This is a genomic window from Streptomyces sp. NPDC001406, from assembly GCF_042895285.1.
Lineage (GTDB): Bacteria > Actinomycetota > Actinomycetes > Streptomycetales > Streptomycetaceae > Streptomyces.
In genome coordinates, this window is record NZ_JBIAWG010000002.1 from 659,326 (window position 1) to 709,300 (window position 49,975).

The following is a 49,975-nucleotide window of genomic DNA, read 5'->3' on the forward strand; positions in this document are numbered from 1 at the left end:
CGATGCGGTAGCGCGGGCTGTTGGCAGCCGGGCCGAGGACGGAGCGGCGGTTGGTCAGGACCAGCAGATAGACGAGGACGATCGGGCTGATGAGGCCCTGCAGGACCTGGGTGCCGATGAGGAGCTGGATGACGTCGACCGGGGTCATCGCCACTGTGGCGCCCAGCACGATCTGGGCGGTGAACAGGCCCAGGAACAGCGGGGCGTCGCGGAAGCTGCGGGAGACGGAGCGTTCCACCCCGGCCGCCTCCCCTATGGCGTAGCTGGCCGAGAGCGGGATGACCGCGCCCGCGAGAGCCGAGGCGCCGATCAGGCCCAGGGCGAAGAGGAGTTCGGCGTTCTGGCCGGCCACCGGTTTCAACGCCTCCGCTGCCTGGGCGGCGGAGTTGAGCGGGCCGGTGCCGCCGATCGCGGCGGCGGTGGCGATGATGATGGTCAGGCTGATGACGCAGGCGAAGACCGCGCCGAGCATGGCGTCCAGTTTGATCAGCCGGTAGTCCTCGGGCTTGGCTCCGCGGTCTACGACGCCTGCGGCGGCGTAGAACTGCATGTAGGGGCTGACCGTCGTACCGATGAGGGCGACGGCGAGCAGGATGAAGTCCTTGCTCGGTTCGATGTGGGGGACGACGAGGTGTTTGCCCACGTCGGCCCATTGCGGGTGGCCGAGGATCATCGCGATCGGGTACGCGAAGAACGCCAGTGACATGATCAGGAAGATGCGCTCGGCCCATCGGTAGGAGCCGAACAGGACGAGTGACCACAGCAGGATCGCGGCCGGCGGGATGACCGCCCACTTGGGGACGCCGAGGAGTTCGAAGGCGGCGCCGATGCCGGCGAACTCCGACACGACCAGCCCGGTGTTGGCCAGCAGCAGGCAGAACACCGCCAGTCCGGTCAGGCGGAGGCTGAACTGCTCGCGGATCAGCGCGCCGAGGCCCTTGCCGGTGTGCGCGCCGAGCCGTACGGCCATCTCCTGGACCATGACCAGGGCGATGGTGACCAGCATCATGAAGAACAAGGTGCCGTAGGTGAACTGGGAGCCGGCGGAGGCGTAGGTGGCGATGCCTGCGGCGTCGTTGCCGGCGTTCGCGGCGACCAGGCCGGGGCCGGCGATCGCCGCGACCATGGTGATGCGCCGCCAGCCGGTGCGGCGGACGGGGCCCGTCGCGACCGCCGGTGCTGCGGTGGCGGTGTCGAGGTCGCGGGTCACTGCAGGAACCTCCGGAAGTGCAGGCGCCCACGCTCGGGCAGCAGGGCGTCGAGCAGGTCGTCGGCCAGGATCCGGCCGAGCGGGCGGTCGGTGTCGTCGACCACCAGCAGTGAGGAGGCGCGGGCGGCGACCAGTTCGTCGGCGGCCTCGGCCACAGCGGTGTCCGGCCGGACCGTGACGGGCGGACCGAACTGCGCCCGCCAGGCGACCAGGTCGGCCACCGGGGTCGTGTCCTCGGCCACGGCGAGGTCGAACAGCGCGATGTCGGTGACCAGACGCCCCTCCTCGTCCACGACCACGACGGCGTCGATCTCGGTGCGGTGCTCGGCCTGCTCGGCCAGCTGCGCCCGCACCTGGGCGACGGTCTGATCCCGGTGGGCGGTGATCAGCAGGGTGGTCATGGCGCCGCCCGCGGTGCCCTCCCGGTGCGTCAGCAGCCGACGAAGCTCCGCCGCTTCCCCGGACGGCATGCGGGTCAGCAGCGCCTCGCGCTCCTCGGGGGTCAGGTCGCGCAGGGCGTCGGTGGCCTCGTCCGGCTCCATCTCGTCCACCAGCCGGGCGGCATGTTCCGGCTGAGCCTCGCGCAGGAGGTTCTCCAGCTCGTGCGGTTCCATCTCCTCCAGCGCGTCGGCGGCCTGCTCCGGCTCCAGCCAGCCCAGCAACTGCTGTCGCTCGGCGCGGCCGAGGTCTTCGAGGATGTCGGCGAGGTCGGCCGGGCGCAGCCGGTGCAGCGCGGCCCGGGAGGCCCGCAGCCGTACCTCGGGCGGTCCTTCGGTGGCCTGTTCGGCGAACGGGGCGACCGCCTGCCAGTCCAGCACCCGTTCCGGGGTCGGCCTGGCCTGCCACCGGCGGGGGCCGAGCCGGCGCAGCAGAGTCGGCAGACTCACATCCACGCCGACCAGCACCACGCGGTCGACCAGCGGAGCCAGGTACAGGTCGGCGGCCCGGGTGACCTGGACCCCGTCCACGTCGACGAGCTGATGGTCGAGTACGTCCTTGGCCAGCAGGACCTCGCCGGGGCGGCGGGCGAAGTCGCGCAGGTCGACGCGGGCGGTGGACAGGCGTACGTGCCCGGCGTGCACTTTGCCGATGGCGTCCGACGCCAGGAAGGTGCGCCGTCGTCCGATGCGCAGGATCAGGCCGGTGACCGGCGGGTATGCGTCCGCGCCGTAGAGCCGGGCGACCACGTCGACGACGCGGCCGACCTCCTCGCCGGCCTGGTTGGTGACGGGTCCGCCGATCAGGCCGGCGAGCGAGACCAGCGAGGTGCGGACCGCCTTGGTGGCGGTGGCCCGGCGTTCCAGGTGGACCCGGCGGTCGCGCAGGCGGGCGGTGGTGGACGTGAGCAGAGTGTGGGCAGCCAAGGTGAACACCCTCTTGCCCCGGTATGGCGGGGCATCGGGCGGCCCACGGCAGCGCGCTTCCCCTGAACCGGCGGCAGCAGGCACGCCGGGCACACCCCGGTAGACGGCCTGACAAGGCCGGTGAGCAGGGCTAACCGCCCACTGAGGAGCCGGGCGGATCAGGGATCAGGGAAGAGCGGGCTGCTTCGGGCCGCGGAAGGACGGCGCGGACAACACGAAGAGGGGCCGACTATGGCCCGGACTACTGTCCATGTCGCCTCCTCCCGGTCGTGGCCGCGCACAGGGCGTCGCGGTCAAGCGGCAAGGGGAAGCCGGGCAGCGCACGGCCCGGCACACCCCATCTCGTCAGAGCTTTGGCACTCCACGTCGTAATCCCCTACGGGGAAGCCACTTGGGGTCACCCCTTGGGCCGGGGAGACCTGTCCTGATCCGGAGCGTCTCTCGACGGGTGGGATCAGTGGCCTGTGTCCGTGAAGACGCCTCACCGAACGAGGTGTCTGGTCAAACCGTGCAAAGCCTACGCCCGCGCCGACCCGGCCTCCTAATCCATGACCAGCCCTTGACCCCGGACGGAACCGGAATTGGCCGTCACCGTCCCTCACTGTCGGAACGCCCTGGTGAGAACGCTGCCTCGATCCACCCGTGCACGACGGTCACGGGTACACGTCCGTCGGCCGCGACGACATGTTCCGGCACGCCGGAGATTCAGGCGGCCAGCGCGGCCCTTCGCAGGTCGGCGGTGCGCGAGGCGAGACCGACCTGGTAGGCGCCCGCGGAGCCGGCGGCCAGTTTCGAGGCGTCCTCGGCCGGCTGACGGGCGGCCCAGCGGGCGCGCAGTACGGCGATGTCGCTCATGCGACCGCCGCCTCCCGTTCCGTGTCGAGGGACGTGTCGTCGAGGTGCCAGTGCAGATTCCGCACACCCGGCTCCAGCGACAGCCGAGCGATGAGCTGTTCCAGGCTGCGGGCGGGGTCGCAGCTGAGGGCGACGGCGGCCCGCAGGTTGGTGGTCTCGTCGCCGGCGCGGCGTACCCGCAGCCCGGTGGGCCGAGCGCCGCGTCCCCGGCGTCGACAGGGAACTGGCCGCCTACTTCCGCGACGTCGCCGACCACCGCACCCCGGCCGCCGACCGTGTCACCGCCCTGACCGAACTCGTCGACAACGCCCTGTCCTTGGCCCTCGCCCAGACCGGCATCCAGCAGAACCACGACATGCGCCGCATCAGCGCCGCCGCCGCGCTGATCGCCGTACCCGTCGCCATCGCGGGCGTCTACGGCATGAACTTCGACCACATGCCCGAGCTGCACTGGCTCTGACCTTCGCTTTACGACCGTCTGGCACACTGTCCGGACCCTACGGCCCGGTGAAGGAGAACCCCGCAATGTCGATGGTCGGCAACCTGCGCAAAGTGGCCCGACTGACACGGCGGAACCGCCGCCGAGTGGACCTCAGCCACCCGGCCCGCTCCCCGCTCGGCTCCTCGGTGGTCAACTGCGTCATCTACCGCGACGGCGTCCGCCAGCCTGGCACGGACACGGTCGAGGAGGCGGTCCGGCAGGTACGCGAGCGCGGCCACGGCTTCGTCTGGCTGGGCTTGCACGAGCCGACCGAGACGGAGTTCACGCGCGTCGCCGAACTCTTCGATCTGCACCCGCTGGCCGTCGAGGACGCCGTGGTGGCCCACCAGCGGCCCAAGCTGGAGAGCTACGGCGACGTCCTGTTCGCCGTCTTCAAGACCGTCACCTACGTCGAGCACGAGCAGCTGACCGCCACCAGCGAGGTCGTCGACACCGGCGAGATCATGGTCTTCACCGGCCCCGACTTCGTCGTCACCGTTCGTCACGGCCGGCACGGCTCCCTCGGCCCGCTGCGCGAGGACCTGGAAGCCGAGCCGGAGCAGCTGGGCAAGGGCCCCTCCGCCGTCCTGCACGCCATCGCCGACCACGTCGTAGACGACTACGTGAGCGTCACCGACGCCGTCCAGAGCGACATCGACGCCGTCGAGTCCGCCGTCTTCTCCCCGCAGGGCGTGAAGACGGCGGACGCCGGCCGCATCTACCAGCTCAAGCGTGAACTCCTGGAGCTCAAGCGGGCCGTGGTCCCTCTCGCCCGCCCGCTGGAGACGCTCTGGACCAAGCCGCCGCGCACCGTCGACCCCGGCATACGACCCTATTTCCGCGACGTCGCCGACCACCTCGCCCGCGTCACCGAGCAGATCACCTCCTTCGACGCCCTGCTCGACTCGATCCTCCAGGCCCACCTCGCCCAGGTCGCCGTCGCCCAGAACGAGGACGCCCGCAAGATCACCGCCTGGGCCGCGATCATCGCCGTACCCACCATGGTCTGCGGCCTGTACGGCATGAACTTCGACCACATGCCCGAACTCCACTGGACCTTCGGCTACCCCCTGGCCCTCGGCGTCATCGCCACCGCCTGCTTCCTTCTCCACCGCAACTTCAAGCGCAACGGCTGGCTCTGACCGCATGCCCGGAGGCCGGTGGCATCCTCGGCGTGGGTTCCGTTCGGGGCGGGCGGTGTTGACGGTGAGGAGGCCCGTCGGCTGGGCCGACGCGGGCACCCCGTGCGTGGACCGATCCGGGGCTCGGGCAGCCCACGTTCAGTGCAGGCTCGCGGACGTGCTGTCGGGGCGGCATGGTGAGCCGCCCACCGCGCAGAGGGCTGCTGCGGCGGAGGCCGACGCGAGCACGATGAACAGGCCGGGATAGCCGCCGAGCGGTCCCGCCAGCGCTGCTCCCGCGAACGGCGCCAAGGCGGACGCGACGGTGGCGGGCGCGGCCAGCAGTCCGGACAGACGCCCGTAGTGGGTGGTTCCCCAGCGGTCGGTGACGGCGGTGGCCTGGAGCAGGGTGAGGTTGCCGCGCACCATGCCGGCCGCGATCGCGATACCAACGAGCAGGAGGAAGGGGCCGGAGACCATCGCGAACGCAGCGGTGGTGGTCCCACCCAGGGCGATCAGGATGGTGGTCCGGGTCGTGACGCCGGTCTGGCGGGTGAGGGCGGCGTAGAGGGTACGGCCGATGGTCTGGCCTGCGCCGCCCAGGCCGAGGGTCCAAGCGGCAGCGGTGGGGCCGGCGCCGCGCGCGATCAGCAGGGGCACGAGGGCGATGACGACCGCGTACATGGCGAAGCTGTTCAGCGTGAGCGCGGCGGCGAGCATCAGGAACGGTCGGCTGTGGGCCACCGACCTGCTGTGGGCGTCCCGTTGGGAAGGTGACGCCGGTGCGGGCGGCCAGGGGGCTCGTAGCGCGAAGGCGTGGGCGGGGATGGTCACGAGCGCCAGGAGCAGGGCGAGTACGGCGTATGTGGTGCGCCAGCTCAGGTGCTCGGCGAGCGCGGCGGTCAGCGGGGCGAAGGCGGTGGAGGCGAGGCCGCCGGCCAGGGTGACGATGGTGAGGGCACGGACGCGGTCGCTTCCCCACCATCGAGTCAGGGCGGCGAAGGCGGGCTGGTAGAAGGTGGCGGCCATGGCCACGCCGGCCAACAACCAGGCGGCGGTGAAGACCACGAGGTTGGCTGCACAGGCGATGACCAGCACGGCGACGACGCCCAGGACGGAGCCGGTGGTCATCACTGCACGCGGGCCTCGGCGGTCGAGGGTGCGCCCGACCGGGATGCCGGTGAGGGCGGAGACCAGGAGCGCGCCCGAGAAGGCAGCGGTGGTGGCGGTGGCCGACCAGCCCGTGGCCGCGGTGATATGGGGGTTCAGTACGGGGAAGGCGTAGTAGACGATCCCCCAGCTGGTGATCTGGGTGGCGCACAGGGCGGGCAGGGCGGCACGAAGCCGTGACCGGTCTCCCGTACCGGTCACGGCCTCGCTGGTGTGGAGGTCGGTCATCGGCGGATCAGCAGCAGCCGCCCGCGACGGCCGGTTCCTTCGTGTCGGTATCCGTAGAGCTGGTACAGCAGGTGCTGCCCTGCTGCTTGGCCAGGGAGTCGGCGTCGGCCTTGACGACGTGGACCTCCCAGGGCTCCTCGCCGGGGCCGTGGACCCAGACCTTGTCCTGGAGGGCGTAGCAGCAGGTGGTGTCGCTCTCCACGTCGGTGGCCAGGCCGGCCTCGCTCAGGCGGGTGGTGGCGGCGTGGACGGTCTCGGTGCTGTCGACCTCGACGCCGAGGTGGTCCATGCGGGTCGCCTCGCCTGCGGTGCCTTCGATGAGGACGAGCTTGAGCGGAGGCTCGGTGATGGCGAAGTTGGCGTAACCGTCGCGGAGTTTGGCGGGTTCGGTGCCGAACAGCTTGCTGTAGAAGGCGATGGACGCGTCGAGATCCGGAACGCGGAGAGCGAGCTGAACGCGGGACGTCATGGCGAACCTCCTTGGGTGGGTGGGGTGTTCAGCAGCCGCCGGAGGAAGCGGTCGGGGCGCTGATGCCGATCTGGAGGGTGGCGGGGGCCGCGCAGCATCCCCCGCCGGACTGCTCGGCGTTCTCCGGCTCGTCGAAGAGGCCCGCACCGCCGCACACCCCCGACTCCGGGAGGGTGAGCTCAACGCGTTCGGCGGCCTCCCGGTCGCCCGCGATCGCGGCGGTGATCGAGCGGACCTGCTCGTAGCCGGTCATCGCGAGGAAGGTCGGGGCGCGGCCGTAGGACTTCATGCCGACCAGGTAGATGCCCTGCTCGGGGTGGGAGAGCTCGTTGACGCCGTGCGGGTAGACGGTGCCGCAGGAGTGGACGTTGGGGTCGATGAGCGGGGCGAGGGCGGTGGGGGCCTGGAGCCGCTCGTCGAGGCCGAGGCGGACCTCGGAGAGGAAGGACAGGTCGGGGCGCAGCCCGGTCAGGACGATGACCTCGTCGACCGGGTCGAGGCGGCGGCCGTCTTCCGCGACCAGGACGAGCCGGTCGCCGTCCCGGTCCACAGCCTGTGTGCGGAATCCCGTGACCGCGCTCGCGTGGCCGGCCTCGACGGCGGCCTTGGCGCGCAGGCCCAGGGCGCCGCGCGCGGGCAGCTGGTCGGCTTCGCCGCCGCCGTAGGTGTTCGCGCCGATGCCGCGGCGCAGGATCCACACCGCGTGCGTCCCGTCGTCCTGCTTGGCCAGGTCGGCGAGGAGGGCGAGGGCGGTGAAGGCGGAGGCGCCGGAACCGACGACGGCGGTGCGCCTGCCCGCGTAACGGGCCCGTACGGCCGGGTCGCCCAGGTCGGGGACGCGATAGGTGATGCGCTCGGCGGCGGTCTTCTCGCCGAGGGCGGGAAGGCCGTCGGCACCCACCGGGCTGGGGGTGGACCAGGTGCCGGAGGCGTCGATGACGGCGCGGGCGCTGATCCGCTCCTCGCGTCCGTCGGCGAGCTGGATGTGGAGGGTGAAGGGCTGCTCGTCGCGGCCGGAGTCGACGATGCGGTCACGGCCGGCTCGGGCCACACCGGTGACCGTCGCGCCGTAGCGGATCTTGTCGCCGAGGACGTCGGCGAGCGGCTGGAGGTACTGCTCGGCCCAGTCGCCGCCGGTGGGGTGGGTGGCACCGTCAGGGCGGGTCCAGCCGGTGGGGGCGAGGAGCTTCTCGGCGGCCGGGTCGGTGACCTCGGCCCACGGCGAGAACAGCCGCACGTGCGCCCAGTCGCGAACTGCGGAACCGGCGGTGGGGCCGGCTTCCAGGACCAGCGGTTCGATGCCGCGCTCGACGAGATGCGCGGCGGCGGCCAGGCCCACGGGGCCGGCGCCGATGACGACGACCGGCAGTTGGCCGGTGGCGGGCACGCTATTGGTGGACACAGCCACGGGGTTCCCCTTTGTTTCGACATTCGTCGATGACTTGCGCGGTCAGCTTGGCACTTGTATCGATAAACGTCAACATAGACATCTGTCGAAATCGGCGGGTGGGGTGAATAATCGTGTCGCGGCACGGCTCTCTCGGCTGGGGCAAACCGCCCCTCGCCATCTTGGTTCGATGTATGTCAACATAGATAGATGTCGAATGCGAAGGTGCTGCCGCTGCTGGAGCCCGAGGTCTCCGAGGCCGTGGCGCCGTGCTGCCCGCCGCTCACCGAGCGTCCGCTGACCGCCGAGGAGGCGGAGAAGACCGCCCGGATGTTCAAGGCGCTCGGCGATCCGGTGCGGTTGAGGCTGTTCTCGCTGGTCGCTTCGCACGAGGGTGGCGAGGCGTGCGTGTGCGACATCTCCGACGTCGGCGTCTCACAGCCGACCGTCTCCCACCACTTGAAGAAGCTCAAGGAAGCCGGGCTGCTCACCTCCGATCGGCGCGGCACCTGGGTCTACTACCGGGTGGAACCGTCGGTGGTCGCGGCGATGGGGCAGATGCTCGGCACCATGGGCTGAGCACGCTCTGCAGAGCGGAGGTGGGTTCGTTGAGCGAGTCCGCGATGGACCGCAAGGCCGTCCACGAGGAGATGGAGCGAGCCCGTACGGCGTTCCACCAGCTCCTCGATCACGCCACCGAGACCGACCTGGGCCGGCTCACCGACGGCACCCGGTGGACCAACGAGCAGCTGCTGTTCCACATGTGTCGTGCGCCGGGTCGGCGGCGATCCGGGCGCCGGAGTTGCCCCCGCCCACCACGATCACGCGTTGGCCTGCGACGTCGGCGGGGCTGCGGTACTCCACCGTGTGCAACTGGTGGCCCTCGAGGGTCGCCTGGCCGGGGACATTGGGGACGAAAGGCCGCCACCAGGTGCCGGTCGCGCTGATTGCGGCGCGGGCGTGCCAGGTGCCGGAGTCGGTTTCCACGCGCAGGAGTTGGCCGTCCCGGTGGACGCCGAGGACGCGTACGGGCCGCTCGTAGCGCTTCTCGCAGCCGGCCAGGTACTCCACCACGTGCTGCGCGTCGGGGTAGGTCTCGCTGGGCTGGGGTGGCATGAGGCGGCCGGGCAGCGAGGAGTGGGCGGCCGGGGAGAACAGGCGCAATGAGTCCCAGACATGTTGCCAGGCGCCGCCCGGTGCGGCCTGGGCGTCGAGGATGACGAAGTCGAGGCCCAGGCGGCGCAGGTGGTAGCCGGCGGCGAGCCCGGACTGGCCGCCGCCGATCACCACCACCTGCGTACTGTGGCTCATTCCGCCGATCGTCCGGGCATGAAGATGAGCGCCACCAGAGCCAGTCCGACCACGGCGCCCACGAGTTGCACGCCGATGAAGCCCAGAACCGAGCCCGGCGCGATGCCCGCGAAGGTGTCCGTGAAGGCGCGGCCGATCGTCACCGCCGGGTTGGCGAAGGACGTCGACGACGTGAACCAGTACGCGGCGCCGATGTAGGAGGCGACGGCCACGGGGGCGTAGTGCAGGCGGTCGGCGCGGGCGAGGCCGAAGATCAGCAGGATCAGGCCGGCCGTCGCGACGATCTCGCCGAGGAGCAGGTGTCCGGCGGAGCGGTCGTGGGTGGACCACTTCACCAGAGGTTCGCCGAACATCGCGTCCGCCAGGATCGCGCCCGCGATGGCGCCCACGATCTGCGCGGGCAGGTACACGGCAGCCTCGCGCAGGGTGACCCCGGCACCGCCCCGGCGGGCGGTCCACCACTCGGCCAGGGTGACGACCGGGTTGAAGTGGGCGCCGGAGACCGGGCCGAGCAGAAGGATCAGGATGCCGAGGCCGAAGACGGTGGCCGTGGAGTTGGCGAGCAGTTGCAGGCCGACGTCCTTGGTCAGTTCGGTGGCCTGGATGCCGGAGCCGACCACGACCGCCACCAGTGCCGCGGTGCCTATGAGTTCGGCGGCGGCCCGGGCGACCAACGGGGCACGCGGCGGGGTGGCACCCGGCGTGGGCGCGACGGACCCAGGCGCAGGCACGGCCGGCGCGGATTCCTCGGTCGGGGCGGCTTCGGCGGGGGTCATGGACAGGCCCTCTTGTTCTCTGCGGCGGCGCGAGCGGACTCGGCCAGGTCGGCGAACTGACCGGCGAGTGAGGCGATGACGTCCGGGCGCAGCTTGTAGTACGTGTACCGGCCGCACGGCTCCGTCTCGACGACCCCGGCCTCGCGCAGCACCTTCAGGTGGTTGGAGAGGTTGGTCTGCCGGGCACCGGTCTCCTCCACGAGGTGGGTGGCGCACAGCGTCTCCTGGGCGAGCAGGGTCACGATCTGGAGCCTGAGCGGGTCGGCCAGAACCCGGATCAGATCAGTGTCGACTGACGTCATCATGGACTGATACTGTCACATCAGCGGTGACTGACACCACCGGGTACTGATATGTCCCCCGTTCTGTTGCGAGACAAGAGAGACCTCTGATGTCCGACAAGCCCTCCGTGCTGTTCGTCTGTGTCCACAACGCCGGCCGTTCCCAGATGGCCGCCGCGTGGCTGACCCACCTGGCCGGGGACCGCGTCGAGGTCCGCTCCGCCGGCTCCAGCCCCGGCGCAGGCGTCAACCCGGCCGCCGTCCAGGCCATGGCCGAGGTCGGCATCGACATCTCCGCCGAGGTCCCGAAGATGCTCACCGTCGACGCCGTCAAGGAGTCCGACGTCTGCATCACCATGGGCTGCGGCGACACCTGCCCGGTCTTCCCCGGCAAGCGGTATCTGGACTGGCAGCTGGACGACCCGGCGGGCCAGGGCGTCGAGGCCGTGCGTCCGATCCGGGACGAGATCAAGGTGCTGGTCGAGGGCCTGATCAAGGAGATCGCGCCGGAGCCCCGGGCATGAGCTCGACGGGGGACATACGCAACGTCATCGTCATCGGCTCCGGCCCCGCCGGATACACCGCCGCCCTCTACACCGCCCGCGCCTCGCTCAAGCCCCTGGTCTTCGAGGGCGCGGTCACGGCCGGCGGCGCGCTGGTGCAGACGACCGAGGTGGAGAACTTCCCCGGCTTCCGCGACGGCATCATGGGCCCGGACCTGATGGACAACATGCGGGCCCAAGCGGAACGCTTCGGCGCCGAGCTCGTACCCGACGACATCGTCGAGGTCGACCTGGGCGGCACCATCAAGACCGTCACCGACAGCGTGGGTACGGTCCACCGGGCGAAGGCCGTGATCGTGGCGACCGGCTCGCAGCACCGCAAGCTGGGCCTGCCGGGCGAGGACGCGCTCTCCGGCCGCGGGGTCTCGTACTGCGCGACCTGCGACGGCTTCTTCTTCCGCGAGCACCACATCGTGGTCGTCGGCGGCGGCGACACGGCGATGGAGGAAGCCACCTTCCTCTCCCGCTTCGCCCGCTCCGTGACCATCGTCCACCGCCGTGACGCCCTGCGTGCCTCCAAGACCATGCAGGACCGCGCCTTCACCGACCCGAAGATCTCCTTCGCATTCAACCGCGAGGTCGCCGAGATCCACGAGGACGGCGGCAAGCTCGCCGGGCTCACCCTGCGCGACACCGTCACCGGCGAGACCTCCCGCCTGCCGGCCACCGGCCTGTTCGTCGCCATCGGCCACGACCCGCGCACCGACCTGGTCACCGGCCAGCTCGATCTGGACGACGAGGGCTACCTCAAGGTCGCATCCCCCGCGACCCGCACGAACATCCCTGGCGTCTTCGGCGCGGGCGACGTGGTTGACCACACCTACCGGCAAGCGATCACCGCGGCCGGCTCCGGCTGCGCGGCCGCCCTGGACGCCGAGCGGTACCTCGCCGCCCTGAGCGGCGGCGACACGGCGGGCGAGCCGGTCACGACCGCCGTCTGACACTTCCCGGAGACACGTCATGGCTCTCAAGAACGTCACCGAGGACTCCTTCGAGCAGGACGTCCTCGCCGGCGACAAGCCAGTTCTGGTGGACTTCTGGGCCGCCTGGTGCGGCCCGTGCCGCCAGCTGGCGCCCTCGCTGGAGGCGATCGCCGCCGAGCACGGCGACAAGATCGAGATTGTCAAGCTCAACATCGACGAGAACCCGGCCATCGCCGCCCGCTACGGCGTGATGTCCATCCCGACGCTGCACCTCTACCAGGGCGGCGAAGTCGTACAGACCATCGTGGGCGCCAAGCCGAAGGCCGCCCTCGAACGCGAGCTTGCCGACCACCTCGCCTGACACCCAACGCACGGCGGGGCGTCCGCCCTGCCCCGCCGTCATCTCTCCTTACGGAGGCACCCGGTGGCCAGTAAGCGCATCGTCGCCATCGGCGGCAGCGACACCGGCGTCAGCGCGGCCTGCGCGCCCGCGATCCCCGGTGCACGGGCGAGGATCACCGTCCGTTGCTCGCCCGCGCCGGCGTCCCGCGTGGCGAACAGAGTGTAGTAGCGAGCGATGCCCTTCCACGGGCACAGCGACCTGCTCGGGCTCTCGGAAATGTCTCTCGCCTCCCGTGGTCGGCTGCGCTGTGCGTGGAGCGGGCCGAAGCCCGCTCGCGTGTGTGCAGGAAACCCTTCGCAGCAGCCATCACACACCCCCTCGCGGTTCCTTCGCGCGCCGCCGTCGGTCGCCGCACTCAGCCCTTCTGCGCCCGCTTGCCCGTCATCGTCGCGATGAACGAGTAGGACAGCCCGAGCAGCAGGCCGAAGACGAGGTGGCCACCGAGGCTGGACTGGCTGGCGGCGTTCCACTCGAAGACGGGCACGCGCAGAACGGCGGGCATGATCCACAGGGCGCCGAGGACCCACCAGACTGCGCCGTAGGCCAGGCCGAGGACGGCACCCGGCACCGTCTTCTGCGCCATGTGGCCCAGGAGCACGCCGAAGGCGAGTCCGGCGGTGAGCGAGATGGCGAGGTGGATGAACCAGCCCGCGACGGCGCTGTCGGAGCCGAGCAGACCGGCCACCATCTTGATCATCGGGGTGTTCATCATCGGCTTGGACACTGACATCCAGATGCCGAAGCCGATGCCGCCCACCAGGCCGGCCGCGCCGCCCCAGACCGCATGTGCCGGGATGACCGCCGTCCTGGGGGAAACCTGCATCGTGGTCGCCATGTGTCTCTCCTTTACGTCCGCGCAGCGGATACCGCTGTGATGACGACGCTAGAAGTGGCACCCCTCCGTGAATGTGACGGCGATTACATATCTCACCCCCGGTCGGTGGCCACACCGTCGGCTTCCTCTCTGTAAGCGCGGTCACAGAAGGTGGCTCGAGGGCGGGACTACCGTTCAGGTGACAACCCGCAGGCACGTTTCAGCGGCTCCATGAGGAAGAGGCCCGCCATGACGCCACAGATGCCCTCCGCCCGCCTCCGTACCCATGCCGTTGTCGTCACCCGCCCCTCCTCCTCATGACCGGCGACGACCTGCGGGCCTCAGCCGCGGAACCGACCGCCGCCGACGCGCCGCCGTACGACAGCTGCGCGGACGACAGCGGGGCCCGCTACTGCCTGATCGAGAGCGCCGGTGCGCTGGCCCGCCCCCCGTGGGGTGCGGCACCGCCGCCCTGGGCACCCGGACGGCGTGAGGAGACTGCCAGGATGATCGCCACCGGAACGGGCGAGGACCGTAGGTGGTGCCTCTCCGAGGTCGACATCTTCCGCGATCTGAGTGAGCGGGAGATGGACGCCATCGCGGCTGCTGCCCCGATGAAGGCGTACGCCGCCGGGGAGATGCTCTACATTCCGCAGCAGCCGTGCGAGGTGCTGTTCATCCTCAAGCGCGGCCGGGTGCGGATCTTCCGGGTCTCCGCCGACGGCCGGGCTCTGACCTGCGCGATCCTCAACCCTGGCACGATCTTCGGGGAGATGCTGCTGCTCGGACAGCGGATGTACGGCAACTACGCCGAAGCTCTCGACGACGTCACCGTGTGCGTGATGCACCGGGCTGAGGTCGACCGGTTCCTGCTGTCGGACGCCCGCATCGCCACACGCATCACCGAGATCCTCGGCCAACGCCTCGCCGACCTCGAACAGCGACTGTCCGACAGCGTCTTCAAGTCCGTTCCCCAGCGCGTCGCCACCACTCTGCTCACCCTGATGTCGGAGCATGAGGGTTCGGGACTGCCGCTGCGGCCGGGCGCCAAGCACCCCCAGGTGGCCCTCACCCACGAGCAGCTCGCCGCCGTGGCCGGCACGTCCCGGGAGACCGTCACCAAGGTGCTGCACCAGTTCGCCGACCAGGGGATGATCCGCCTCGCCCGGGGCCGTATCACGGTGCCGAAGGTGGAACAGTTGCGCGACGAGGCCGGCTAGCGCGCACCACCATGCGCTTGCCGGCAGAAGGGCCGCCCACCCCGTTGGACGAACAGCACTGGCGCCGTTACCTCGGCGTCTACCACGACACCCGCCCGGGGATCACCGAGCGGCTCTTCCGGCTCGCCGACGCCTCCCCGTACAAGTGGCTCGCGAGGGCACTGCCTGCGCCGACGGGCACGGTGGTGGACCTGGCCTGCGGATCGGCTCCCCTACGGGAGCTGCTCCCGGACGCGCGCTGGATCGGCGTCGACGCCTCCGCCGGCGAACTCGCCGAGGCCGCCAGGCGCGGCCGCAGGCCACTGGTGCGGGCGGACGCGACGGCTCTGCCCGTACGCTCTGCGTCCGCGGACGCCGTCTGCGCCTCGATGTGCCTGCCCGTCCTCACCCCCCTGCCCCTGGTACTGGGTGAGATCCGGCGCGTACTGCGCCCGGGCGGCACGCTCGCCGCGCTGGTGCCCGCCCAGTCGGGGCTCTCGGTGCCAGGAGCCCTCGCCTGGATTCGCGTGATGTACAGGCTGCGGGCACTGTGCCAGCCCTGGCCCAACCCCGGGGCCCGTGACGGCCTCGCGGCACTGCTGCGGAGCTCTGGTTTCCGCGTCCGTTCCGACGAGCGACGTGTGTTCGCTCTCCGCCTCGACACACCGCAGGCCGTAGCTCTGCTCGTCGAGGGCCTCTACCTCCCCCGGCTCAGCGAGGCTCGTGCCCGGGCGGCCAAGAGGGCCCTGGCCGACTGGGCACGGCCCGGGAGACGCCTGGAACTGCCGCTGCGCCGTGTGGTGGCCGAACCCGTATTGCGGCCGGGAGAGTGATCAAGGCTGTGTCGTGGACGGCAGCGTCAGCCGGTGTCGAACGCGGCACAGCGGGCGGCACCAGAAGATGCCGGGGCTGTCTCCGGTCGTGCCGCCGCGATCTCCGCGGCAGTGGAATGCTGGTCGGGAACGGAGGGTTTCCGTCACGTGGAGGAACGGCTGCCGCACGCCCGGGTCGGGCGGGAGAAGGAGTTCGCGCAGTGTGTGCTGCCCGAGGCGGAGATGCTGTTGCGGGTGGCCACGACTCCGACCGCGCGGGCGGACCACGCCGAGGACCTGGCGCGGGACACCCTGCTGCAGGCATACCGGAGGTTCGACCGGTACGACGGGCAGCGGCCGCGGAACTGGCTGCTGACCCTCATGCATCAGGCGCGCGCCGATCGGCGCCACGAGCGCGGATCTCTGCCTGCGGTTGGCAGGGATGGCGGCCCTGGCCCGTCACCGACACTTGTGTCAGCGCACCCGGTGGAATCGGTCGCGGTCGGGGGGACGTTTCACGAGGTGGTGGACACCGCCCTGGCCGCCCCGCCGGACACATACCGGCAAGTGGTCCGTCTGGTGGATGTCGACGGCCTGTCGTACGCGGAGGCGGCCGGGCTGCTGGGGCTGAGCGAGGCGATCGTGAGCAGACGGCTGCGCCGGGCGCGCAGGCGCATCCGCGTGCGGCTGGCGGCGGCCGGGCTGGTGCCGGGACGAGGTGAACGGTGAGCATGTGGTCGAAGCGGAGAGAGCCGGGCGAGCGCAGGTTGAACTGCATGCAGGTGGCCCGGGTCCTGCAGGCGTACCTGGACGGGGAGACCGACGAGGTCACCGCCCGCCGGGTGGCCGCGCATCTGGAGGACTGCCGCCGCTGCGGGCTGGAGGCCGAGACCTACCAGAAGATCAAGAGTGCGCTCTCCCGCCGGGCGGTACCGGAGCCTGAGGCGGTCGAGCGGTTGCGCGGATTCGCCGAGGGGCTGGTACGACACGACACGGGCGGCGAGGAGGAGCAGCCTCCCGGAGCCTGACCCGCCCCAGCGGATCGCCGACTGCCGGGTTCCTGTCCCGTACGCGCACGCGCATGATCGGCTACCTGGGCCACAGCAACCCGATGGTGAGGAGACCGTGTCGGGGCGCAGGAAGCGTCAGGGTGATTCCGCGCCCGATGGACCGGGGCCGTCCGGGATCCGCGGAACACGACGCGCCGACAGACAGCCCCAGCTGCATGAACGTCATGAGCGTCTCTCCCCGTCTCTTCACCCGGCGCAGCAGGACAGCGTGGCCACGTCGGCGGTGTAGGTCTGGGCAGTGAGCTTCAGGGCCTCGGCCATGGTCAGGTACGGCGCCCAGGTGTGGGCGAGCCGGTCGACGGTGAGCCCGGCCGTGAGGGCATAGGTGGCGGCGGTGATCAGGTCGCCGGCGCCATCGGCGACGGCGTGCACGCCGAGCAGGCGGCCGGTGCCCGCCTCGGCCACGATCTTGACCAGACCGCGGGTGTTTCGATTGGCCAGTGCGCGTGGCACGTATGCCAGATCCAGGGTGCGGCAGTCGCAGGACAGCCCGGCCTCGATGACCTGGGCGTCGGTCAGGCCGACTGCGGCGATGGCGGGGCTGGTGAAGGTGACTCGGGGCAGCGCGCTGTAGTCCAGGGTGCGCTTCGCTTCCGCGAGGGCGTTGTCGGCGGCGAGGGTGCCCTGGGCGGCGGCCACGTACACGAACTGCGGGCCTCCGGTGACATCGCCGGCCGCCCAGATCCGCTCGTTGGTGGTGCGCTGGTGGTCGTCGACGACCACCTCACCGTGCTGGCCGGTCTTGACCCCCACGGCATCGGGGTTCAGCCCCGTCGTGACGGGGCGGCGGCCGGTGGCGATCAGCAGTTGCTCGGCGCGCAGCTCGGTGGGGGCATGACCGCGGTCGGCGGTGAGGGTGTAGCCGTGCCCGTCGCGCTGGACGGCAGTCAGGGCCGTGCCAGTGAGCAGGGCGATGCCCTCACTGTCGAAGACGTCCTCGATCGCGGCGGAGACTTCGGGCTCTTCGAACGGGGCGAGCCGGTCGAGGGCCTCGATCACGGTCACATGGGTGCCGAGGCGGGCGAAGAGCTGGGCCTGCTCCAGGCCGACGGCGTTGCCGCCCACGACGACCATCGACTGGGGCAGCGCGTCGAGTTCCATCGCGGTGGTCGAGGTCAGGTAGCCGGCCCGTTCCAGGCCGTCGACGGGAGGGGCCCAGGGGGCGGAGCCGGTCGCGATCAGGTAGTGGGCCGCCTCGATCCTCCGCGTGCCGCCGCCGTTCAGGGCGATGTCCAGCACGGGGTTCTCGGTGGTCCCGGCGAAGGCGGCGGTGCCCTGGACGATCTCCCAGCCGTAGTCGGCGGCGAGGCCGGTGTACTTCTCCGCCCGCAACTGCCCGACCAGGGCGTCCTTGCCGCCGATCAGCTCACCGAAGCCGACCGGGACGTCGGCCGGGGCCAGCCCGGGGAAGCGGCCGGCCGCCGCAGCGCCGTGTCGGGCTTCGGCGGCGGCCAGCAGGGCCTTGGAGGGCACGCAGCCGACGTTGACGCACGTGCCGCCGATGGTGCCGCGCTCGACCATCACCACCCGCTTGCCGTGGTTGGTGGCGGCGATGGCGGCGGCGAACGCCGCCGAGCCGGAGCCGATGACCGCCAGGTCGAAACCGGATGCCGTCGTGGTCACAACTGCCTCCTGCCGAGCCCGGGGATCCGGACTCGCTGCTATATGGGTTGCCGAATAGGTCAACGGCTCCATAGTATGCGCTTAGGCGAATAGTTCCAGTGGTGGAGGTCAGCCGTATGCCCCAGCGCCTGAACGGCCCCGTCGCGCCCGCCCCGGTCGCCGATGACGTGCCGTGCACCCATCTGGACACGGTGGCAAAGTTCTTCCGCGCCCTGTCCGACCCGACCCGGCTGAAACTGCTGGAGTTCATCCTGCGCGGCGAGCGGACCTCCGCCGAGTGCGTGAAGCACGCCGGAATCTCCCAGCCCCGCGTTTCCGTGCACCTGACCTGCCTCGTGGACTGCGGTTACGTCACCGCCCGCCGCGATGGCAAGAAGCTGCGCTACTCCGTCGGCGACCCACGCGTGGCCGACCTGGTCGTCCTCGCCCGCTCGCTCGCCGCCGACAACGCCACCGCCCTGACCTGTTGCACCCGCATCCCCGACAGCCAGGACTAGAGCCGCGAGGAGCACCCCGCCATGCCCGCCACTCACCGGTCCCCGCGCCGCGACCGAGAATCCTCCGGCCTCGGCATGGCCGCCGCGGGGATCGGAGCCGCCCTGCTGATACTCGTCTGCTGCGCCGGGCCGGCTCTCGTCGCCGCCGGAGTTCTCGGCGCACTGGGCGGCTTCCTGGGCAACCCCTGGGTGATCGCCGCCGCGGCCCTGCTCCTGCTGACCGCCGTCACCGCCGTCGTCCGTCGCCGCCGCTCCGGCCGCTCTGCCTGCTGCCCACCCACCGGATCACCCCAGGCCTCCGCCGATCGGGACCGTCCGCGCAACCCGGCCGACCAGGAAGGCCCCCGCCCCCGATGAGGCGACCTCTGCCCCGCCGCACGCTCCTCGCACGCGCGGTGACCGGTGCCGACGACGGCTCGACCTGACCACGGACGTACGGAAGCCGTCCCGGTGGTACGGGGGAGAACCACCGGGACGGCTCTGCTCAGCGTAGGGCCGACGGCCCACACGCGGTACCTACTCCGACTTCTTGACCATGGTCTTGCCGCAGCAGCACGTCGGGCTCTGCCGGCCCTCGACGCTAGAACCCGGCCCCCGGGGCAAGGTCAGGAATGAAGGGGAGGAGGTGCGACCATGGCGCTACCAGGACTGACGTCGGACAGGCCGCCAAGGCCGCCGGCATCACGCGCAAGGCGGTACGGGTGTACGAAGCCCGGTGCCTGCTCCCCACCGCCGAGCGGACCGAGGCCGGCTACCGGCTCTACAACGAGCGGGACCTCGAGCTGCTGACCTTCATCCGCCGGGCCCGCACCCTCGGCCTCCACCTGGACGACATCCACGACGTGCTCGCAGTCCGAAACCGCGGCACGCCGCCGTGCGCCGCTGTCCGCGACCTTCTCGACGCGCGGATCGCCGAGCTCGACGCCACCGTCGCCGAACTCCTGACCCTGCGCAAGACGCTCGCCGAGACCCGGAAACGAGCCGACGACCCACCGACGACCAGCCCGTCACCGTCTGCGAGATCATCGAGAACTCGTGGCTCACGACCCTCCACGATCTCGCGATCACCGCATGGCTCTTTGGGCCCGCACTCCAACTCACGTCCGTCGGCGCCCTGTTGCTCTTGGCCTTCCGCCGCACCGGAATCGCCGGCGCTGCCGGCCGGCTCGTCCTCGTGGTGCTCGTCGCCGACCGGGTAGCCGCCCGCCGCACCCTGGCGCTGCCCAAATCGCTCCCCACCGCGACCGCCCTGATCGCCCTCGGCACGGCGGCGACCACGGGCACCCTGCTCGCCCTCGGGGTGATTGCCACCTTGGCCCGCGTCGCGTCCGCCCCCCCGGTACGCTGCGCTCGCCGTCCCCTTGGCCATCGGCCTGCGGCTCGCTTGGTGGAGCGAGTCCTCCGCTGCCCGAGATCAGTCTCAGCGCAGGAGCTGTCCCGGGGGCCGCTGCCGACAGGCCCTCCGACTGCCGCGGCGGCGCATCATCACGAACGCGCTGCCGCCGCCTGCGAGGCTCACCAACATGGCCCCGGCCGCGAGCCTCGCGGGCGACGAGTTCTTGACCATGCCACCTGCGCCGGCTCCGACAGTCCCGTGAGGAGTGGGCGGAATCCGCGTCGTCGGCGCGGCGGATGGCATCGCCATGCTGCAAGTCATTGTCATGGCGGACGACTTCGTCATGGCGGACGACTTCGTCATGGCGGATGGCATCGCCATGGTGCAAGGCATGGTCATGGTGGACGGCATGGTCATGGTGGACGGCATCGCCATGGTGCAAGTCATCGACATCGTGGTGGCGGAGGATCGCCGCATGGTGCAGCTCGATGAGGCGCCGGGTGTGCCCGTCGGGCCCGGCCCCGCGTTCGCCGGCGCGGCGAGAGCGGTCAGAGAGATTGTGGCGGCGGCGAGGGCAGCGGCGGCTATGTGACGAGGGTGCATGATTGTCTCCTCAGCCGGATGCGGCCTCGGTGACCGCGTGAGGGTAATCCGTCATATAGGGATAAAAGCGTCGTGCTGACGTGTATTGCGACGCGAACTGATCCCCTTCGATCACCCATATGCAGCTCAGCCGTGGCTCCGATCGAGCTGTTTTCCCACGTCACTCGGCATGTCTGCGCCTTCGCAAACCGAGGTTGTGCGGTCCGCCTTCTGGGTGACGGCCGGAGCGCGGCCAGGTCGGAGGTGCCCGGGTGGATGTGCTCGGTGTGGTGGGTCGGGAGCAGGGGCACTCGCCGCCGACCAGTTCGGCCTCGACGCCGGTGACGTGAAGCCCAGCCTCGGCCAGCCGCCCGGCGAAATGCTCGCCCCCGGGCCCCATCCCGATCGCGACGATGTCGGTGTGGTGCGGCACCCGTCCTCCATAGGTTTGCCGTGCGGACCGGAAACGCCGCGCGGTCATTGCGGCAGCCACGCCGGCTGGCTCAGGCTCCGTCGGGGCCGGCCCCCTCGTCGCACGCCTCAGCCGGTCCTGCGGTGACCAGGGTGGCGCCGAAGGCACGCAGGCGTGCCATGGCGGTCTCGTCCGGCAGCTCCTGGCGGCCCAGCGAGTTCTTGATCTCCTGATAGACGGTGGTCTCCAGACCGCAGCGGCGGCAGTCCTCCACATGGGCGGCCACCCGTTGCGCGGTGATCTCGTCTGCCTCGCCGTCCAGGCACGTCTGGAGCACCCGTGCGACCTGCATGCAGGTCATCCGGCGGTGTCCCGCCCCGCCCCGGTGCCCGATCACATCCAGCTCCTCTTCGGCGCGAGTCCGGCCGCCGCCAGCTGGGTCCTTATCCGCTTGCGGGCTCGGTGCAGTCGGCTCATCACGGTCCCCTCCGGAACCTCCAGCACGTCCGCGGCCTCCGCATAGCTGAGCCCGCCGATGTCCACGAGGCGTACGACCTGCTGGTGCTTCTCCGGCAGGGCGGCCAGCGCGGCGCCGACCACCTCGTCGAAGTGCTCGCCGACCACCACCTCCTCCGGTGAGGCCACCGTGTCGGCCGCGGTCAGCCGGTCCAGGTCGGCGTCGGGGTCGTCGAGCAGGTGGGGCCTGCGGCGGCGGTGCCGGTTGATCTCGGCACGGCGCATGATGGTCAGCAGCCAGGCACGCGGATGCTCCCCGTCGAACCGGTCGATGGCCTTGTAGGCGCGCAGCAGGGTGTCCTGCACCAGGTCCTCGGCGTCGGCGGGCTGCGCGGTCAGCGTCATCGCCACCCGCAGCAGCACCTCCACCTCGGGCAGCACGAACTCCGCGAACGCCTTGTCCCGCACCTCCTGCGGATGCGCCACTGTGTCTCCCACGGACTGGAAACCCTGCGCACCAAGTGGAGCATTCCACGGAATGTGCTGCCTCTTGACGAGGGTTTCCGGTGCATGACGAAGCTGAGTGCCCCCAGGGCGTGCCGGTGGTGGGCGGAGTGCCGCGAGAAGCTGCGCCATCTACGGCTGCGCGGCGCGGTCGGGGTGTACGCGGACGGTCAGCTCACCGGGGCGCGGCACACCCGCGTCGCGGCCCATGTAGCTCGCTGCTGGGCGTGCAGCGGCGAACTTCTCGCCCTGCGGCTCATGAAAGCGTCGATACGCGGCCATCCGCACCGGGCGCCCACCTCGCTGACCGAGTTCCGGATACGCCGCCTCGCCGACCGCATCGCAGGCACGTCCACGCCTCCCGGTCCCTGAGGTGGCCGGACGAGCAAGCAGGTGCAGGGAGGAGATGTCCACTCGGTCGCCCGAGCCCCCGCAGCGGAGGCCTCCAAAGTTGCGTCGGGCGGGTCCGAAGGGCCGGCCGGCGGCCTGGCCGGAGACCCGGTGGGCCGCAGCCGTCATTCCCCTGGACCTGGGCTGCTGTTCCTCAGGGACCTCGGGGACACGCCGCAGCGGTGCCGTTCGCGGCTGTCTCCGGCTCTCGCGCGAATAGTCGTACCCGAAGGGAAGGGATCGCCCACCCGGCCGGGTTTCCTGCCCGTACCAGCGAGCGGGACAGGAGTTCGGGTGCGTACGGGAAGGGCGAGTGAGGCGGTTCGATGAGCGCGTACGACGCGCGTGACGCGTACGACCTGGTGGTCATCGGCGGCGGCAGCGCCGGGCTGACGGCCGCGCGGACGGCGGGGCGGTTCGGTGCCCGGGTTCTGCTGGTGGAGCGGGACCGGCTGGGTGGGGACTGTTTGTGGACCGGGTGCGTGCCCAGCAAGGCACTGCTGCACGTGGCCGCCGAGGTCCAGGCCACACGTGTCAGCGGCCGGTACGGCCTGGACGCACCCACCGGACGGGCGGACCTGGCGGCGGCGATGAGCCACGTGAAGGGGGCGATCGTCGCGATCGAGCCGCACGACTCCGCCGACGAACTACGTAGGCTCGGCGTGGAGGTGGCGTACGGCCCGGCCCTCTTGACCGGGCCGCGCACGCTCACGGCCGGGGAGCGGGAGATCTCCTTCCGGTACGCGGTCATCGCGACCGGCTCGGCCCCCGCCCTGGTACCGATCCCGGGACTGGCCGAGGAAGGCCCCCTGACCAGTGACACCATCTGGCAGCTGACCGAACTGCCGGAACGTCTGGTGGTATTGGGCGGCGGCGCGATCGGCTGCGAGCTGGGCCAGGCTTTCGCCCGTCTCGGCTCGCAGGTGACGGTGGTGGAGGCGTTGGACCGGCTGCTGCCCCGAGAGGAGTCGCGTGCCTCGCAGGTGCTGCGGGAACGCCTGGTCGCGGAGGGTGTCACCGTGCTGACCGGGTACCGGGCGGAGCGGGTGGCCGACGGCGCGCTGCACGGTGCGGATGATCCGCTGCCGTACGACGCGCTGCTGGCGGTCACCGGCCGCCGCGCCAACACGGCCGGGCTCGGTCTGGAGGCGGCCGGCGTGGAGTTGGACGAGCGGGGCAACGTCCGGGTGGACGACCGGCTGCGCACCAACAACCCGCGCGTCTACGCCGCCGGGGACGTGACCGGCCGCTCGGCCTTCACCCACCTCGGCGGAGTGCAGGGCGGGGCCGCCGCGACCGACGCGTTGCTCGGCGTGCGGCGGCGGATCGACTACGACGCCGTGCCCTGGGTGACGTTCACCGACCCCGAAGTCGCCCGGGTCGGCCTGACCGCCGAGGAAGCGCAGGTCCGGCACGGCAGCAGGGCGCGTGTACTGACCCTTGACCACGACCGGGTGGACCGGGCGGTCGCCGACGGCCGCACCGAGGGCTTCACCACCCTGGTGCTGGACCCGCGCGGCCGGATCATCGGCGCCACGGTGGTCGCCCCGCGCGCCGGGGAGACCATCGCGCACCTGGCCGCAGCCGTACGGCTGGGCTGGACGCCGTCGCAGTACGCCAGGACGGTGCACCCGTATCCGACGTACGCGGACGGGCCCTGGCACGCCGCCCTGCTCGACGTCTACGGCCGGCTGGCCCGCACCAAGGGTGTCATCGGCGGCCTCATGGCCCTGCGAAGGAGGGTACGGCGGTGATCCTCCGTCTCGTTCTGGGGGCTCTGTTCGCGGCCATGGCCGCGGGCCAGCTCGCGTCCCTTGACGCGATGCCGGGCATTCTCGACGCCTACCGGCTGACGAACGGCGCCGGCTCGACCGCCCTCGCCGAAGCTCTGATCGCCGGTGAGGCGACCGTCGGGGCGTGGTTCCTGGCCCGGCCCCGCTCCTCGGCCCGCACCCCGGTATGGATCTTCACCGGTGTGAACCTGGTCTGGGCGGCTCTGGCCGTGCAGGCGTACGTGCGCGGGCTCGCCGTGAACAACTGCGGCTGCTTCGGCCGGTACGCGGCGCAGCCGCTGCGCTGGTGGGTGCCGGCCGAGGACGCCCTGATGCTGCTGTACGCCCGGCTGCTCCTCCGCAGGAACAGGAGCAGCCAGGCTTTCTCACTGGGCCTTTCCGGGCCCCGCATACCCTCGTCGGCCGTTCGGGCCAGCCGTACCGCACACGGAAAGCAGGAACAGAACTGATGGGACTCGTGGCGAGACTGCGTGCCCTGGAGCGCGCCACCCGCCCCTACGATCCGGAGTTCGCCGAGGCGATGGCACGCCGCTGGGCCGAACTGCCCGACGGCGTGAAAACTCCGGCACAGATCATCGGGCAGCACGGCGTGGGCTGCGAGGGCACCCACGGCGTCTTCCCCAAGTGCAACCTCAAGTGCACCCCCTGCTACCACTCCCGGGACGCCAACGCCGTCCGCATCGACGGCGCCCACACCCGCGAGCAAATCGCCGCCCAGATGGAGTTGCTGCGCAAGCTCCGCGGCCCGCGCGCCCACACCCAGCTGATCGGCGGCGAGGTGAGCCTGCTGCCGCCCGACGACCACGCGGCCGCACTGCGGATCATGCGCGAGCAGGGCCGCGAACCGATGAGCTTCACCCACGGCGACTTCGACTACGACTATTTGAAGCAGCTTGCGCTCGGGCCGGACGGCAGGAAGCGGTTCGACCGGCTGTCCTTCGCCGCACACTTCGACAAGTTCATGTACGGGCGGCGCGGCGTCGAACGCCCGCCGAGCGAAAGGGCGTTGAACACCTGTCGTCGACGGTTCGCGGCCAAGTTCCGCAAGCTCAGGCGCGAGCACGGGGTCCGGTTCTTCCTTGCCCACAACATGACCGTCACCCCCGGCAACCTGGACGAGGTCGCCGACGTCATCCGCGACAACCATGCGGCCGGGTACGGCATGTTCTCCTTCCAGCCCGCCGCGTTCGTCGGCGACGAACGCCGCTGGAAGGAGCAGTACCGGGCGGCCACGCCGGAAGCGGTGTGGGCCGAGATCGAGCGCGGCGCCGGTACCCGCCTGGACCACAACGTCTTCCACAACGGCGACGTGCGCTGCAACCGCACCGCCTACGGCTTCTACGTCGGCCCTCGCTGGTTCCCCTTCCTCGACGGCGACGACCCACGTGACCTCGCCGTCCGCGACGCCTTCTTCCGCCACCTCGGCAAGGTCAACTTCACCGGCACGCCACCGGCGCTGCTCGCCGCCAAGCTGGTGCGCGTCGTCGCCCGCCACCCGCACACCATCGCCGTAGCGTTCTCCTGGCTGGCCCGGACGGTGCACCGGGTCGGTGCCGGAAGGCTGCTGCGGCACGGCTTCCGTGTCCGGCCGGTGACCTTCGTGATGCACATGTTCATGGACGCCGCCGACGTCGCCCCGGCCTGGGAGCTGATGCAGCGCGGCGAGAGCAGCGACGACCCGAAGATCCGCGAGACACAAGAACGCCTGGCCGCCTGCCAGTACGCCATGGCCCACCCGGAGAACGGCACCCTGGTACCGGCCTGCGTGCAGCACTCGGTCCTGGACCCCGTGGAGAACGCCGAGTTGCGCAAGCTGCTCCCGATCGTCGAAGTCCGCACGTCAGCAAGCAAGTGAAAGGAGAGGAGATCCGGATGCGCATCGGCGTCATCACCGGCTCGGGCAGCTACAACTGGCCCCACCTGCAAGGGGCGGTCACCCACGCCGTCACCACCGACCACGGGCAAGCCACCGTCACCGAGGGCCGCCTCAAGGGCACGGACATCATCCAGCTGTCCCGGCACGGCACGGGCCACAGCCGCCTGTCCCACCAGGTCGACCACAAGGCCAACCTCGCCACACTCCGCGCGCGGAACGTCGACGCGGTGATCTCCCTGACCGTGTGCGGCTCGACCGACCCGGCCGCCGCACCCGGCTCGCTGGTCGTCTTCGACGACCTGTACTTCCCCGCCAACCGGCTGCCCGACGGATCACCGTGCACCTGGTACGACACCCCCGGGCAGCCGGGCCGCGGCCACTGGATCTTCGACCGGCCCTTCAGCGAGCCGCTCCGCCAGGCGCTCATCGGCGCCGCCGGACAACTCGGTGTGCCGGTCGTGCCGCAGGGTGTGTACGGGCACGTGGACGGGCCGCGCTTCAACAGCCGCAGCGAGATCGCCGCCCTGCGCGCCGCCGGCGTCACCGCGGTCAGCCAGACCGCCGGTCCGGAGGTCGTGCTGGCCGGGGAGACAGAACTGCCCCTGGCACTGGTCGGTTTCGTCACCGACTACGCCAACGGCGTGGCCCCCGAACCGGAGCCGGTCGAGGCGCTGCTGGCCCGGATGGACGCGAGTAAGCAGATCTTCGCCGACCTCGTGGCCGGGGCCGTGTCCGGGCTGGAGTCGGTCGCTCCTGCCGGGTTCGTCCACCGGTTCGACGCATGATGGCCACCACCGCACCCGCCGTACTGATCATGGCGAAGCCGCCCAGGCCGGGCACCGTCAAGACTCGGCTGCACCCGCTGCTGGGCCCACAGCGGTGCGCGCACCTGCAAGCCCAACTCATCGAACACGCCCTCGACACAGCCCGGTCGACAGGACATCGAACGTATCTGGCCTATGCCCCGGCAGACCATCCCAGCGCCCATGCCCTCGGCCCACCCCTGCCCGCGGGCACCCGTACGCTGTGCCAGCGCGGCACTGACCTGGGCGAACGGCTGACCCTCGCCGTCACCGACGCGTTCGCCGACGGCGCGGGCCCTCTGCTGGTGATCGGCACCGACGCGCCCACCCTGACCCGGGATCACCTCATCGACGCGCTCAGCACGCTGGAGAGCCGGGACGCAGTGCTGGGCCCAGCACTGGACGGCGGCTACTACCTGATCGGTATGGGCGCGCCGCACACCGAGCTGTTCGCCCTCGATCCGGCATGGTGGAGCACCGACAAGGTGCTCACCACCACCCTCGAACTCGCTGGCGAGGCCGGGCTACGCACCGGGCTTCTCGCCCCGCTGCGCGATCTGGACACCCCGGAGGATGCCGCCGAGTTCCTGGTCGACCCGGCCCTGCCGTCGAGGATCGCGGCCGTGCTCGCATCGCCGCAGTCACGGGAGGATGTATGAGACTCACCGGCGGAGGGCGGACGACCACGACACCGCGCGAAACATCCGTGTCGATCATCGTGCCCGTGCTGAACGAGGAGAGCACGATCCAGGCGGCGCTCGGCCGTCTGTGCCGGGACTTTCCTGGCTGCGAACTCGTCGTGGTCGACGGCGGTTCCACCGACGCCACCGTCGAGATCGCCTCCCTGCACGCCAAGGTGGTGCACAGCGAGCGGGGCCGGGCGAAGCAGATGAACGCCGGAGCCCGGCAGACGAGCGGCGAGGTGCTGTGGTTCATCCACGCCGACACCGAGATCCACCACGCCGCCCTCGTCCAGATTCGCGCGGCGATGTCCGACCCAATCGTGGTCGGTGGCGGGCTGACCCTGCGCTTCGACCGCCGCACTCCGGGCCTGGACTACCTCGCGTACACGTCCAACGCCCGCGCCCGGCACCTGCGGCACATCTTCGGCGACCAGGCCATGTTCATCCGCCGCAGCGTCTTCGAGGAGCTCGGCGGCTTCCCGGACCTGGCCATCATGGAGGACCTGGAGATGTCCCGCCGCCTCGACCGCCGCGGGTCTCTGGCCATCCTCCCGGCCACCTCCACCGCCTCGGCGCGCCGCCTGGTCGAGCACGGGGTGTGGCGGATGATCCTGTTCATGCAGTACCTGAAGCTGCTGTACTTCGCCGGAGTGCATCCCGAGCACATCCGCCGCCGCTACGCGAAGGGCCCGGCCCGCCTTCTCCGCCACAGACGGAAGGCGACCGGCCCCCAGCGGGTTTCCAGCGCATGACCACGAACGAAGCGTCCGCGCACGCCCGTATACCCACCGACCTGGCGGCCCGGCTGGACCGGCTGCCCTGGAACGGCCTGCACACCACGATCATGGTCGCGCTCGGCGCCGGCTGGCTCTTCGACTCCCTCGAAGTCCAGCTGTTCGGCAGCGCCGTCGGCCCCCTCGGCACCCACTTCCACGCCACCGTCTTCCAGCAGGACGCCATCCTCGCGGTCTGGCTCACCGGCATCCTGCTCGGCGCGCTCGCAGGCGGCCATCTCGCCGACCGGTTCGGACGCCGCCGCCTGTTCGTACTCACCCTGCTGTGGTACGCGGCCTTCACCGTTCTCACCGGGCTCAGCCCGGCGCTCGGCTTCGTGTACACCTTCCGGTTCCTGGCCGCCCTCGGCGTGGGCGCCGAGTACGCCATCGTGAACGCGGCCATCGCCGAGCTGATGCCCGCCCGGGTGCGCGGCAGGGTCGGCGCGGTGGTGATGAACTTCTGGGCGGCAGGGGCGGTGCTGGCCGGGCTGCTGGCGTATCTGCTGCTGAACACGCTCGCACTGGACGACGCCGTCTCCTGGCGCTACCTGTTCGTGATCGGCGGCCTCCTGGCACTGGTCGTGCTGTACTTCCGGCGCCGCATCCCCGAGTCGCCGCGCTGGCTGGTCTCCCAGGGCCGCTACGAGGAGGCGGAGGCCGTCGTCGTACGCATGGAGCGGCGATCGGGCCTGATCCCTGAGAAAGGCCACGGCGCCTCGGACGCGCCGCCGGTTCCGGCACCGGCTCCCCACCAGGCGCTCGGTGAGCTGCTGCGCCGGCACCCGGGACGCCTCGCGCTCGGCTCGGTTCTCGATCTGGCCGAGGCGTTCGGCTACTACGGCATCTTCGCGCTGTTGTCGGTGGTGGTGTTGAAGCAGGTGCACATCGGGCACGCGCAGGTGCCGTTCTTCTTCATCGTCGGCAACGTGGGCGCGCTGGTGGGCGGCCTGGCCATGTCGCTGGTCTTCGACCGGCTCGGCCGCCACCGCACGGTGGCCGCCTCCTACACGCTCGCCGCGGCCGGGGTCGGACTGCTCGCCTGGGCCACCGCGAGCGGCAGCGCGGCGTGGGTGACGCTCGCCTTCATCACCGCCAACGCCTTCGCCACCGCCGCCTGGACCTCCGCCTACCCGACCTTCACCGAGCTGTTCCCCACTCACCTGCGAGGCGCAGGTGTCGGTTTCTCGGTCGCCGTCGGCCGCATCGGCGCGATCGTCGGCACCCTGGCCCTGCCTGACCTCGCCACCCGGATGGGTGCCACCGCCTCCTACCTGCTGGTGGTGGCCTGCTGGCTGGCCGGAGTCGCCGCGATCGGGATATTCCGGCTGCGCGGCGGCGTCGACGCGGCCACCCGTCCCCTGGAGTCGTTGAACCCCACGCCTGCCTGAATCACCCTGTACTCCCTGGAGATCCCTGACATGCGCATCGCGGTATGCGGCGGCCCCTACGGCAACCCGTACGCCCTGCAAGCCTTCGTCGACGACGCCCGTGCCCAAGGCGCCGAACGGCTGTACTGCCTGGGCGACCTGGGCGGCTTCGGCGCCGACGTCGACGCCCTGTGGCCGATCCTGACCGGCAACGACATCACCTGTGTCGCGGGCAACTACGACGTGGCGATCGCCCGGGGCGACACCGACTGCGGCTGCGGCTACCGCGATCCGAAGGACAACGAGTTCGCCCAGCTCATCTACGACCACACCCTCGCCACCACCAGCCGTCGCTTCGCCGCCTGGATGGGCGAACTACCCACCGAGCGCCGGGAGACGATCGACGGGGTCGACGTGCACATGGTGCACGGCTCCACCCTCGCCCTGAACGACTTCTGGTGGGAGTCCCTGCCCGAAAACCAGCACCAGCAGCGAGTGGCAGCGTCCAGCACGGACGTGATCCTGTGCACGCACAGCGGCCTGCCCTGGCAGCGACGGACCGGCGACACGCTGGTGGTGAATGTCGGTGTGCTGGGCAAACCCGCCAACGACGGCCGCCACGAGGTCTGGTACGCCCTGCTCGACCTCGACGCCGGGCAGGCGTCGGCCGAGCTGGTGCCGTTGTCGTACGACTGGCAGACACAGGCCGCCTCCATGCGCGCCGCCGGGCTCCCGGAGGTCTTCGTGGAGACCATCGAGACCGGCTGGTGGACCACCTGCCTGGAGATCCTGCCCCCACGCGAACGCGCCCGCGGCCGCTACCACCTCTACCGCTCCACCCTGCCGACCGCCTTCCAGCCCGCCGAGGACGGGTGGGGACCCGCGTCAGCGTCCGCACTGGAGGGTGACCGCCCGGTAGTGCCACTGTTCGGCAGTCCCTACTTCCCCTCCCGGCTGTGGATCTACACCAACTTCCACTGCAACCTGGCCTGCGACTACTGCGCCGTCGCCTCCTCCCCCAAGGCCGCCCCGCGCACCCTGACCGCCACGGACTTCCGGGCACTGGCGGACGAGGCGGTGGCCTCCGGATTCACTGAGCTGTACATCACGGGCGGCGAGCCCTTCCTCCACCCCGACATCGTCGGCCTGCTCGACTACGCCTCCGCCCAATTGCCCACCGTCGTCATGACCAACGCGATGCTGCTGCGCGGCAGACGCGCCAACGGCCTGGACACTCTCGCCGACCGCAAACTCACCGTCCAGACCTCCCTGGACGGCGCCACACCCGCCACCCACGACCTGCACCGCGGCCCCGGCTCCTGGCAGCGCACCATGGACGGCATCCGCCACCTGATCGACATCGGCCTGCCCCCACGCGTCGCGCTCACCGAAACCCCGGAGAACACCGGCGAGATCCCGGCCGTCGCCGCCCTCCTGGCCGAACTCGGCCTGCCCGCGCACCACTTCGCCGTACGTCCCCTGCTGCACCGCGGCCTCGCCGACGAGGGCGTCGAGATCGGCGAGGACTCCTCCGTCCCCGAACTCACCGTAACGGCGGACGGCCTGCACTGGCACCCCGCCGGAGCCGACCTGACCACCAGCCCCGACATGCATCTCGCACCCGCCGGCACCCCACTGGAGCGGGGCAAACAACTGGTGACCGAGCGTTTCTTCGCCGCCCGTCTCGCCGACGGCAGCCTGCCCCGCCCTGTCCACTGCGCCATCTGACAACCGCCCCGGGAGGTACCCGCGTATGCCCGCCATCCCGCACGTCGCGATCCTCGGCGCCGGACCCATCGGCCTGGACGCCGCCCTCGCCTGCGCCGACGCCGGATGGCCGTTCACCGTCTACGAAGCCGCCGACACCGCGGCCGCGAACGTACGCGCCTGGGGCCACGTCCGCCTGTTCACCCCCTGGGAGCTGAACGTCTCCCACCGGATGCGCGCCCACCTCTGCGACGCACCGTCGGACGGCCCCTGCCCCACCGGCACCGAACTGCTCACCCGCCTCCTGAGGCCGATCGCCGAACTCCCGGCACTCACAAGCCGTATCCGCTACCACACCCGCGTCGTCGGCATCGCCCGTACCGGCCTGCTCAAGCACGAGCAGATCGGCACGACGGCCCGGGCCGCCCTCCCCTTCACCCTGCTCCTGGACACCCCGGACGGCGAGGACACCGCGGAAGCGACCATGGTCCTGGACTGCACCGGCACCTACACCCACCCCAACACCCTCGGCGACGGCGGCATCCCCGCCCCCGGCGAACGCGCCCTCGCCCACCGCATCACCCGCACCATCCCCAACACCACCGACCCCACCCACTGGCAGGGCACCGTCCTGCTCGTCGGCGCCGGAAAATCCGCCCAGACCGCAGCCGCGACCTCGCCGCCCTCCCCGGCACCCGGCTCATCTGGGCGGTCCGCAACCCTGCCCCCGACTGGGGCGTGGTTCCCGACGACACCCTCCCCGCACGCCAGGAACTCGTCGACATCTCCCAGGCGTTGACCGACGGCGCCCACGATCGGGTAACCGTCCACACCGGCGCCCGCGTGCAGTCCCTCAGTCCCGACGGAGACCGCATCCGTGTCCGTCTCACCGCCCCCGCCGCCCCGCAGGACGTACTCGCCGACCACGTGGTCTCCCTCACCGGCCACACCGGCGACCAGACCCTCTACCGCCAGCTCCAGGTTCACGAGTGCTACGCCACCGGCGCCCCCATGAACCTCTCCGCCGCCCTGCTGGCCGCCTCCGGCGCAAGCGCGGACTGCCTGGCACAGCCCGCACCCGGCATCGACCAACTCCGCAACCCCGAACCGGACTTCTTCATCCTCGGCGCCAAGTCCTACGGCCGCCTCAACACCTTCCTCCTGCGCTCCGGCTACCAGCAGGTCGACGAGATCGTTGCCGCGTACGCCGGTTCTGAGGGTGTGCCCGCGGCCGAGGAGAGCACACCCGACGACAGCCTGGAGGCATTCACCATGAGCGACCCCGGTGCGACGCCCACCGTGTCGGCCGTGAGCTGTCCGCTGCGGATGATCCAGATTCCGTCTGGGATCGCCCCCTGTCGGAAGGCCGTTTCACCGGGCCGGAGTTGACGCTGCTGGAGCCGGGCTGCCGGCCGGGCAGCGTCCTCCTTGCCCGGGGGCCAGCCGAGCAGGCAGCGCGTGATCCACTCGGCGGTGCGTCCGACAGCTGGGCTGACCTTCTGTGTTCCGAGCGTCGGTTTCACGGTGCTCATCGGTGTTGTGTCACATCCCTGACCATGCGCTCACCCGGCCGGATCCACCTGCGGTTGGCGCGGTGCCGTCCGGCGTACGACTTGCCGTAACGGTCGGCAGCCGCCGTCCCGGTGTGAAGGAAGGACCTTCCATGCGCTCCACGTTCCTGCGGCGTGCCGCACTCGGCGCGGCCACCATGATTCTGGCCGCCGGCACCGTCGTCGCCGGATCCGCGCGATGGGCTGCGCATACGAACGTAAAGACAACCAAGCGGTGGTACGTCAAGCCGGATGTAGAGGATCTTCGTGGAGCCGCCACCACATGGGATGGCCTGCACGGGGCTGCGGCGGAGGAGACGGCGTGACCCATGAGGACCACCAACCGAGCGACTTGGCGAGAGTGGGACGAGGCCCGCTAGATTCACCCCGGCGATGTGACATCTCGTGACAGATGAGAGGCTCGGACGGGTGAGCGAGACACCACCGAACACCCTGCAATACCGCTTTGACGGGCCAGAAGACGCCCCGGTCCTGATCCTGGGACCCTCCCTGGGTACCACATGGCACAGGTTGTAGGGACCGTCCAAAGGCGTCCAGCCACTCCATGTCAGGCACAAAAATGCAGGTCAGTGCCTCGTGGTCCGGGAGTGTCCGCCCTGTTCGTGACAGGTGCGTGAGAGCGGGCGGACTGCGAAGCCCAGTCGGGAACTATCCCGCCGGGGCTTCTGCGTGGCCGTGAGACGACGATGCTGCACCGGAGCGCTCCGGTGCAGCATCGTCGGGGGGTCGGCCGCGCTGGCGCGCACGATGCAGTCGGCGCCTCATGCGGTCCGTGTCGCTGTGACGCTCTCATGGTGCACCTACTTTGCGATTGCACCCGATCGTTCGTAGGGATCCGTGCCGCTCATGGCGCGCCCCGGCCAGGTGTGGGTGGAGCATGAATGACCGGATCGTCTGGCTGCGCGGGTCGGCTCAGTGCGCAGCCTGGACAGTTGCTTGGCTCCAGGATCACCACCACCGCTGGCAACAGGGACTACGTCGCGCATCGAGTCGCGCCGCCAAGTGTCAGTCCACAGTTCAAGCGTCGGCGAGCAGTTGCCGGTGCTTGGTGAGGGCAGTGATGACGCGCAATAGTTGGCGGAAATCGTCGGTGACAGTGCCACGAGTCTTAAGAGCATGGCAGTTGGGACACAGAGCGATCATTGCCCGGGGCAGGTCTTCGCCGCCCTTCGCGTGATCATCAATGTGATCCACTTCCAGCAGATAGGTGCCGTTTCGGCTGAGGGCTGAGGTGTAACGGGGATCAGGGCAGAGGGGGTTTTCACAGGCGCCTCCGCTGCGTTCGAGAACTGCCTGGCGTGAAGCAGCGATGCGGCTCAGCCGCTCCCTGAGCGCGGGCCGCCGACGGTGGCTCTTGCCTTCGAGTACCGCGCGCTCCGCTTGTGCGTTGAGTTCAACCGGCCCATGGTCGCCGCCCCGTGCAGCCCATGGCCGACCACGTCTCCGACCACCAGCGCCGCTCGGGCGCGGGGTCCAGGAGCCGGGGTACGTCCGCCAGAAGGTGGTTGTCCCGTCCCTCGCCTACGTGAAGAAGGCGCGCCCAGTATCCGGTCGCCCTCGGGCCGGCTGGACTGGCTTTCATAAGCGCGGTCCCCGTGGGGGCCGAAGGGTCTCTGAGGGCTGGCAGGACCCCGCCGCAGACACCTCCCTCGGCATGAGCCGGAATCAGGGGACCTCCGGTGTCGTACGGCCGGGCCTCTGCCATTCATCAGTCGGTGATGGCGGTCATGTCCGCCTCGACCAAGGCGCCGGGCGTGGACAGGCCGACGACGCCTATCAAGGTCATGGCGGTGGTGCTGCCGCCGGCCTCGGAGGTGGCCCTGGCCAGCCCGCCGTAGAGCTTCTCGAGGTTCTCCTGGGTCGGATCGACGACGTACACCATCATCCGAACCACATCCTTCGGGTTGGCGCCCGACGCAGCGATGGCCGCGTAGGCGTTCTTCACCGTGTGGTAGCCCTGCGTCTCGTAGTCCCCTTCGCCGAGCAGCTTCTCGTCGACGTCGATGGCGATCTGCCCCGAGATGTAGACGTGCTTGCTGCCGGTCGCGACGATCACCTGCGTGTGGCCGTGCGGTGGCGCGATCGTGTCCGGGTTGATCTTCTGAATCGTCATGCCCAGATGTTCGCCAACCGCACGGTGCCGCGCCCGTCTCCTGAGGGTCATCGCGCCCGGTTGGGGGATCAGCTCGGCCCGGGAGTCGCCGCCCTGCTCGCTGTCCCCGCGCTCCTCGCCACTGTGACCGACGCCGGAGAGGCCCACCGCCGGTGGCGGTGGGCCTCTGTGGCGAGGTGACATCGGCGCGCGCTGGCGTCACCGCGGTCGTCGATCAGCCGACCGGCCCTTCGTGGATGATCAGGAGATCATCCACCGACGCGACGGCCGGCTCGACGAACCCCAGGAACACCGAGAAGAAGTCGTGGGGGTCGATGACGCCCTCCGGGGCGTGCACGCCGGGCTCGGTGATGCGGCCCTGGCGCAACAGCTCGAGTCCCACCGCCAGTGCCGCGCCGGTGCCGCCGCCCATCTTGCCCGGCGGCATCGACGCCGGTTCGACCGAGATCGCGAGCGGCTCCCCGTCGCGCTCGCCGCGAGCGAGGGCCCAGACCTGGGCGAGCGGATCGCGAGTGCGCGGAGCGTCGACCGGGGGAGCGGGCATGTCCTCGAGGCGGCCGGCGCCCTCAGCGAGGGTCACCCGACCGGCGTCGTAGTCGGCCGCGACCCTGCGCGCGTGGTCGAAGACCCACGCCGGACCGGACGTGAGGTTCGTCGAGCTGACGACGGTCGGGAAGCAGCGCGGCAGGGTGATCGCCTCGGGGTGCCCGACGGTATAGGCCCGGACCTGCCCTTTGCCCGGGTACAGGAGCTCGACGGGAGTGAGGGGTTCGATGTCCTTCTCGGTGCCGTTGCGGTAGGCGCGGATCGAGCCGCTGATCTGGATCAGCCAGTGCTCGACGGCCGCCCCGGCACCACCGGTCGACGGGTAAGCCGGCTCGTCCTCCAGCACCGCGCCACGCATCGACCACCCGGTGAAGATCTCGGTGACCTTGTCGAGCCGCCGGGCGACCAGTGCTGCCGCCAAGTTGGAGATGCCCGGGCTGCCGCCGATGCCCTTCACGACGCGGAGGCCCTTGTCGCGAGCCTGGGCGTCGAACTCGAACGCCTCGACCGTGGACTCCCAGTCGTCGTCGATGTCCAGGTAGTCGCAGCCGCAGTCGATGGCGGCCTCCACTATGGGCCTGGCGAACTTCGAGAACGGGCCCATGGTGTTGAGGACCACGTCGCACTCGACGAACGCCTGCCGCAGCGCTGCCGGGTCCGTGGCGTCGAGGCGCACGGGGACGCACGGACCGCCGACCTCATCGGCGAGCTGCTGGGCGCGTGACACGTCGATGTCGGCGATCAGCACCTTCTTGGCCGTGCCGAGCTTGGCGATCCCTCGGACGGCCCAGCGCCCCATCGCGCCGGCGCCGCCGACAATGATCACAGTGCCCAGGGGCGGCTTGGTGTCAGGCATGGGTGGTCAGGCTCCTCTTCGGATCAACATGTGGTTCACGGCCTCTTCGATGCCTTGCACGTTCCTGCATCCGTCGACGTACGCGGGCCGAGCGACCACAAGCGACGCCCGGCCGGGGGAGGCCGGCGTCATCGGCGGAGGCGGCCGATTCGGTCGCCCAGGCGGTCGGCGAGCCAACCCAGGCGCAGCGTCACCGGGTTCACGATGCCCGGAGCGAACCGTCGTGACTCTCGCCAGACGGCGGCCAGGTCGTCGTGCATGCCCTTCTCAACGAGGTGGTCGGCGAGCAGGGTGCCGAGGTACGGGGCCTGGGGCAGCCCGTGCCCGTTGCAGGCCATCGAGTAGTAGACGCGGGGTGTTGCCTGTCCTACGACCGCCATGTTGGACGGCGTGAGCCCGATCCAACCGCCCCAGGCGCGAGCCGGGGCGACGTCGGTCAACGTGGGGAAACGCTCCCGGAAACCACGCACCAGGTCGTCGACCACCGCCTGGTCGGGCATTCGGTCCGCCCGCGGCCGACGGGCCGTCTGCAGGCAGCGCGTGGAGTAGACGATGGTGCCGCGGTTCGTCGGCCGGAAGCTCTGCATCACGAAATGGTTCGTCGTCATGGGGGTGCGACTCGTCCAACCGGCGGCGTCCAGCATCTCGGCGGAGACCGGCTCGGTCTCGACCGCCGTCACCCAGACCGGAGTGCTGAGGTTGCGCGGCGCGATCGGCAGCTCGTTGGTGAAGGCGTTGGTGGTCAGGATCGCCTGGCGGGCCCTGATCCGTCCTCCGGACAGCTCGACCCTCACGGAGTCACCGGTGTCGACGACGCCGGTGACCGGACTCTGTTCGAACACGCGCACGGCCGACGTGCGAACCACCTCGCGGACACCGAGCGCCAGCTGCCCCGGGTTCAGGATGCCGCCGACCTTGATGTGGATACCGCCCGGGAAGGCCGGCGGGATGCCGAGCTGTGCGGCGTCGCCCACCACCGATCGGCGGCCCGGCCTGCCGTGCGCCACCATGCGCCGGAACGCGGCGGCAGTCGGCGCGGCCGCGATGTTGCCGGTCGGCTGGTAGCCGCAGTCGATCCCATGCCTGGTGACGAGATCCTCCGTGAAGTCCACCGCATTACTGGCGAACTTGTAGAGCCCGCGCACCCGGTCGCCGTAGAAGCGGTTGAGGATGCGGGGGTCGTTGCCGAGGGTCGGTGTGATGTAGCCGGCGTTGCGGGCGCTGGCTCCCCAGCCACAGAGGTCGGCCTCGACGAGTACGACGTCCCGGCCGAGCTTCGCGAGCCGTAGCGCGGCCGCCATCCCGCCGAGTCCGCCGCCGATCACAGCGACGTCGCACTCCACGTCGCCGGTCAGGGCCGGCTCGAGCGTCGTCGGCCTGTCGACCCACCCACTGCCCGAGAGGTAGGTGAGGGAAGATCCGCCTGCTTCGTCCACGTGGCCACCTGCTCCGATTCATGTCGCTGAGTTCCGTCGTGCGCGCGAGCACGTTCGCTCGAGCGCTGGTCACGGTGCCGCACCACCGGACCACCGGCGTGGTTTGCTGCCCGGTCCCACCCAGGTGACCTATGTCTGGGATCACTTTCCAGGCGACGCAGGTCTGGTTGCGACGGCTGAGCGTGCCGGTCGTACAACCGTCGGGAGGAGTACGCGCGCCCAGCGCTGTCGCCAGTAGCCACCAAGCTCTCGCTCAGTAGGCCAGGTCGGACATGCGGCGCCCGGCGAAAGTGGTCTCCGGGCTGAGGTCGGAACGCTGGACGATCGCGATCCGTCGAGTCGACGACCAGCGCGGTCGTCACGGGGCGACGGGCAAGGCGGTGGACGAGGGCGGCCACGGCGGTTGCCGACCATCAGCGCCATAGCTGTGGCCACGAACCGGCGCCCGGCCGGGGCAGGCCCGGCGAGCATGGCGGCCAGGCAGGCGGCCGCCGTGTTCCGGGAGCCCTGCCTTCCTTGGTGGTTGGGAGTCTGTTCGGCGGCGCGCCGTCAGCTGTCGAGGACGTCCGTGACGACCTCGTACACCGCGACGCCGGGCGCGGGAGGCTCGTCGGCGAACTGCGCCAGGTCGTTGAAGAAGATCTTCGGGTCGATGGCGCCCTCGGGTCCGTGGACGCCCGGCTTGCTCACCTGGCCGCGGGCCGCCATCAGCGTCGCCACGGCCAGCGGGATCCCGGTCATCTCGCCCATGTTGCCCTCCGGCTGCACCAGGGCCTGCGCGCCGACGCGGACGCGGGTTCCGTCCTTGGTGCCCTCCGCGATGGCGAAGATGTTGCTGGGCAGGCTCGGCGACCGGCCGGCGGCCTTGCCGCTGAGGTTCGGCTGACGAAGGAGCTCGTCGGAAGCCTGGCGGACGTTCAGCTCTCCGGCGCGGACGCGCTCGGCGATGCCGCTGATGCCGTTCATGAGTCCGCGGCGGGCGCTCATCACGTTGAGCGACTCCCGTACCTCGGGCCGGATCCTCGGAAGGGTGAGCGGTTCGGGGTGGCCGCACACCCAGACCGCGTCCTCGCCCCACCCGGGGTAGGCGAGCGTCAGCTCTTCGAGGGCGTGCGCGTCGACAAGGCCACCGTCGCGCCAGATCTTGATCGGCTCGGTGCAGTTGTGCACCCAGTGCTCGATGGCAGCGGTCGCCTCAGGGAACTCCTGGTCGGCGGTGGGTCGGGGGAAATGGGCCGCGGAGGCACGCCACGACGTGTAGACCCGGTCGACGGCGTCGCACTCGTCCATCGCCAGGACGGCGAGCAGGTTGCTGGTGCCCGGGCTGGCGCCCATGCCGATCACGGCCGTGACGCCGGCCGCACGCGCGGCGTCGTCCAGCTCGAGCATCTCCAGGGTGGGCTCCCAGTCGTCGCAGATGTCGAGGTAGTCGGTGCCGGCCGCGATGGCGGCGCTGAGGACCTCGCGACCGAAGCGGTAGAACGGGCCCGCGCAGTTGAGCACGATGTCGACGTCGGCCAGCGCTCTCGCCAGCGCCTCTGAGTCCGAGATGTCGAGGGCCAGCGGGGTGGCCTTCGGGCCGAGGCCGGCGGCCAGCTTGGTCGCTTTCTCCTCGTCGCGATCGGCGACGACCACCTTGGCGATCTCGTCGGCCTTGGCGAGCACGCCGCAGGCATACGCGCCCATCTCGCCAGCTCCGCCGGTCACGAGCACCCTCTTCGGCGCGCTCTGTCCAGAAGTTGAGGAAGTCATGGCCGCATCGTGCTCGCAGCGGACCGATGCGGCTGTCCCGAGGCCCGGCAGTGTGCCCACCTGGGGGAGTGGTCAGTGACTGTCGCCCGAGTGCTTGGTGACCCAGCTCGCGATCTGGGCACGGGACACAGAGGACCGACTCGGCTCGCGGGAACGCGCAGCCGGACGGGCAGTCCGCTCTCGCGGCTGGTGGCCACCCGCTCGGTGTCCGGTGCCGACCGGTGGCGGTGGCCGACGGTCAGCCCGCTCAGGTTGCCCCGGCACCGAGGATCGGTGTCTTGCCCATGCGCCGAAGATAGAGCCCCGGACCGCGCGCAGCGGAGGGCTGCGCGCGGACCCGCCCAGTCGGGCGGGTCCGCGGTCCGGGGTCCGGCGCCTCGACGGTGGGCAGGGTCAGGCGTCGGCGCGGGCGACCTTCGTGGAGGCGAAGAACCCGAGTTCGCCGAGGCCGGCCTTCTCGGCCTCGGCGAGGTTCTGCACGGCGGCCGTGAGCAGCCGGGCCTTGTGACCGGCCGACTGCATGGTGCCGAGGGCGGCGCGACACCCCGCGGCGTAGACACCGAGCGTGGCCACGTCGGTCGTGTGCTGGTCGCTCACGATGGCGCCCACGGCCTCCTTCGTGGTGGCGGCCAGGGTCTGGAACGCCAGCTCGCTGATGGCATTCAGTGTCTCCGGGTCGACACCCTGGTCGAGCGCGTAGGTCGAGGCTTCGACGTAAGCGCTCAGTGCGGCGGAGTAGAATCCGGCGATGATCGCGGCGTCGAGGACGCTCGCCGCCTTCACGTCGTCGGAGACGCGCATGGAGTAGGGGCCCGGGGCCATCAGAGTGCGCTCGTGCTCCGCCCAGATTTCAGGGGAGCCCGAGTAGAGGACCATGCCACCCTCGGTGCCGATCTGCTGTGGGTAGCAGAGCACCGCGCCGTCGAGGTAGGGAACACCGCGTTCCTCGGCCCACGCCTTCATCTCCTCCGCCTCGATGGGCGTGCCGGTGCCGACGTTGACCAGGGCGGTGCCGGTCCAGTCGGCGGCACCCGCGATGGCCTCGCGGGTGGTCGCGTACGTCGACGTGACGGCCACGACGAGCCTCGACGAGCGCACGACCTCGTCGATGTCGTGGAGTGCGCTCACGCCGTCTCCCGCGAGCGCCTTGGCCTTGGCCGGTGTGCGGTTCCAGGCGGCGGTCTTCAGGCCCTGGGCCGCGAAGTTGCGGGCGAGGGCCGAGCCCAGCAGCCCGCAGCCGACAACGGCCACGTCGTACGTCTTGGTTCCTGCGGACTTGTCTGACACGGGTTCTCCACTTCCTGTCCGGGGGTGGGTCAGGTCAGTTCGCGCGGGGGCCCAGCCGGACCGGGAGCGTCTGGCGCTGGTTGACGAAGAACGACGCGGTGAACGGCGCGTCGCCGGCGATCTCCATCTGCGGGTAGCGCTTGAGCGTTTCCCCGACCATCAGCCGCAGCTCAAGGCGGGCCAGCGCGTTGCCGAGGCAGAAGTGGCGGCCGCCGGCTCCGAACGCCTGGTGCTCGGGGTTGCGGGTGACGTCGAAGCGGTCCGGGTCCTCGTACTTGTCCTCGTCGCGGTTCGCCGACGGGTAGAACAGGACAACCTGGTCGCCCTCCTTGATCGTCTGCCCCCCGACCTCGGTGTCCTTCGTCGCCGTGCGCCGCATCAACGTGAACGCGGGGAACATCCGGAGCGCCTCCTCGACGGCGCTGGGCACCAGCGACGGGTCGTCGAGGACCTTCTGACGCTCGTCGGGATTCTGCATCAGCGCGATCATGGCGCTCGTGTACGTCGCCATGGTGCTGTCGTTGCCGGCGGCGAAGAGCAGCAGCATGCCCGCGACGATCTCGTCGTCGGTGAGCCGGTCACCCTCGACCTCCGCGTTGACGAGGATACTGATGAGGTCGTCGCCGGGGTTGGCCTTGCGGTCCTCGATCAGCGCCACGCACTGCTCGATCAGGTCGGGGATGAAGACCGTGAGCCACTCCTCGAGACCGCCGGGGTTGAAGTGCGGGTCGTCGAGGGCGATGTAGCGGCTGATGTTGTGGATCCAGCGGGCGTCGTCCTCCTCGGGGATGCCCATGAACCCGTGGATGACGCGGGCGACGATGGGCTTGGCGACGTCGTTGACGAGGTCGCAGGTCTCCTTGCCGTCGAGGCGGTCGAGCACGTTCGTGACGGCCTCACGGACCTTGGCCTCCTCGGCCGCGATGCGCTCCTGGGTGAAGCCGGCGAGGAAGAGCTGCTTGAGCCGGTCGTGCCGCGGCGGGTCCAGGTTGATCATGTCCATCTTGGACAGTTCCTTGAGGTCCTCGGGCATGCCCTCCCAGGTCAGGTCGACGGCCCCCTCACGGTGGGAGGAGAACGTCTTCCAGTCGCGGCTGATCTTCGCGATGTCGTCGGCCTTCGTGATCGACCAGAACCCGGGCGCCTCGGGCATGCCGACGATGCCGGCGGAGTGGTGCACCGGGCACTTTCCACGCATCTCGGCGAAGACCTCGTGCGGCGGGCCGTCGACCCACAACGCCATGTCCGCGACCGTGAAACCGGGGTTGTTGATCGAACTCATCGCTCCTCCTGTGTGACTTGGCGAAAAGCTGGTGCGGCGAAACGTAGGTCGTGCGACGCGGTCCCCTCGCGGTCGGTGTCGGGATCGGCCCAGTTGGGGGAGTACGGCTCGCGTGGGGGCGTCCGGCTCCGGCGTCTACACCCGGGGAACCTCGCCGTCCCACGCCGCTTCGGTGATGCCGCGCGAGCGCACCTTGTCCTTGTTGACCCGCTCGGTGGGTGTCCGCGGGAGGTCGTCGACCACCTCGATGAAGCGGGGAACGGCGTGCTTGGGGAGGTCGGCGGCCAGGAAGTCGCGCAGCCCGGGCGGATCGATCGTGCGCCCCTCCCGGGGGACGACGAGGATCGCGACGTCCTCCTCGCCGAGTTCCGACGGCACGCCGATGGCGGCAGCGACGAGCACGTCGTCGTGCTTGTTGGCCGCGCCCTCGACCTCCCACGCCGACACGTTCTCGCCCCTCCGGCGGATCGAGTCCTTGAGCCGTCCGACGTAGTAGAGGAAGCCGTCCTCGTCAGCCCGCATCCGGTCGCCGGTGTGGAACCACAGGTTGCGCCAGGCTGCGACGGTCGCCTCCGGCTTGTTCCAGTAGCCGGCCATCATGATGTGCGGCGACCGGGGTCGCACGATGAGCTCACCGATCTCCCCGACCGGTACCGGCTTGTCCTCCGCGTCGACCAGCTGCACCTCGAGCTCCGGTGTGGGCACGCCCACCGAGCCGGGCCGGGTTCGCTCCGGCGTGTTCATCGTGATGCAGAGCGCCTCGGTCATGCCGTACATCTCGATGAGCTTGACGCCGTAGCGCTCCTCGAAGTCCCTCTGGAGCGCTGCGGGCACACCGCCGCCGGAGCCGATCACCGCCGGGTGGTCGCGATCGGCATCGCTGGGCCTGGCGGCGTACAGCATCGACAGCATGGTGCCGAGGTAACCGAAGCACGATGCGTCGGCGGCGCGCACCTCGTCCCAGAACCGGCTCACGCTGAATCGTTTACCGAGGGCTACCCGGCCGCCGGTGAGAAGCGCGCCGAGAACGTACGACCGGGCGTCTGAGTGGAACAGCGGCTCGGGCGTGTACACGGTCTGCCCCGGCTTCATGCCGAGGGCGGACGAGCCGCGGCGGGCCCAGGTGACTTGGTATGCATGAGGCAGCAGCACTCCCTTGGAAGGCCCGGTTGTGCCGGAGGTGTAGATCATCGTCGCGACGTCGCTCTCGAGCGGCGGCTCCACCGTGCCGTCGCGGCCCAACTCGATGACCTCGTCGAAGGTGAGGTGCCGGGTGCTCGCGCCGAACGGCAGGTCGCCGCCGTCGGGGTCGATCAGTACGGCGAACTCGGGATGCTCGGGAACGACCTCGGCCACCGCACGCAGGTACTCCGGGAGCCCGATCATCACCCGCGGGCCGCAGTCGCTGACGAGGTACTCGAGGAACGCGCCGCGGGCCTCCGGGTTGATCGGGACGTCGATCATCCGGGCCGAGTCGACTCCCAGCCATGCGACCACGGTCTCCAGCCTGTTGTCCGAGACGATCAGGCCCCGGTCACCGCGGTCGAGACCGAGCGCCCGCAGGCCGGCCGCGAGGGCGCGGACCGACTCGAACAGCTCGGCCCGCGAGCACTCCTTGCCGTCGATCAGGAGGACAGGGGCGTCCGGTGCTTGCTCGGCCTGCTCCTTCAGCACGGCGAAAACGGTGGCGTCACCCATGGTGGAGAGCTCCTCCTCAGTGGGCCGGTGGCCCGGTCTCGATCGGCAGTGCGGCGGCCGGAGCGCGACGGGCCCGTACCAGCGGGCGGCGCGATGGCCGGAAGGCAGCAAACCGCTCCACGCCCCCAGGCGGCCGGGCTGCCTGCTGAGCGGCACCCGGCTGGGGGAGAGAGGGGCGGTGGCGGCGGGATCCCCCGACCGGGCGCCTTGCCGCGGTGCACGAGCCGTCGACGCCGACCGGCGCGCACGATCGCCCCATGCAGAGCAACGGGAACATTCGCGAACAGCGGTGCGAGGTCGTCGTCGTCGGTGCTGGTGCTGCCGGCCTCATGGCAAGTTCGACACTGGCCGCCGAGTCGACTGACGTCGTGGTCCTGGAAGCAGCGACGAGAGCCGGTGGCCGCGTCGAGTCGGTCCGTCACGGGGACTACTGGCTCAACATCGGCACCCAGTTCACCGAGGGTGGGGGGCCGCTCTTCGACGTCATGGACCGCTACCGGATCGAGCGCGGTTCGCTCGCCGGCCGGAAGGCGGCGCTGTACCTCAAGGGCCGGATGGTGACCACCGACAGCGCGCCCCTGCTCCTGCTGCGCTCCCGCATGCCACTCGCGGCCAAACTGGAGCTGGCGCGGGTCGGGCTGCGCATCAAGTACGCATGCGCCCGCCTCTCAGGGAACAACGCCGAGGTCGCGCGTGCGGTCCGGGCTCGCTTGGACTCCCGGTCGGGCGTCGAGGCGCTGATGGCGGGGGTCCGGTCCCCTGAGATGATCGCCCTGTTCCGCGCCTGGTCCGGCCAGTGGATCGGCTGCGACCCCGAGGAGACCGCGGCGCGGCAGCTCGCCATCTCCATCGGCACTGCCCTCGAAAAGGCGGCGAAGGTGCCGAACTTCGCCCTTCCTGTCGGAGGCAACCAGGCCGTCACCGACGCGCTCGCGGAGGACCTCGGCGACCGGCTGCGGCTCGGCGCCGAGGTGCAGCGGATCACCTGGACCGACGACAGCGTGATCGTCGAGTACGTCGACGCGGCCGGTCCGGCACGGCTGACGGCGAAGCGTGCCGTCGTCGCCACTCCCGCGGACCGGGCCCTCGCGATCATGCCCGACCTGCCGGACGCCCAGTATTCGGCGCTGACCGAGATCAAGTACGGCCGCTACATCCTGGCCGGGATCTTCACGAAGGAGCAGGGCCCGCAGCGGTGGGACGACTACTACGGCATCTCGACGCCGGAGCTGTCGTTCCAGATGGTGTTCAACCACGCGGCACCGCTGAGAGCCCAGGGCCCACGGAAGCCGGGCGGCGCCCTGGTGTTGCTGTCCGGCGGGTCCTGCGCCGACCAGCTGGGCAAACTCTCCGACGAGGAGATCGAGGCCGCGTTCCTCCGCGACCTGATCGGGATGTTCCCGGAGCTCGACGGCCAGATCGACTGCGTGGTCGTGAAGCGGCAGCCGCGCGTGGTGTCCTACTGGGAGCCGGGCAAGCGCGACGCGTCGCAGCAGACCCTGCGCGCTCCGCTCGGTCCGATCTGGTTCGCGGGCGACTACCTGGGCGATCCTTCATTGGCCGTGGCCGCGGCGTCGGGCCGACGGGCTGCCCGGAAGGTGCTGCAGAGCCTGGCGTGAGGTCGGCCGCGGGGTCGTTGTCCTGGGGGCCAGCCGGTCGCGGCCGCCGGTGATCAGGTGAGGCTCGCGCCGAGGACGAACGTGTCGACCGTGAGCTGCCGGGTGGCGATGGGCGGGCCGAGGACCACCACGCCGGGTCTGGTCGGCCCGTTGCCGAGCGCCGTGCGGATCATGTCCGTTCCGAAACGGGCCGTCAGGTTCGCACGCCGACGACCGCCCAGTCGGCGGCTCGTTCTGCGAGAGACCCCCCGGTTGGGCATTCTTCGGGGCTCGGCCCGGCGGGGCAGCGACGAACGGCTCCAGCCTTGTCGGCAGACCCGCAAGAACGCACGGGCCAGAACGCAAGGAGAGCCATCATGGCGCTGACGCTCAGGATCGACCTCGACGGATGCACGGGCTGTGCCTGCTGCATGATGGAGTGCCCGGACCTCTTCGACATCGACGACGAGTCGGGCCAGGCCATTCTCCTCGAGCCGCACCCCTCGGACGACCGCCTCGAGGAGGCGGAGCGCGCCGTACGTTCGTGCCCCGAGGGCGTCATCACCCTCGAGCAGGACTGACGCCATGGACCGCATTGTTGTGGTCGGCGGCTCGGTGGCGGCGGTGAACGCTGTCGACGGGCTCCGGCACGCGGGTCACGAGGGCAACATCATGCTGGTCAGCGCGGAAGACTTGCTGCCGTACGACCGGCCTCCGCTGTCCAAGGAGGCATTGTGCGAGGGCCACGAGCACCACAGCCTGCTGATCAAGGAGCCCGGCTGGTACGACGACAACGCCGTCGAGGTCTGCCTCGGTGCGGCAGCGGTCGGCCTCGACGCCGCCGACAAGACGCTGTTCCTCAAGGGTGGCCGGGAGGTGTCGTACGACGGCCTCGTCGTCGCCACCGGATGCCGGACCCGTCCGTTGGAGCTGCTCGACGGCGTGCCGAACGTCTACGAGTTGCGGTCATTCGCCGACTCGCTGACCCTCCACGAGCAGCTGCGGCCCGGCCGCCACCTGGTGGTCATCGGGGCCGGCTTCATCGGGCTGGAGGTCGCCGCCACTGCCCGGCAGATGGGCCTGGACGTCTCGGTCGTGGAGATCGCTCCCGTCCCGCTGACCCGGGTCCTCGGCTCCGAGCTCGGCCACTGGTTCCAGGACCATCACGTCGGTCACGGCGTGAACCTCCACTGCGGAAGCGGCATCGACCGCGTCGAGGTCACCCCCGGTGGGAACAAGGTCCACCTGGCAGACGGCACGGTCCTGGCCGCCGATCTCATCGTCGCCGGCGTCGGGGTCCAGCCGGACACCGGCTGGCTCGAGGGCAGCGGCATCGAGCTCGCGAACGGCGTGGTCTGCGACGAGGCTCTCAGGACGACGGCTCCCGACGTGGTCGCGGCAGGTGACCTCGTGCGCTGGCCGAACCGGCTGTTCGGGGAGACGATGAGGGTCGAGCAATGGCTCAACGCCGTCGAGCAGGGCGCCCACGCGGCGCGCACGCTGCTCGGGGAGAACGAGCCGTTCGCGCCCGTCCCGTACTTCTGGTCGGACCAGTTCGAGGCCAAGGTCAAGTTCGTTGGTCACGTGGACGGCCGGGACCAGGTGAAAATCACCCAGGCGGACGACAAGTCGCTGGTTGCCCTGTTTGGCCGCGCGGACCGGCTCCGAGGCGCGCTGTGCATCAACGCGCCGCGTCAGCTGGTGTTGAGCAAGCGGGACATCCTCAACGGCGTGTCCTGGGCCGACGCCACGGCCGGCACCTGACACGGACGCATAAACGAATCGGCCGGTGCGAGCAACGAGCGCACACCGGCCGATTCGTCGGGAACGGTTGGACCGACGTGTCACTGGGTGGAGTAGCCGCCGTCGACGATGAGCACCTGACCGGTCATGAAGTCCGGGGCGGACGCGAGGAAGATGATGCCGGCACGGGGCGGACGGCCGGGGGCGACGGGCCTTCTGGCCCTTGGTGTGGGGACCCCCGACCCGGTGGAGCGCCGCGACGGTCGGCCACGCATGCGCGACCTTCAGCCGTACCGTGCTGCAACCTGCCGGCGCACCTCGGCAAGCCCACGGTCCGGCGCCAGGACTGGCCCATGCGGGTGTACGTCGCCGCACGCCGTGCTGGCGCGCGAGCTTCGCGGCCACTGTGCTCCTGTGCTCGGCCACCGGACGGGTGTGCAGCACCGCAGAGACCCGCTACGCCGCGTGGGACCGCGAGCGCCGGGCGTGCCCGCCCGCGCACCAGTGCCGAGGGAGCGGGCAGCCGGCCGAGCGATGAACAGGAGTCAGATGGCACACATTCCGGCCGATGAGCGGCGCGAGCAGTTCATCACCGCGGCGGTCGCGGTGATCGCTGAGGTCGGCGTCGAGGGCGCCAGCACGCGACGGATCGCCGAGGCGGCCAAGGCGCCCCTGGCCGCCCTCCACTACTGCTTCCGGAACAAGGAGCGTCTGCTCCTGGACGTGTTCGACCGGATTCTGGAGTCGCACCGTGCCGATACCGCGTCGATCGACGGCGGCGGCCAGAGCGTGGCCGACGTCGCGGTGGACCTGCTCAGCCGCACCCTCGAGTGGGGCCTTCGTAACCGGGACGAGGCCCGCGCCGAGCTCGACCTCGCCCTGTGGGCGGCCCGCCAGGAGACCGGCCTCGGCGTGCAGATGTACGCCAGCTTCATCGACATGTGGACCGCGACGCTGCGGCAGGCGGACCCCGGGCTGACGGCCGCGGAGCTCGACGCGACCGTCCGCCTCATCATCGCCCTGGCGGACGGGCTCGGCCTGCAGATGCTTTCGCACCAGGACGACGCGCAGACGCGCCGGAACACTGCGGAGGCCGCGGTCATGCTCGCGGCACATCTCCGGGCGCGCTACGCCGACGCCTGATGCATCCCCCAGGCGGGCGCAGATCGCCTCACGCCGCTGCGGTGGCTCGCCCCTGAAGTCCTAGCGTCCTCGCTCAGTGGAGCAAGTGACCCAGTCGGGCGACCCGAGTGAACCGGGCGTCCCTGATGAAGGAGGACCGATGACCGCGGACGAACTACCGGAGGACCTGACCCTCGCGGACTTCGACCTATGGAAGGACGGGCCGCCGCACGGGATCTTCAGCGACCTGCGTGCGAAGTGTCCGGTGCACTGGTCAGCCGGCATCCCCGTCCTGCCTGAAGAGGAGGGTTTCTGGTCGCTGACCAAGGCCGACGACATCGCCAGGGTCAGCCGCGACTGGCGGACCTTCTCGTCGGAGCGCATGGGCATCGACATCACCAACCATCAGATCCCGATCGATTTCGCGCGTGCCGAGTTCATTGGCATGGACCCGCCGAAGCACGACCGGATCAAGCAGCTCTTCCTGGCGGGCTTCACGAACGAGAAGATCGCCGGGCACGAGAACTGGATCCGCAAGGTCGTCGTCACGGTCTTCGACCGCCTCGACGCCGAGGAGACCTGCGACCTGGTGAGCGCTGTCTCTCAGCCCATCGTCGCGCGGGTCATTCACCGCCTCCTCGGTATCCCGGATGAGGAGGACGTCAAGTGGGCCGACTACATGAAGCGGTACATGGGTCGTGACGACCCAGACCTGAACCCGGGCGGCATCGACGCCTACGTCAACCAGCTGCTACCCACCCTGATGCAGGAGGTCACCGACATGATCGAGGCGCGCCGGGCGAACCCCACCGACGACCTGATCAGCGTCCTCGTGCACGCCGAGATCGACGGGCAGACGCTCTCGGCCGAGGAGATCATGTACGGCACGCTGCTCCTGATCGGTGCCGGCAACGACAGCACGATGGCGACGTACGTGAGCGCGACGAAGGCGCTCATGGAAAACCCTGACCAGCGCCGACTGGTCCTCGACGACATGTCGCTCGTGCCGAGCGTCGTCGAGGAGGCCCTGCGGATGTTTCCAGCGTTCTCGATGATGCGGCGTACAGCGACCAAGGACGTCGAGATCGGCGGCCGGCTGATCAAGGAGAACGACAAGGTCGTCATGTGGTACCCGTCGTCCAACCGGGACGAGGACAAGTACGACGACCCGCACCGTTTTGACGTGACCCGCAACCCGGAGCACCAGGCGTTCGGAGCCGGTGGCCGCCACTTCTGCCTCGGCAACGCGCTGGCCCGGCTCGAGCTGCGGCTGATGATCGAGGAGACGCTGAAGCGCTACCCGGAGATGGAGATCGTCGGCGAGGCGCCGCACGCCGAGTCGTTCTTCATCAATCAGGTCAAGACGCTGCCGGTGAAGCTGGGCCGCCGCGCCGGGTGATCGGTCGCCTGCATCCGGCACCGCGCCCCGTCGCCCGGTGCCGGAGGCAGGCAGGAAGCCATCAGATGGGGCGTCGTCGCGCAGGGGTGGCCATCAGCCAGTTCGCCGCACATGCGCAGCTGCGGTTGAGAGTGATGGCGCGGATGCAGTCGTCCGGCAGACATCTGTGGGGTGGTTGCTGCAGGAACACCAGTGGCGGGGGGGCCCCCCCGGGGGGGGCCCCACCCCCCCCGGGGGGGGGGGGGGCCCCCCCCCCCCCCACAACAATAGGGTGTAGAAAAAAAAACCGCCCCACAACCCCACCACCCCACACCAAACACAACCCCAAAA

General features: G+C 70.5%; 52 protein-coding genes, 2 pseudogenes and 1 riboswitch (1 of these 55 cut by a window edge). Of the genes and pseudogenes, 31 read left to right on the forward strand and 23 right to left on the reverse strand.

The features are described from left to right. The 4 genes from ACFY1J_RS07060 to ACFY1J_RS07075 form a co-directional block, all read right to left on the reverse strand. Positions 1-1,210 carry the 5' portion of an NRAMP family divalent metal transporter gene (locus ACFY1J_RS07060; protein WP_390730812.1) on the reverse strand. 86 nt of this gene lie to the left of the window's left edge, so 1,210 of the gene's 1,296 nt are visible here — the first part of the coding sequence; it begins with the start codon at positions 1,208-1,210; its stop codon lies beyond the left edge, outside the window. Then, complete coding sequence (locus ACFY1J_RS07065; RefSeq protein ID WP_390707188.1) at positions 1,207-2,574, reverse strand: magnesium transporter MgtE N-terminal domain-containing protein; 1,368 nt, start codon at positions 2,572-2,574, stop codon at positions 1,207-1,209. The genes ACFY1J_RS07060 and ACFY1J_RS07065 overlap by 4 nt, the downstream gene beginning before the upstream one ends. A gap of 329 nt (positions 2,575-2,903) precedes the next feature. Further along, positions 2,904-3,074: riboswitch (M-box (ykoK) riboswitch) on the reverse strand. A 205-nt stretch (positions 3,075-3,279) separates the two neighbouring features. Next, positions 3,280-3,429, reverse strand: coding sequence for a hypothetical protein (locus tag ACFY1J_RS07070; RefSeq protein WP_390707187.1), 150 nt, complete (start codon positions 3,427-3,429; stop codon positions 3,280-3,282). Beyond that, positions 3,426-3,611, reverse strand: a complete 186-nt coding sequence (locus ACFY1J_RS07075) for a hypothetical protein (protein WP_390707597.1) — start codon at positions 3,609-3,611, stop codon at positions 3,426-3,428. The genes ACFY1J_RS07070 and ACFY1J_RS07075 overlap by 4 nt, the downstream gene beginning before the upstream one ends. A gap of 29 nt (positions 3,612-3,640) precedes the next feature. On the opposite strand from ACFY1J_RS07075, the pseudogene ACFY1J_RS07080 reads away from it, so the two are divergent. Both ACFY1J_RS07080 and ACFY1J_RS07085 read left to right on the forward strand, forming a co-directional pair. Further along, positions 3,641-3,889, forward strand: a pseudogene (locus tag ACFY1J_RS07080) (CorA family divalent cation transporter); the annotation flags it as partial. Between the two features lie 65 nt (positions 3,890-3,954). Further along, positions 3,955-5,052, forward strand: a complete 1,098-nt coding sequence (locus ACFY1J_RS07085; RefSeq protein ID WP_390707186.1) for a magnesium and cobalt transport protein CorA — start codon at positions 3,955-3,957, stop codon at positions 5,050-5,052. Positions 5,053-5,190: 138 nt separating this feature from the next. On the opposite strand, the gene ACFY1J_RS07090 is transcribed toward ACFY1J_RS07085, so the two are convergent. Genes ACFY1J_RS07090 through ACFY1J_RS07100 form a run of 3 tightly spaced genes read right to left on the reverse strand, consistent with a single transcriptional unit; the run spans position 5,191 to position 8,300 of the window. Then, complete coding sequence (locus ACFY1J_RS07090; RefSeq protein ID WP_390730813.1) at positions 5,191-6,429, reverse strand: MFS transporter; 1,239 nt, start codon at positions 6,427-6,429, stop codon at positions 5,191-5,193. A 7-nt stretch (positions 6,430-6,436) separates the two neighbouring features. Further along, the gene (locus ACFY1J_RS07095; RefSeq protein ID WP_390730814.1) at positions 6,437-6,898 is read right to left on the reverse strand and encodes an ArsI/CadI family heavy metal resistance metalloenzyme; all 462 of its coding nucleotides are present in this window, start codon (positions 6,896-6,898) and stop codon (positions 6,437-6,439) included. Between the two features lie 28 nt (positions 6,899-6,926). Beyond that, on the reverse strand, positions 6,927-8,300 hold the full coding sequence (locus tag ACFY1J_RS07100; protein WP_390730842.1) for an FAD-dependent oxidoreductase: 1,374 nt from the start codon (positions 8,298-8,300) through the stop codon (positions 6,927-6,929). A gap of 195 nt (positions 8,301-8,495) precedes the next feature. On the opposite strand from ACFY1J_RS07100, the gene ACFY1J_RS07105 reads away from it, so the two are divergent. Beyond that, positions 8,496-8,864: an ArsR/SmtB family transcription factor gene (locus ACFY1J_RS07105; protein ID WP_390707182.1), complete on the forward strand. Its 369-nt coding sequence runs from the start codon at positions 8,496-8,498 to the stop codon at positions 8,862-8,864. Positions 8,865-9,047: 183 nt separating this feature from the next. Here the strand turns inward: ACFY1J_RS07105 and ACFY1J_RS07110 are convergent. The 3 genes and pseudogenes from ACFY1J_RS07110 to ACFY1J_RS07120 all read right to left on the reverse strand — a co-directional run. Continuing rightward, positions 9,048-9,596, reverse strand: a pseudogene (locus ACFY1J_RS07110) (NAD(P)-binding domain-containing protein); the annotation flags it as partial. Continuing rightward, positions 9,593-10,372 (reverse strand): aquaporin, encoded by a 780-nt coding sequence (locus tag ACFY1J_RS07115; protein ID WP_390730815.1) that lies wholly within the window; start codon positions 10,370-10,372, stop codon positions 9,593-9,595. The pseudogene ACFY1J_RS07110 and the gene ACFY1J_RS07115, both read right to left, overlap by 4 nt. After that, positions 10,369-10,677 carry an ArsR/SmtB family transcription factor gene (locus ACFY1J_RS07120; protein WP_390707180.1) on the reverse strand — a complete coding sequence of 103 codons (309 nt, stop codon included), beginning with the start codon at positions 10,675-10,677 and terminating at the stop codon, positions 10,369-10,371. Before ACFY1J_RS07120 ends, ACFY1J_RS07115 begins: the two co-directional genes overlap by 4 nt. Before the next feature lie 86 nt (positions 10,678-10,763). On the opposite strand from ACFY1J_RS07120, the gene ACFY1J_RS07125 reads away from it, so the two are divergent. Genes ACFY1J_RS07125 through trxA form a run of 3 tightly spaced genes read left to right on the forward strand, consistent with a single transcriptional unit; the run spans position 10,764 to position 12,500 of the window. Further along, positions 10,764-11,177 (forward strand): arsenate reductase ArsC, encoded by a 414-nt coding sequence (locus tag ACFY1J_RS07125; protein WP_390707179.1) that lies wholly within the window; start codon positions 10,764-10,766, stop codon positions 11,175-11,177. Continuing rightward, positions 11,174-12,157: a thioredoxin-disulfide reductase gene (gene trxB / locus ACFY1J_RS07130; RefSeq protein ID WP_390707178.1), complete on the forward strand. Its 984-nt coding sequence runs from the start codon at positions 11,174-11,176 to the stop codon at positions 12,155-12,157. Before ACFY1J_RS07125 ends, trxB begins: the two co-directional genes overlap by 4 nt. Positions 12,158-12,176: 19 nt before the next feature. After that, a complete protein-coding gene (gene trxA / locus ACFY1J_RS07135; RefSeq protein ID WP_390707177.1) occupies positions 12,177-12,500 on the forward strand; it encodes a thioredoxin in 324 nt (107 codons plus the stop codon). 397 nt (positions 12,501-12,897) lie between these two features. Here trxA and ACFY1J_RS07140 read toward each other — a convergent pair whose 3' ends face one another. Then, entirely contained in the window at positions 12,898-13,377 is a 480-nt protein-coding gene (locus tag ACFY1J_RS07140) for a hypothetical protein (RefSeq protein WP_390730816.1), read from the reverse strand. Between the two features lie 296 nt (positions 13,378-13,673). Here ACFY1J_RS07140 and ACFY1J_RS07145 point away from each other — a divergent pair, with 296 nt between their 5' ends. The 4 genes from ACFY1J_RS07145 to ACFY1J_RS07160 all read left to right on the forward strand — a co-directional run bounded on the left by ACFY1J_RS07145 (position 13,674) and on the right by ACFY1J_RS07160 (position 16,395). Beyond that, positions 13,674-14,576 carry a Crp/Fnr family transcriptional regulator gene (locus tag ACFY1J_RS07145; RefSeq protein ID WP_390730817.1) on the forward strand — a complete coding sequence of 301 codons (903 nt, stop codon included), beginning with the start codon at positions 13,674-13,676 and terminating at the stop codon, positions 14,574-14,576. An 11-nt stretch (positions 14,577-14,587) separates the two neighbouring features. Further along, on the forward strand, positions 14,588-15,388 hold the full coding sequence (locus ACFY1J_RS07150; RefSeq protein WP_390730818.1) for a class I SAM-dependent methyltransferase: 801 nt from the start codon (positions 14,588-14,590) through the stop codon (positions 15,386-15,388). A gap of 147 nt (positions 15,389-15,535) precedes the next feature. After that, positions 15,536-16,096 (forward strand): sigma-70 family RNA polymerase sigma factor, encoded by a 561-nt coding sequence (locus ACFY1J_RS07155; protein ID WP_390707173.1) that lies wholly within the window; start codon positions 15,536-15,538, stop codon positions 16,094-16,096. A gap of 47 nt (positions 16,097-16,143) precedes the next feature. Next, on the forward strand, positions 16,144-16,395 hold the full coding sequence (locus tag ACFY1J_RS07160; RefSeq protein WP_390707172.1) for an anti-sigma factor family protein: 252 nt from the start codon (positions 16,144-16,146) through the stop codon (positions 16,393-16,395). 228 nt (positions 16,396-16,623) lie between these two features. On the opposite strand, the gene merA is transcribed toward ACFY1J_RS07160, so the two are convergent. Beyond that, positions 16,624-18,060 carry a mercury(II) reductase gene (gene merA / locus ACFY1J_RS07165; protein ID WP_390730819.1) on the reverse strand — a complete coding sequence of 479 codons (1,437 nt, stop codon included), beginning with the start codon at positions 18,058-18,060 and terminating at the stop codon, positions 16,624-16,626. Positions 18,061-18,176: 116 nt separating this feature from the next. Here merA and ACFY1J_RS07170 point away from each other — a divergent pair, with 116 nt between their 5' ends. From ACFY1J_RS07170 to ACFY1J_RS07185, 4 genes are all read left to right on the forward strand, one after another. Then, positions 18,177-18,557 (forward strand): ArsR/SmtB family transcription factor, encoded by a 381-nt coding sequence (locus tag ACFY1J_RS07170; RefSeq protein WP_390707170.1) that lies wholly within the window; start codon positions 18,177-18,179, stop codon positions 18,555-18,557. Positions 18,558-18,578: 21 nt separating this feature from the next. After that, complete coding sequence (locus ACFY1J_RS07175) at positions 18,579-18,914, forward strand: hypothetical protein (protein WP_390707169.1); 336 nt, start codon at positions 18,579-18,581, stop codon at positions 18,912-18,914. A gap of 254 nt (positions 18,915-19,168) precedes the next feature. Further along, a complete protein-coding gene (locus ACFY1J_RS07180) occupies positions 19,169-19,756 on the forward strand; it encodes a MerR family DNA-binding protein (RefSeq protein WP_390730820.1) in 588 nt (195 codons plus the stop codon). A gap of 402 nt (positions 19,757-20,158) precedes the next feature. Next, positions 20,159-20,485 carry a hypothetical protein gene (locus ACFY1J_RS07185; protein ID WP_390730821.1) on the forward strand — a complete coding sequence of 109 codons (327 nt, stop codon included), beginning with the start codon at positions 20,159-20,161 and terminating at the stop codon, positions 20,483-20,485. A gap of 493 nt (positions 20,486-20,978) precedes the next feature. Here ACFY1J_RS07185 and ACFY1J_RS07190 read toward each other — a convergent pair whose 3' ends face one another. Together ACFY1J_RS07190 and ACFY1J_RS07195 are read right to left on the reverse strand one after the other, a co-directional pair. Further along, the gene (locus ACFY1J_RS07190; RefSeq protein ID WP_390707166.1) at positions 20,979-21,284 is read right to left on the reverse strand and encodes a zf-HC2 domain-containing protein; all 306 of its coding nucleotides are present in this window, start codon (positions 21,282-21,284) and stop codon (positions 20,979-20,981) included. Next, positions 21,281-21,841 carry an RNA polymerase sigma factor gene (locus ACFY1J_RS07195; RefSeq protein ID WP_390707165.1) on the reverse strand — a complete coding sequence of 187 codons (561 nt, stop codon included), beginning with the start codon at positions 21,839-21,841 and terminating at the stop codon, positions 21,281-21,283. The genes ACFY1J_RS07190 and ACFY1J_RS07195 overlap by 4 nt, the downstream gene beginning before the upstream one ends. Before the next feature lie 72 nt (positions 21,842-21,913). On the opposite strand from ACFY1J_RS07195, the gene ACFY1J_RS07200 reads away from it, so the two are divergent. The 12 genes from ACFY1J_RS07200 to ACFY1J_RS07255 all read left to right on the forward strand — a co-directional run bounded on the left by ACFY1J_RS07200 (position 21,914) and on the right by ACFY1J_RS07255 (position 33,118). Next, entirely contained in the window at positions 21,914-22,219 is a 306-nt protein-coding gene (locus ACFY1J_RS07200) for an anti-sigma factor family protein (protein WP_390707164.1), read from the forward strand. Positions 22,220-22,563: 344 nt separating this feature from the next. After that, the gene (locus ACFY1J_RS07205; protein ID WP_390707163.1) at positions 22,564-23,991 is read left to right on the forward strand and encodes a dihydrolipoyl dehydrogenase family protein; all 1,428 of its coding nucleotides are present in this window, start codon (positions 22,564-22,566) and stop codon (positions 23,989-23,991) included. Further along, complete coding sequence (locus ACFY1J_RS07210; RefSeq protein WP_390707162.1) at positions 23,988-24,479, forward strand: MauE/DoxX family redox-associated membrane protein; 492 nt, start codon at positions 23,988-23,990, stop codon at positions 24,477-24,479. Before ACFY1J_RS07205 ends, ACFY1J_RS07210 begins: the two co-directional genes overlap by 4 nt. Further along, positions 24,479-25,885 (forward strand): radical SAM protein, encoded by a 1,407-nt coding sequence (locus ACFY1J_RS07215; RefSeq protein WP_390707161.1) that lies wholly within the window; start codon positions 24,479-24,481, stop codon positions 25,883-25,885. Before ACFY1J_RS07210 ends, ACFY1J_RS07215 begins: the two co-directional genes overlap by 1 nt. A gap of 17 nt (positions 25,886-25,902) precedes the next feature. Continuing rightward, positions 25,903-26,691 (forward strand): MTAP family purine nucleoside phosphorylase, encoded by a 789-nt coding sequence (locus ACFY1J_RS07220; protein ID WP_390707160.1) that lies wholly within the window; start codon positions 25,903-25,905, stop codon positions 26,689-26,691. Further along, on the forward strand, positions 26,688-27,368 hold the full coding sequence (locus tag ACFY1J_RS07225) for a TIGR04282 family arsenosugar biosynthesis glycosyltransferase (protein WP_390707159.1): 681 nt from the start codon (positions 26,688-26,690) through the stop codon (positions 27,366-27,368). Before ACFY1J_RS07220 ends, ACFY1J_RS07225 begins: the two co-directional genes overlap by 4 nt. Beyond that, positions 27,365-28,144, forward strand: a complete 780-nt coding sequence (locus tag ACFY1J_RS07230; RefSeq protein ID WP_390707158.1) for a TIGR04283 family arsenosugar biosynthesis glycosyltransferase — start codon at positions 27,365-27,367, stop codon at positions 28,142-28,144. Before ACFY1J_RS07225 ends, ACFY1J_RS07230 begins: the two co-directional genes overlap by 4 nt. Then, positions 28,141-29,556, forward strand: a complete 1,416-nt coding sequence (locus tag ACFY1J_RS07235; RefSeq protein WP_390707157.1) for an MFS transporter — start codon at positions 28,141-28,143, stop codon at positions 29,554-29,556. Before ACFY1J_RS07230 ends, ACFY1J_RS07235 begins: the two co-directional genes overlap by 4 nt. A 30-nt stretch (positions 29,557-29,586) precedes the next feature. Next, a complete protein-coding gene (locus tag ACFY1J_RS07240; protein WP_390707156.1) occupies positions 29,587-31,263 on the forward strand; it encodes a radical SAM protein in 1,677 nt (558 codons plus the stop codon). Between the two features lie 25 nt (positions 31,264-31,288). After that, positions 31,289-32,041, forward strand: a complete 753-nt coding sequence (locus tag ACFY1J_RS07245) for a hypothetical protein (RefSeq protein WP_390730822.1) — start codon at positions 31,289-31,291, stop codon at positions 32,039-32,041. After that, positions 31,981-32,631, forward strand: a complete 651-nt coding sequence (locus tag ACFY1J_RS07250) for a hypothetical protein (protein ID WP_390730823.1) — start codon at positions 31,981-31,983, stop codon at positions 32,629-32,631. Before ACFY1J_RS07245 ends, ACFY1J_RS07250 begins: the two co-directional genes overlap by 61 nt. A gap of 274 nt (positions 32,632-32,905) precedes the next feature. After that, the gene (locus ACFY1J_RS07255; RefSeq protein ID WP_390707154.1) at positions 32,906-33,118 is read left to right on the forward strand and encodes a hypothetical protein; all 213 of its coding nucleotides are present in this window, start codon (positions 32,906-32,908) and stop codon (positions 33,116-33,118) included. A gap of 712 nt (positions 33,119-33,830) precedes the next feature. Here the strand turns inward: ACFY1J_RS07255 and ACFY1J_RS07260 are convergent. The 8 genes from ACFY1J_RS07260 to ACFY1J_RS07295 form a co-directional block, all read right to left on the reverse strand. Then, on the reverse strand, positions 33,831-34,133 hold the full coding sequence (locus tag ACFY1J_RS07260) for an HNH endonuclease (protein WP_390730843.1): 303 nt from the start codon (positions 34,131-34,133) through the stop codon (positions 33,831-33,833). Between the two features lie 388 nt (positions 34,134-34,521). Further along, positions 34,522-35,073, reverse strand: a complete 552-nt coding sequence (locus tag ACFY1J_RS07265; RefSeq protein WP_390730824.1) for a RidA family protein — start codon at positions 35,071-35,073, stop codon at positions 34,522-34,524. A 67-nt stretch (positions 35,074-35,140) separates the two neighbouring features. Continuing rightward, a complete protein-coding gene (locus ACFY1J_RS07270; protein ID WP_390730825.1) occupies positions 35,141-36,328 on the reverse strand; it encodes a saccharopine dehydrogenase family protein in 1,188 nt (395 codons plus the stop codon). Between the two features lie 128 nt (positions 36,329-36,456). Continuing rightward, positions 36,457-37,764, reverse strand: coding sequence for an NAD(P)/FAD-dependent oxidoreductase (locus tag ACFY1J_RS07275; RefSeq protein ID WP_390730826.1), 1,308 nt, complete (start codon positions 37,762-37,764; stop codon positions 36,457-36,459). Between the two features lie 549 nt (positions 37,765-38,313). Then, positions 38,314-39,516, reverse strand: coding sequence for a saccharopine dehydrogenase family protein (locus tag ACFY1J_RS07280; RefSeq protein ID WP_390730827.1), 1,203 nt, complete (start codon positions 39,514-39,516; stop codon positions 38,314-38,316). A gap of 393 nt (positions 39,517-39,909) precedes the next feature. After that, entirely contained in the window at positions 39,910-40,803 is an 894-nt protein-coding gene (locus tag ACFY1J_RS07285) for an NAD(P)-binding domain-containing protein (protein WP_390730828.1), read from the reverse strand. Between the two features lie 34 nt (positions 40,804-40,837). Next, complete coding sequence (locus ACFY1J_RS07290) at positions 40,838-42,085, reverse strand: cytochrome P450 (protein WP_390730829.1); 1,248 nt, start codon at positions 42,083-42,085, stop codon at positions 40,838-40,840. 135 nt (positions 42,086-42,220) lie between these two features. Then, positions 42,221-43,783 (reverse strand): AMP-binding protein, encoded by a 1,563-nt coding sequence (locus tag ACFY1J_RS07295; protein WP_390730830.1) that lies wholly within the window; start codon positions 43,781-43,783, stop codon positions 42,221-42,223. 257 nt (positions 43,784-44,040) lie between these two features. Between ACFY1J_RS07295 and ACFY1J_RS07300 the strand changes: the two genes are divergently transcribed. The 3 genes from ACFY1J_RS07300 to ACFY1J_RS07310 all read left to right on the forward strand — a co-directional run bounded on the left by ACFY1J_RS07300 (position 44,041) and on the right by ACFY1J_RS07310 (position 47,145). Next, on the forward strand, positions 44,041-45,402 hold the full coding sequence (locus ACFY1J_RS07300) for a flavin monoamine oxidase family protein (RefSeq protein WP_390730831.1): 1,362 nt from the start codon (positions 44,041-44,043) through the stop codon (positions 45,400-45,402). 356 nt (positions 45,403-45,758) lie between these two features. After that, on the forward strand, positions 45,759-45,962 hold the full coding sequence (locus ACFY1J_RS07305) for a ferredoxin (protein WP_351214502.1): 204 nt from the start codon (positions 45,759-45,761) through the stop codon (positions 45,960-45,962). Positions 45,963-45,966: 4 nt separating this feature from the next. Next, complete coding sequence (locus ACFY1J_RS07310; RefSeq protein ID WP_390730832.1) at positions 45,967-47,145, forward strand: NAD(P)/FAD-dependent oxidoreductase; 1,179 nt, start codon at positions 45,967-45,969, stop codon at positions 47,143-47,145. An 80-nt stretch (positions 47,146-47,225) separates the two neighbouring features. On the opposite strand, the gene ACFY1J_RS07315 is transcribed toward ACFY1J_RS07310, so the two are convergent. Continuing rightward, positions 47,226-47,399: a hypothetical protein gene (locus ACFY1J_RS07315; RefSeq protein ID WP_390730833.1), complete on the reverse strand. Its 174-nt coding sequence runs from the start codon at positions 47,397-47,399 to the stop codon at positions 47,226-47,228. Positions 47,400-47,673: 274 nt separating this feature from the next. Between ACFY1J_RS07315 and ACFY1J_RS07320 the strand changes: the two genes are divergently transcribed. Together ACFY1J_RS07320 and ACFY1J_RS07325 are read left to right on the forward strand one after the other, a co-directional pair. After that, positions 47,674-48,267 (forward strand): TetR/AcrR family transcriptional regulator, encoded by a 594-nt coding sequence (locus ACFY1J_RS07320; RefSeq protein WP_390730834.1) that lies wholly within the window; start codon positions 47,674-47,676, stop codon positions 48,265-48,267. A 139-nt stretch (positions 48,268-48,406) separates the two neighbouring features. Beyond that, on the forward strand, positions 48,407-49,645 hold the full coding sequence (locus ACFY1J_RS07325; RefSeq protein ID WP_390730835.1) for a cytochrome P450: 1,239 nt from the start codon (positions 48,407-48,409) through the stop codon (positions 49,643-49,645). The last annotated feature ends 330 nt before the right edge of the window (positions 49,646-49,975 follow it).

Excerpts from the sequence above, each read along its gene's own strand:
- ACFY1J_RS07070 (WP_390707187.1), bottom strand. The coding sequence starts at position 3,429 with ATGAGCGACATCGCCGTACTGCGCGCCCGCTGGGCCGCCCGTCAGCCG.
- ACFY1J_RS07085 (WP_390707186.1), top strand. The coding sequence starts at position 3,955 with ATGTCGATGGTCGGCAACCTGCGCAAAGTGGCCCGACTGACACGGCGG.
- ACFY1J_RS07090 (WP_390730813.1), bottom strand. The coding sequence starts at position 6,429 with ATGACCGACCTCCACACCAGCGAGGCCGTGACCGGTACGGGAGACCGG.
- ACFY1J_RS07095 (WP_390730814.1), bottom strand. The coding sequence starts at position 6,898 with ATGACGTCCCGCGTTCAGCTCGCTCTCCGCGTTCCGGATCTCGACGCG.
- ACFY1J_RS07105 (WP_390707182.1), top strand. The coding sequence starts at position 8,496 with ATGTCGAATGCGAAGGTGCTGCCGCTGCTGGAGCCCGAGGTCTCCGAG.
- ACFY1J_RS07115 (WP_390730815.1), bottom strand. The coding sequence starts at position 10,372 with ATGACCCCCGCCGAAGCCGCCCCGACCGAGGAATCCGCGCCGGCCGTG.
- ACFY1J_RS07120 (WP_390707180.1), bottom strand. The coding sequence starts at position 10,677 with ATGATGACGTCAGTCGACACTGATCTGATCCGGGTTCTGGCCGACCCG.
- ACFY1J_RS07125 (WP_390707179.1), top strand. The coding sequence starts at position 10,764 with ATGTCCGACAAGCCCTCCGTGCTGTTCGTCTGTGTCCACAACGCCGGC.
- trxB (WP_390707178.1), top strand. The coding sequence starts at position 11,174 with ATGAGCTCGACGGGGGACATACGCAACGTCATCGTCATCGGCTCCGGC.
- trxA (WP_390707177.1), top strand. The coding sequence starts at position 12,177 with ATGGCTCTCAAGAACGTCACCGAGGACTCCTTCGAGCAGGACGTCCTC.
- ACFY1J_RS07140 (WP_390730816.1), bottom strand. The coding sequence starts at position 13,377 with ATGGCGACCACGATGCAGGTTTCCCCCAGGACGGCGGTCATCCCGGCA.
- ACFY1J_RS07145 (WP_390730817.1), top strand. The coding sequence starts at position 13,674 with ATGACCGGCGACGACCTGCGGGCCTCAGCCGCGGAACCGACCGCCGCC.
- ACFY1J_RS07150 (WP_390730818.1), top strand. The coding sequence starts at position 14,588 with ATGCGCTTGCCGGCAGAAGGGCCGCCCACCCCGTTGGACGAACAGCAC.
- ACFY1J_RS07160 (WP_390707172.1), top strand. The coding sequence starts at position 16,144 with ATGCAGGTGGCCCGGGTCCTGCAGGCGTACCTGGACGGGGAGACCGAC.
- ACFY1J_RS07170 (WP_390707170.1), top strand. The coding sequence starts at position 18,177 with ATGCCCCAGCGCCTGAACGGCCCCGTCGCGCCCGCCCCGGTCGCCGAT.
- ACFY1J_RS07175 (WP_390707169.1), top strand. The coding sequence starts at position 18,579 with ATGCCCGCCACTCACCGGTCCCCGCGCCGCGACCGAGAATCCTCCGGC.
- ACFY1J_RS07180 (WP_390730820.1), top strand. The coding sequence starts at position 19,169 with ATGAAGGGGAGGAGGTGCGACCATGGCGCTACCAGGACTGACGTCGGA.
- ACFY1J_RS07200 (WP_390707164.1), top strand. The coding sequence starts at position 21,914 with ATGACGAAGCTGAGTGCCCCCAGGGCGTGCCGGTGGTGGGCGGAGTGC.
- ACFY1J_RS07205 (WP_390707163.1), top strand. The coding sequence starts at position 22,564 with ATGAGCGCGTACGACGCGCGTGACGCGTACGACCTGGTGGTCATCGGC.
- ACFY1J_RS07215 (WP_390707161.1), top strand. The coding sequence starts at position 24,479 with ATGGGACTCGTGGCGAGACTGCGTGCCCTGGAGCGCGCCACCCGCCCC.
- ACFY1J_RS07220 (WP_390707160.1), top strand. The coding sequence starts at position 25,903 with ATGCGCATCGGCGTCATCACCGGCTCGGGCAGCTACAACTGGCCCCAC.
- ACFY1J_RS07225 (WP_390707159.1), top strand. The coding sequence starts at position 26,688 with ATGATGGCCACCACCGCACCCGCCGTACTGATCATGGCGAAGCCGCCC.
- ACFY1J_RS07230 (WP_390707158.1), top strand. The coding sequence starts at position 27,365 with ATGAGACTCACCGGCGGAGGGCGGACGACCACGACACCGCGCGAAACA.
- ACFY1J_RS07235 (WP_390707157.1), top strand. The coding sequence starts at position 28,141 with ATGACCACGAACGAAGCGTCCGCGCACGCCCGTATACCCACCGACCTG.
- ACFY1J_RS07240 (WP_390707156.1), top strand. The coding sequence starts at position 29,587 with ATGCGCATCGCGGTATGCGGCGGCCCCTACGGCAACCCGTACGCCCTG.
- ACFY1J_RS07245 (WP_390730822.1), top strand. The coding sequence starts at position 31,289 with ATGCCCGCCATCCCGCACGTCGCGATCCTCGGCGCCGGACCCATCGGC.
- ACFY1J_RS07255 (WP_390707154.1), top strand. The coding sequence starts at position 32,906 with ATGCGCTCCACGTTCCTGCGGCGTGCCGCACTCGGCGCGGCCACCATG.
- ACFY1J_RS07270 (WP_390730825.1), bottom strand. The coding sequence starts at position 36,328 with ATGCCTGACACCAAGCCGCCCCTGGGCACTGTGATCATTGTCGGCGGC.
- ACFY1J_RS07280 (WP_390730827.1), bottom strand. The coding sequence starts at position 39,516 with ATGACTTCCTCAACTTCTGGACAGAGCGCGCCGAAGAGGGTGCTCGTG.
- ACFY1J_RS07290 (WP_390730829.1), bottom strand. The coding sequence starts at position 42,085 with ATGAGTTCGATCAACAACCCCGGTTTCACGGTCGCGGACATGGCGTTG.
- ACFY1J_RS07295 (WP_390730830.1), bottom strand. The coding sequence starts at position 43,783 with ATGGGTGACGCCACCGTTTTCGCCGTGCTGAAGGAGCAGGCCGAGCAA.
- ACFY1J_RS07300 (WP_390730831.1), top strand. The coding sequence starts at position 44,041 with ATGCAGAGCAACGGGAACATTCGCGAACAGCGGTGCGAGGTCGTCGTC.
- ACFY1J_RS07305 (WP_351214502.1), top strand. The coding sequence starts at position 45,759 with ATGGCGCTGACGCTCAGGATCGACCTCGACGGATGCACGGGCTGTGCC.
- ACFY1J_RS07310 (WP_390730832.1), top strand. The coding sequence starts at position 45,967 with ATGGACCGCATTGTTGTGGTCGGCGGCTCGGTGGCGGCGGTGAACGCT.
- ACFY1J_RS07315 (WP_390730833.1), bottom strand. The coding sequence starts at position 47,399 with ATGCGTGGCCGACCGTCGCGGCGCTCCACCGGGTCGGGGGTCCCCACA.
- ACFY1J_RS07320 (WP_390730834.1), top strand. The coding sequence starts at position 47,674 with ATGGCACACATTCCGGCCGATGAGCGGCGCGAGCAGTTCATCACCGCG.
- ACFY1J_RS07325 (WP_390730835.1), top strand. The coding sequence starts at position 48,407 with ATGACCGCGGACGAACTACCGGAGGACCTGACCCTCGCGGACTTCGAC.